At 71.2% G+C, this 40,768-nt stretch carries 34 protein-coding genes; 27 read left to right on the plus strand and 7 right to left on the minus strand.

Features of this window, described 5'->3' with window-relative positions; genetic code table 11:
• Positions 1 to 265 precede the first annotated feature (265 nt).
• Complete coding sequence (locus FLV34_RS34270; RefSeq protein ID WP_142616492.1) at positions 266 to 922, minus strand: FHA domain-containing protein; 657 nt, start codon at positions 920 to 922, stop codon at positions 266 to 268.
• A gap of 181 nt (positions 923 to 1,103) precedes the next feature.
• On the opposite strand from FLV34_RS34270, the gene FLV34_RS34275 reads away from it, so the two are divergent.
• The 4 genes from FLV34_RS34275 to FLV34_RS34290 all read left to right on the plus strand — a co-directional run bounded on the left by FLV34_RS34275 (position 1,104) and on the right by FLV34_RS34290 (position 6,715).
• Positions 1,104 to 2,225, plus strand: coding sequence for a citrate/2-methylcitrate synthase (locus tag FLV34_RS34275; protein ID WP_147945080.1), 1,122 nt, complete (start codon positions 1,104 to 1,106; stop codon positions 2,223 to 2,225).
• Between the two features lie 45 nt (positions 2,226 to 2,270).
• Positions 2,271 to 2,555, plus strand: coding sequence for a DUF3017 domain-containing protein (locus tag FLV34_RS34280; protein ID WP_142646599.1), 285 nt, complete (start codon positions 2,271 to 2,273; stop codon positions 2,553 to 2,555).
• A 107-nt stretch (positions 2,556 to 2,662) separates the two neighbouring features.
• On the plus strand, positions 2,663 to 3,880 hold the full coding sequence (locus FLV34_RS34285) for an NADP-dependent isocitrate dehydrogenase (protein WP_142646597.1): 1,218 nt from the start codon (positions 2,663 to 2,665) through the stop codon (positions 3,878 to 3,880).
• A 354-nt stretch (positions 3,881 to 4,234) separates the two neighbouring features.
• On the plus strand, positions 4,235 to 6,715 hold the full coding sequence (locus FLV34_RS34290) for a transporter substrate-binding domain-containing protein (RefSeq protein ID WP_147945081.1): 2,481 nt from the start codon (positions 4,235 to 4,237) through the stop codon (positions 6,713 to 6,715).
• A gap of 263 nt (positions 6,716 to 6,978) precedes the next feature.
• Here FLV34_RS34290 and FLV34_RS34295 read toward each other — a convergent pair whose 3' ends face one another.
• On the minus strand, positions 6,979 to 7,542 hold the full coding sequence (locus FLV34_RS34295) for a PadR family transcriptional regulator (RefSeq protein WP_147945082.1): 564 nt from the start codon (positions 7,540 to 7,542) through the stop codon (positions 6,979 to 6,981).
• Between the two features lie 55 nt (positions 7,543 to 7,597).
• Between FLV34_RS34295 and FLV34_RS34300 the strand changes: the two genes are divergently transcribed.
• Entirely contained in the window at positions 7,598 to 9,028 is a 1,431-nt protein-coding gene (locus tag FLV34_RS34300) for an MDR family MFS transporter (RefSeq protein ID WP_142646591.1), read from the plus strand.
• Positions 9,029 to 9,250: 222 nt separating this feature from the next.
• Positions 9,251 to 9,997: a CARDB domain-containing protein gene (locus FLV34_RS34305; RefSeq protein WP_142646589.1), complete on the plus strand. Its 747-nt coding sequence runs from the start codon at positions 9,251 to 9,253 to the stop codon at positions 9,995 to 9,997.
• Between the two features lie 28 nt (positions 9,998 to 10,025).
• Here FLV34_RS34305 and galE read toward each other — a convergent pair whose 3' ends face one another.
• The gene (gene galE / locus FLV34_RS34310) at positions 10,026 to 10,979 is read right to left on the minus strand and encodes a UDP-glucose 4-epimerase GalE (RefSeq protein ID WP_147945083.1); all 954 of its coding nucleotides are present in this window, start codon (positions 10,977 to 10,979) and stop codon (positions 10,026 to 10,028) included.
• A 157-nt stretch (positions 10,980 to 11,136) separates the two neighbouring features.
• On the opposite strand from galE, the gene FLV34_RS34315 reads away from it, so the two are divergent.
• The 3 genes from FLV34_RS34315 to FLV34_RS34325 all read left to right on the plus strand — a co-directional run bounded on the left by FLV34_RS34315 (position 11,137) and on the right by FLV34_RS34325 (position 14,846).
• Positions 11,137 to 12,456 (plus strand): hemolysin family protein, encoded by a 1,320-nt coding sequence (locus tag FLV34_RS34315; protein WP_205830012.1) that lies wholly within the window; start codon positions 11,137 to 11,139, stop codon positions 12,454 to 12,456.
• A 193-nt stretch (positions 12,457 to 12,649) separates the two neighbouring features.
• Positions 12,650 to 13,663 (plus strand): tryptophan--tRNA ligase, encoded by a 1,014-nt coding sequence (gene trpS / locus FLV34_RS34320; protein WP_147945084.1) that lies wholly within the window; start codon positions 12,650 to 12,652, stop codon positions 13,661 to 13,663.
• A 214-nt stretch (positions 13,664 to 13,877) separates the two neighbouring features.
• Positions 13,878 to 14,846, plus strand: a complete 969-nt coding sequence (locus tag FLV34_RS34325; protein ID WP_240971177.1) for a YihY/virulence factor BrkB family protein — start codon at positions 13,878 to 13,880, stop codon at positions 14,844 to 14,846.
• Positions 14,847 to 15,061: 215 nt separating this feature from the next.
• Here the strand turns inward: FLV34_RS34325 and FLV34_RS34335 are convergent, their stop codons facing one another.
• A complete protein-coding gene (locus FLV34_RS34335; RefSeq protein WP_147945085.1) occupies positions 15,062 to 16,423 on the minus strand; it encodes a D-alanyl-D-alanine carboxypeptidase in 1,362 nt (453 codons plus the stop codon).
• Between the two features lie 94 nt (positions 16,424 to 16,517).
• On the opposite strand from FLV34_RS34335, the gene FLV34_RS34340 reads away from it, so the two are divergent.
• The 11 genes from FLV34_RS34340 to FLV34_RS34390 all read left to right on the plus strand — a co-directional run bounded on the left by FLV34_RS34340 (position 16,518) and on the right by FLV34_RS34390 (position 29,703).
• Positions 16,518 to 16,718, plus strand: coding sequence for an SCO4848 family membrane protein (locus FLV34_RS34340; protein ID WP_261986005.1), 201 nt, complete (start codon positions 16,518 to 16,520; stop codon positions 16,716 to 16,718).
• 71 nt (positions 16,719 to 16,789) lie between these two features.
• Positions 16,790 to 17,962, plus strand: a complete 1,173-nt coding sequence (locus tag FLV34_RS34345) for a glutamate--cysteine ligase (RefSeq protein WP_142646579.1) — start codon at positions 16,790 to 16,792, stop codon at positions 17,960 to 17,962.
• 296 nt (positions 17,963 to 18,258) lie between these two features.
• Positions 18,259 to 19,443: an amidohydrolase gene (locus tag FLV34_RS34350; RefSeq protein WP_142646749.1), complete on the plus strand. Its 1,185-nt coding sequence runs from the start codon at positions 18,259 to 18,261 to the stop codon at positions 19,441 to 19,443.
• Between the two features lie 315 nt (positions 19,444 to 19,758).
• A complete protein-coding gene (locus tag FLV34_RS41930; protein ID WP_261986006.1) occupies positions 19,759 to 21,588 on the plus strand; it encodes a serine/threonine-protein kinase in 1,830 nt (609 codons plus the stop codon).
• Positions 21,589 to 21,675: 87 nt separating this feature from the next.
• Positions 21,676 to 22,716 (plus strand): BMP family protein, encoded by a 1,041-nt coding sequence (locus FLV34_RS34360; RefSeq protein WP_187280805.1) that lies wholly within the window; start codon positions 21,676 to 21,678, stop codon positions 22,714 to 22,716.
• 207 nt (positions 22,717 to 22,923) lie between these two features.
• The gene (locus FLV34_RS34365; RefSeq protein WP_261986007.1) at positions 22,924 to 23,952 is read left to right on the plus strand and encodes a BMP family protein; all 1,029 of its coding nucleotides are present in this window, start codon (positions 22,924 to 22,926) and stop codon (positions 23,950 to 23,952) included.
• A gap of 100 nt (positions 23,953 to 24,052) precedes the next feature.
• Positions 24,053 to 25,591 (plus strand): ABC transporter ATP-binding protein, encoded by a 1,539-nt coding sequence (locus FLV34_RS34370; protein WP_142646578.1) that lies wholly within the window; start codon positions 24,053 to 24,055, stop codon positions 25,589 to 25,591.
• Positions 25,588 to 26,718, plus strand: coding sequence for an ABC transporter permease (locus FLV34_RS34375; protein ID WP_142646576.1), 1,131 nt, complete (start codon positions 25,588 to 25,590; stop codon positions 26,716 to 26,718). Before FLV34_RS34370 ends, FLV34_RS34375 begins: the two co-directional genes overlap by 4 nt.
• Positions 26,719 to 26,749: 31 nt before the next feature.
• Complete coding sequence (locus FLV34_RS34380; RefSeq protein WP_147945087.1) at positions 26,750 to 28,021, plus strand: ABC transporter permease; 1,272 nt, start codon at positions 26,750 to 26,752, stop codon at positions 28,019 to 28,021.
• On the plus strand, positions 28,018 to 28,407 hold the full coding sequence (locus FLV34_RS34385) for a cytidine deaminase (RefSeq protein ID WP_142646572.1): 390 nt from the start codon (positions 28,018 to 28,020) through the stop codon (positions 28,405 to 28,407). Before FLV34_RS34380 ends, FLV34_RS34385 begins: the two co-directional genes overlap by 4 nt.
• A 9-nt stretch (positions 28,408 to 28,416) precedes the next feature.
• Complete coding sequence (locus tag FLV34_RS34390; protein ID WP_142646570.1) at positions 28,417 to 29,703, plus strand: thymidine phosphorylase; 1,287 nt, start codon at positions 28,417 to 28,419, stop codon at positions 29,701 to 29,703.
• A gap of 287 nt (positions 29,704 to 29,990) precedes the next feature.
• On the opposite strand, the gene FLV34_RS34395 is transcribed toward FLV34_RS34390, so the two are convergent.
• Positions 29,991 to 30,974, minus strand: a complete 984-nt coding sequence (locus FLV34_RS34395) for a helix-turn-helix transcriptional regulator (RefSeq protein WP_147945088.1) — start codon at positions 30,972 to 30,974, stop codon at positions 29,991 to 29,993.
• A gap of 58 nt (positions 30,975 to 31,032) precedes the next feature.
• Between FLV34_RS34395 and FLV34_RS34400 the strand changes: the two genes are divergently transcribed.
• Positions 31,033 to 32,277 (plus strand): MFS transporter, encoded by a 1,245-nt coding sequence (locus FLV34_RS34400; RefSeq protein ID WP_222709733.1) that lies wholly within the window; start codon positions 31,033 to 31,035, stop codon positions 32,275 to 32,277.
• A gap of 11 nt (positions 32,278 to 32,288) precedes the next feature.
• Positions 32,289 to 33,128 (plus strand): VOC family protein, encoded by an 840-nt coding sequence (locus tag FLV34_RS34405; protein WP_147945089.1) that lies wholly within the window; start codon positions 32,289 to 32,291, stop codon positions 33,126 to 33,128.
• Between the two features lie 62 nt (positions 33,129 to 33,190).
• On the opposite strand, the gene FLV34_RS34410 is transcribed toward FLV34_RS34405, so the two are convergent.
• Positions 33,191 to 33,655: a MarR family winged helix-turn-helix transcriptional regulator gene (locus FLV34_RS34410; protein WP_142646564.1), complete on the minus strand. Its 465-nt coding sequence runs from the start codon at positions 33,653 to 33,655 to the stop codon at positions 33,191 to 33,193.
• A 103-nt stretch (positions 33,656 to 33,758) separates the two neighbouring features.
• On the opposite strand from FLV34_RS34410, the gene FLV34_RS34415 reads away from it, so the two are divergent.
• Complete coding sequence (locus FLV34_RS34415; RefSeq protein ID WP_142646562.1) at positions 33,759 to 35,177, plus strand: MFS transporter; 1,419 nt, start codon at positions 33,759 to 33,761, stop codon at positions 35,175 to 35,177.
• A 299-nt stretch (positions 35,178 to 35,476) separates the two neighbouring features.
• On the opposite strand, the gene FLV34_RS34420 is transcribed toward FLV34_RS34415, so the two are convergent.
• Positions 35,477 to 37,861 (minus strand): hypothetical protein, encoded by a 2,385-nt coding sequence (locus FLV34_RS34420; RefSeq protein ID WP_147945090.1) that lies wholly within the window; start codon positions 37,859 to 37,861, stop codon positions 35,477 to 35,479.
• A gap of 133 nt (positions 37,862 to 37,994) precedes the next feature.
• Between FLV34_RS34420 and FLV34_RS34425 the strand changes: the two genes are divergently transcribed.
• The 4 genes from FLV34_RS34425 (at position 37,995) to FLV34_RS34440 (ending at position 40,566) form a co-directional block, all read left to right on the plus strand.
• On the plus strand, positions 37,995 to 38,348 hold the full coding sequence (locus tag FLV34_RS34425; RefSeq protein ID WP_147945091.1) for a cupin: 354 nt from the start codon (positions 37,995 to 37,997) through the stop codon (positions 38,346 to 38,348).
• A 49-nt stretch (positions 38,349 to 38,397) separates the two neighbouring features.
• Positions 38,398 to 39,486, plus strand: a complete 1,089-nt coding sequence (locus tag FLV34_RS34430) for an adenosine deaminase (RefSeq protein ID WP_142646556.1) — start codon at positions 38,398 to 38,400, stop codon at positions 39,484 to 39,486.
• Positions 39,483 to 40,064, plus strand: a complete 582-nt coding sequence (locus FLV34_RS34435) for a PH domain-containing protein (protein ID WP_142646554.1) — start codon at positions 39,483 to 39,485, stop codon at positions 40,062 to 40,064. The genes FLV34_RS34430 and FLV34_RS34435 overlap by 4 nt, the downstream gene beginning before the upstream one ends.
• A gap of 73 nt (positions 40,065 to 40,137) precedes the next feature.
• Positions 40,138 to 40,566, plus strand: coding sequence for a hypothetical protein (locus tag FLV34_RS34440; protein ID WP_147945092.1), 429 nt, complete (start codon positions 40,138 to 40,140; stop codon positions 40,564 to 40,566).
• Positions 40,567 to 40,768 lie beyond the last annotated feature (202 nt).

Raw genomic sequence — 40,768 nt, forward strand, 5'->3', positions numbered from 1 at the left:
CGCCGGCCTGTACAAGGAGCGGAACACCGTCGAGCGCCTGATCAACAAGCTGAAGGCCTGGCGAGGCATCGCCACCCGCTACGACAAAACCCCTGCGAGCTACCTCGCCGGCCTCCACCTCCGCGCCGCGATGATCTGGATTAAAGACCTCACCCAGGCCACCCCTTGATCACAACCAAATACACGCCCTAGTGGGCCGTGGGAACGCTCCATTGGCCGCCGGGGGTGGATGGCTTCCGCTCCCGGCGGCCGGTGTGCGGCTGGTTCAGGACGCCCGGCGGCCCGCGCTGGGGCGGGGCTGTGGCTCCGGCTCGGCCGGTCCGGTGGCCCGCTGCGGCGGCACGACCGGTGTGGGCCGCACCAGGCCGAGGGCGACGACCTCGTTGGCGAGCCGGGTGCGCCGGTTGGTGCCCTCCGGGATGCGGAACTTCTGGTAAAGCCGCAGCAGATGCTGCTTGACCGCCGCCTCGGTCACCACCAGGTCGTCGGCGATCTCCCGGGCCGTGGCGGGTGCCACGAACGCCTCGTCGGACAGCGCCGGACGGCACAGCGAGGTGAGGACGTCGACCTCCCGGCGGGTGAGCTCCGGCGCGGCGGCGCGGCGCAGCTCGACCTCGGGGGCGAGGTCCTCCCTCGGGATCCCGCCGACCCGGGCCCGGGCGGCTCCGAAGGAGACGACGTCGCCGTCGTCAAGCACCCTCCTGGCGATCGGCCTGCCGTTCACCCGGGTGCCGTTGCGGGACAGGCCCAGGTCCACGACGTACAGGTAGGGCCCGCGACGGACGAATTCGGCGTGCAGCCGTGACACGCTCGGATCCGTCAGCCGGATGTCCACGCCTCGGCCGCGGCCGATCGTGGTGACGTCGGGGCGCAGCGGCACCACCTCGCCGCTGTCCTCGATCCGTATGAACGGCCCCTCCACGGCAGTTCCTCCCCAGGTAGCCCGCCGTTACTTTCCCTATAGCTGCGGCTTACCCACCCGTGGCGAGGGGGAATCGCCTTTGCCAGGAGCAGAATCAATCCTGAAATTGGTCTGGACCTTTGAGGGGCGCTTTACCTGCTCACGGGTAGACTTCGGGCGGAGATAAGCGGAGGAAACACTTATGGCGGACAAGCCCACCAAAGGCCTCGCCGATGTCGTCGCCGCGTCCACAGCGCTCAGCGACATCGACGGCACGGCCGGCCGTCTCTTCTACCGTGGCTACGACATCCACGACCTGGCCGGCCACGCCACCTTCGAAGAGGTGGCCCACCTGCTCCAGCGCGGCACGCTGCCGACCCGCAAGCAGCTCGCGGACTACGGCGCGGAGCTGGCGGAGGGCCACACCCTGGGCTCGCTCGTCGAGAGCAACATCGCCGAAATCGCCGGGAAACAGGCGCCCATGGAGGCGCTGCGCACCCTCGTCTCGCTGGCCGGGGCCGACGACCCGGACAAGGACTCCAACGCCCCCGACGCCAACCTCCGCAAGGCCGCCAGGCTCACGGCGCAGCAGCCGATCCTCGTCGCCCGCTATCACGCGGCCAGGACGGGAGCCGACATCCCGGCGCCCGACCCCGAGCTGAGCACCGCCGCCAACTTCCTCCTGCAGATCACCGGCCGCCGTCCCTGGCAGCGCGAGGTCGAAATCTTCGACACCTGCCTGGTGCTGCACGCCGACCACACGATGAACGCCTCCACGTTCGCCGCCCGCGTGTGCGCCGCGACCCTGTCCGACATGCACTCGGCGATCGTCGCCGCCATCGGCACGCTCAAAGGCCCCCTCCACGGTGGGGCGAACGAGCAGGTCATGCGTACGCTGGAAGCGCTGGACCCGCGCGGCGTCGCGCAGGCCGTACGGGACAAGCTGGCGGCGGGCGAGAAGATCATGGGTTTCGGGCACCGCGTCTACAAGACCGAGGACCCCCGGGCGACGCACCTGCGGCGGATGTCGCAGGAGCTGGCCGAGGCCTCGGGCGACGACACCTACTATCGGATGTCGCGGGAGATGGAAGAGGTCGTCTTCGCGGAGAAGCATCTCTATCCGAACGTGGACTTCTACGCGGCGACCGTCTACCACTACCTCGGCATCCCCACGGACCTGTTCACGCCCGTGTTCTCGGTCAGCCGGATGTCCGGGTGGACCGCCCACGTGATCGAGCAGCACGCCGACAACCGGCTGATCCGGCCGGACAGCGAGTACATCGGAGAGCGCGACCAGAAGTGGGTGCCCATCGACGAGCGGTGACAGCGAGGAAGCGCCGAGGACCGCAGTTGCAGGCATGGGAGAGACGTGAGAACGAGCGAGCGTACGGCCTGGGGGCCGTACCTGCTGGTGGCGACGGGCGCGGCCGCCGGGCTGTGCGCGATCGGCGTGGGTGCGCCGGTGCCCACGGGTGGTGCGATCATGGGATGTGGCTTCCTCGCCGGATCCCTGGTCCGGGTGGCGGTCTCCGAACGGCGGGCGGGCGCGCTCGCGATCCGCGGCAAACGGGTGGACGCGCTCACGTTGGCGGCGTTCGGCGCGGCGCTCGTCATCGGCTCGCTGCTCATGCTGTTGCGGCTGCACGACTCGTAGGAACACGACCTCGTCGCGGGCTTACCACACCCGTCCGATAGCCTCAACGGCCAGTGAGCCTCAAAAAGGACGTGCTGGCCAGTTAATTCAGAAGGGGAACCCCACGCATGCCCAAGATCAAGGTAGCGGGTCCAGTCGTCGAGCTCGACGGCGACGAGATGACCCGGATCATCTGGAAGTTCATCAAGGACCAGCTGATCCTTCCCTACCTCGACGTCGACCTGAAGTACTACGACCTCGGCATTGAGAACCGCGACGCCACCGACGACCAGGTCACGATCGACGCCGCCAACGCCATCAAGCAGTACGGCGTGGGCGTGAAGTGCGCGACGATCACGCCGGACGAGGCCCGCGTCGAGGAGTTCGGCCTGAAGAAGATGTGGAAGTCCCCGAACGGGACGATCCGCAACATCCTCGGCGGTGTCATCTTCCGCGAGCCGATCATCATGTCGAACATCCCGCGGCTCGTCCCCGGCTGGACCAAGCCGATCGTCGTCGGCCGTCACGCCTTCGGTGACCAGTACCGCGCCACCGACCTGAAGATTCCCGGCGAGGGCACGCTGACGCTGACGTTCACGCCCAAGGACGGCAGCGAGCCGATCGAGCTCAACGTCTTCGACTTCCCCGGCGCCGGCGTCGCCCTGGCGATGTACAACCTGGACGAGTCGATCCGCGACTTCGCCCGCGCCTCCATGCGGTACGGCCTCGACCGCGGCTACCCGGTCTACCTGTCGACCAAGAACACCATCCTCAAGGCGTACGACGGCCGGTTCAAGGACATCTTCGCCGAGGTCTACGAGACCGAGTTCAAGGCCGACTTCGAGGCCGCCGGGATCACCTACGAGCACCGCCTGATCGACGACATGGTGGCCGCCTCCCTCAAGTGGGAGGGCGGGTACGTCTGGGCCTGCAAGAACTACGACGGCGACGTCCAGTCGGACACGGTGGCGCAGGGCTTCGGCTCGCTCGGCCTCATGACCAGCGTGCTCATGACCCCCGACGGCCGCACCGTCGAGGCCGAGGCGGCGCACGGCACGGTGACCCGTCACTACCGCCAGCACCAGCAGGGCAAGCCGACCTCCACCAACCCGATCGCCTCGATCTTCGCGTGGACCCGCGGCCTGCAGCACCGCGGCAAGCTCGACAACCAGCCCGAGGTCATCGACTTCGCCGAGAAGCTGGAGCAGGTCTGCATCGAGACCGTCGAGGGCGGCCAGATGACCAAGGACCTCGCGCTCCTGGTCGGCGGCGACGCCGAGTGGCTGACCACGCAGGACTTCCTCGCGGCTCTCGACGAGAACCTCAAGAAGAAGATGGCGCAGTAACGAGAGCGCGCTTGGCGGCGTGCCTCGGAACACGCCCTGAAACGTGCCCTGTAACGGGCCTGGAAACGGGCCTCTGCCTGCGGTTCTCCACCGCCGGGCAGAGGCCCGTTCGCTTTACGGACCGGCTGCCGGCCGAGCGGCCGCCTGGACGGCGCGGAAGGCGGCGCGGGCGCCGTACGGCCGGGCGGTCACACCCCGGGCCGTCCGAAACTTTCCGGGCGGCCTGTTTCCGTCACTCGGAGGTAGGGGCCGCTCGCCGCATTGTCACGGTTTCCTGACGTCACGGCGCGGTATCGAGCCGCGGAACCGTCGCACCGGGGCCGTAAAGTTCTGGTGCCGGTAGTTTGCCGAATCGTGGGGAACGGAATGCCGCAGATCGCGCCGTTGCAACCGGGGGATCCGACCAATCTCGGTCCCTTCGTGCTGTCCGGCCGTCTCGGCGAGGGCGGGCAGGGCGTGGTCTACTTCGGCCAGGACGAGGCCGGAGAGCGGGCCGCGGTCAAGCTGCTGCACGTCAAGTTCTCCGGTGACGCGACGGCCAGGTCCCGCTTCGCGCGGGAGCTGCGCGCCGCCCAGCGCGTGGCGAGCTTCTGCACCGCCCGGGTCCTGGCGGCCGACCTGGAGGGCGACACGCCCTACATCGCGAGCGAGTTCATCGACGGGCGTTCGCTGCGCGAGACCGTCGAGGAGGACGGGCCGCTGACCGGTTCGAGTCTGGAACGGCTGGCGGTCGGCACGGCCACCGCGCTCACCGCGATCCACCAGGCGGGCATCGTCCACCGCGACTTCAAGCCCGACAACGTGCTGCTGGCCGTGGACGGCCCGCGGGTGGTGGACTTCGGCATCGCCCGCATCCTCGACTCGACCGCCACGATCACCAGCCGGGCGATCGGCACGCCCGCCTACATGGCGCCCGAGCAGATCTCCGGCGGCACGGTCGGGCCCCCTGCCGACGTGTTCTCCTGGGCCTCCACGATCGCGTTCGCCGCGACCGGCGACGTCGTGTTCGGAGGCAACTCGATCGCGGTCGTGCTCAACCGCATTCTCAACCACGACATCGACACTGGGATGCTGCCCGAGCCGCTCGGCGGAGTGGTCCGCGCGTGCCTGCGCAAGTCGCCGGACGAGCGCCCGGCGGCCGACCAGATCCTGCTGCGCCTGCTGGGCCGCGCGGTGTCGGGCGACGCGTCGGCTGTCGTGCTGTCCGAGGGCGCCGCGCACGCCGCCGACCCCGACGCTCTCGCGCGTACGGGGCCGGTCCGCGCCCCGGCGACGGGCGGCGCCGGTCGGCTGCCCACGGGTGGCGCACGGACCGGAACCGGTGCGGGGGCCGGGAGCGGCCCGGCGGTCGGGAGCGGCCCAGGAGCCGGGAGCGGCGTATGGACCGGCACAGGCGACCACGCCGGTCATGCTGGGAACGCCGGTCAGGCCGGTCACGCCGGGAACGCCGGCCAGGGCGGTCACGCCGCGAACGCCGGTCGGGCTCGGAACGCGGGTCATGCTGGGAACGTCAGCCAGGGTGGTCACGGCGGAGACGCCGGTCAGGCCGGGAACGACGCGTCGACCGGGGCGTCTCAGTCCGCCTCGTTGTCCGGCCCCACCAACCCCAGGTTCGGCGCTGTCCCACGCGAGGGCACGGGGGGCCTCGGTGGTCACGCCACCGTATGGCCTGTTGTGGCGGCTTTCGACGCGGCGGGGCCCGTACCGGCCAGGCCCCTGCCAGGCGGAACGGGATCTGCTGGCACCGGGCCGGCTGAGACGGGGCCGGGCGATGCCGGGGCATACGGCGTGCCGGACGCGACCGGGACGTACGGGATGGAGCCGGGCGGGACCGGACCGGGTGGCACAGGGCCCGGCGACACAGGGCCCAGCGGCACAGGGCCCAGCGGCACAGGGCCCAGCGGCACAGGGCCGGGTGGTGGGGCACGACGTCGCCGGAGGGGCCTCTTCGGCGCGCTCGCGGCCGTGCTCGCCGTCGTGGCCGCCGGGACCGCGATCTTGGCCGCCAAGACCGGCTTCGCGTTCGGTGACGCGAGCGAGGACGGCGCCACCGGCGCCGTGGTCACGCCGCGGCCGAAGCCGGCGTACGGCTCGGTTTATGACAAGGCGCGGCAGACCAAGCGGCTGACGATCGGTGTGCGGTGGGACGTGCCCGGGGTCGGTCTGGAGCAGGCGAGCGGGTTCAGCGGGTTCGACGTGGACGTCGCGACGGCCATCGCCAGGCGCCTGAACGTCCCCGCGAACGGGATCACCTTCCGCAGGCTCGGCGTCGGCGACCGGGTGCGCGCGCTGACCGACGGCACGGTGGACATGGTCGTGGCGACCTACTCCTACGACGACAACCGCAACGACGCGGTCACGTTCGCCGGGCCGTACTACACGGCCCACACCGACCTGCTGGTGCTCTCCGGCTCGCGCATCAAGAAGCTGGCGGACCTGGCCGGGCGTCGGATGTGCGCGCCCGTCGGCAGCGTCAGCGCCCGGCTCGTCGCCGACAAGGTGGGCGTCGAGCAGGTCCCGGTGAACGACTACGCCGAGTGCATGAACCTGCTGACGCGAGGCGAGGTCGACGCCGTCCCGGGGGACGACCTCATCATCGCCGGTTTCGCCAACCGCGTGGCGAGCCTGAAGCTGTCGGTGCTCGGCGTGCGGCTGACCGACCAGCGCTACGCCGTCGGCCTGCCGAAGAGGGACCTGCGCACCTGCCGCGCCGTGGAGGACGCGATCAGCGGCATGTACGGCGACGGCACGATGCGTGACCTGCTGCGCAAGCACTTCGGCAACGTCGACTTCGCTCCTGAGCAGGACGCCCCGCCCAAGCTCGCCTGCCGCTGAGCCCGCACTCCGGTCGGCCGGGCGTGTGGTGCGTCATGAGCGCGCCGCTGCCGGCCGAGCGCTCACACTCCGGCTCGCCGAGCCGGCACTCTGATCGGCTGAGCCCCGCGCCACGGCTGCCCGAGCCCGCGCCCTGGCTCCGCTGAGCCCGCACTCCGGTCCGCCGGGTGTGCGGCGCCTCATGTCCGTACTCCGGCCGGCCGGGCGGGCGGGGTCCAGGCCCGAGGCCCGGTCGCCCGTCGGGGCTCAGGAGGCGTCCGGGCTCAGGAGGGGTCCGCGCCCTCCTCCGTGGAGGTCTGGCGGCCGATTTGGGCGATGGCGTCGTCGGCCCACTGCAGGGAGGTGCGGACCTGCCGGAGGCCGAGGTCCAGGGCGAGGTCGCCGAACCTGACCCCGGATGTCCTCTCCGGGGTGGAGGCGGCCTGCTTGGACGCCCGCAGGGCCTCCAGCTCGGCCAGCTTGTGCTCCATGTGGCTCTTCAGCCGTTCCAGCACGTCGAGCGCCTCGCGTGGTTCGAGTAGCGGGAGCAGGAACGCCTGCAGCGCGACCTCGCTGCGCGTCGGACCGGTGGGGTCGTGCCCGATCAGCCAGGCGCGCAGCTCCGCGCGGCCTTCCGGCGTGATCGAGTAGATCTTCCGCCCCCGTGCGCCCTCCGCCTCCACCGTGACCAGCCCGTCGGCGGTCATCTTCGCCAGCTCGGGATAGATCTGGCTGTGCCCCGCCTGCCAGACGTGGGCCACCGACCTCTCGAACCCCTTGGTCAGGTCGTAGCCGCTGGCCGAGCCGTACGCCGTCAGCAGACCGAGAAGGGCGATGCGCAGGGACATGCCCCCACTATACCTAAGGATTGACATGTAATCTTTTACATGTCACCTTCGACATATGCGATCCAGGAACGGACTCCTCCTTTTCGCCGTGCTCGGCGGCATGTTCCTGGCGATGCTCGACCAGACGATCGTCGGCACCGCGCTGCCGAGGATCACCACCGAGCTGGGCGGCACCGACCTCTACACCTGGGTGGTGACCGCCTATCTCCTCACCTCGACCGTCACGGTCCCGCTGTACGGCCGGCTCTCCGACGCGTACGGGCGAAAGCCGCTCCTGCTGATCGGGGTGGTGTTGTTCCTGCTCGGCTCGATCCTGTCCGGGGCGGCGCAGACCATGGGGCAGCTCATCGCCTTCCGGGGCGTGCAGGGGCTCGGCGCGGGCGCGCTCCTGCCGCTGTCGCTGGCGCTGGCGCTGGACTCGTTCCCGCCGGAGCGCAGCGGGCGGGTGCAGGGCGCCGTGGGCGCCGTCATGGCGCTGAGCTACATCGCCGGGCCGTTCCTCGGCGGCCTGTTCACCGACCACGCGAGCTGGCGCTGGGCCTTCTACGTCAACGTCCCGATCGGGGCCGTCCTCGTGGCCATCATCGTGTGGCGGCTGCCGCACCGTCCCGGGCACGGTGGGGCGCGGCCCGACTATCTCGGCATCGCCGTGTTCAGCGCCGCGATCAGCGCCCTGCTCGTCGGCCTTACCGAGAAGGGGATCGACGGCCACACCTGGACGAGCGGGCCGGTGGCCGGGCCGATCGGCGCGGCGCTCGCGCTGCTCGTGGTGTTCGTCCTCGTCGAACGGCGGGTCGCGGAGCCGATCGTGCCGCTCCACCTGTTCGCGAACGGCACATACTCACTGGTCAACGTGGCGTCTTTCTTCACGGCGTTCTGCCTGTACGCCGGGGTGGTCTTCCTGCCGCGCTACTTCCAGGAGGCGCACGGCCTGAGCGCGACCTCCTCGGGGCTGCACATCTATCCGCTGATGCTGGCGATGGTCGTGGGCAGCGCCGGCACCGGCGCCCTGATCGCGCGTACCCGCCGCTACAAGCCCTGGCTGGTGATCGCGCCGGTCTTCCTCGTCGCGGGCACGGCGCTGTGCGCGAACCTCGAAGTCGGCACCTCGACTCCGCTGCTCGTCGTGTGGATGGCGCTGATCGGGCTCGGCATGGGGCCCATGCTGTCGGGCCTCACCGTGGCGATCCAGACCTCCGTGCCGGCCCGCTACATCGGCACGGCCAGCGCGAACCTGACGTTCTTCCGGCAGATCGGCGGCTCGGTGGCGCTGGCCGTCGCGGGCACGGCGTACACGTCCGTGGTGACGCGGGAGGCGCCGATGCACGGCCTGCCCGCGGCCCACGCCGCCGCGACCGCGACCGTCATCCCCTGGCTGGGGGTCGTGGGCGCGGTCGTCGCCCTCCTCGCGCTCGCCCTGCTGCCTCGGGGCGGCGTGCCGCTCGACAGGCGCGCGCCGCGGCAGGAGGACCTCGTCGCGGCGTGAGAAGGCACGTCAGCGGCGCTTCGAGCGGCGTGTCGGACGGTGCGCGGGGCCCGTCCGACACGGTTGAATTGATCGCAAGCGTTCGGGGGAGCGGCAGTGGGTCGTAGGGTCGTCACGGGTTTCACGGGTTTGGTTTGTGTGTTCGCCGCCGGAGCGCCTCATCCGGCGCTCGCCGTCACCGGGGAGCCACCCCGGCCGGCACCGGTGAAGGATCAGTGGGGCATGGCAGACCTCACGGTCGGCATCACCGCCACGCCGAAGGTGGCGCAGCCGGGGCAGCCGTTGACCTATCACGTCACCGTGCACAACAAGGGCCCGGGTGACGCCGTGCTGCCGACGCTGCGGGTCGCCCTGCCGAAGGACTTCCAGATCGTCAACGTGGGCGTCGCCGAGTGCGAGCCCGGCAAGGCGCGCAACCGGGTCGTCTGCCATTCGTCCGACGACGTCCTGCCCGGCGGCTCGGGCGACATGACGATCACCGGAGTGATCGCGCCGGGCGCGCACGGACCGCTGCGGGCGCGGGCCGATCTGACCTCCGAGGTGCTCGACAAGGACGAGACCGACAACAGGGCCGAGGTGGTGACCCGGGTCGACGAGGGGGCCGACCTGTCGATGCGGTTCCGCTCCTCGGCCAGGTTCGTCCGCCCGGGTCACTGGTTCTCCGTACGGGCCGAGGTGCGCAACCGGGGGCCGCGCGTCGTGCGGGACGCCTACGTGTTCTTCCAGCCGCGCCGGGCCCGGCTGCTGTCCGCGCGCGGCGGGCGCTGCCGGGGGAACCGCCAGTTCGTGGGGTGCTCGCTGCCGCCGATAAGGTCGGGGTCGCGGGGGCTGATCGAACTCGTGTTCCGGGTGCCGTCCCGGGCCTCGCACGCCGTGGCGACGATGGCCACCGTCTATTCGCGCCGGTACGGCGACCGCCGCCCGGCCAACAACAAGGCGAGCGTACGGGTGGCCCTGCGCCGAGCGTGACCCGGCGGCGTCGATGCAGGCGCCGGGCTCAGGCGGTCTTGGTGGAGGCGGTCCAGGCGTCGGTGACCATGTCGCGAAGCGACGCGTGGGCCGGCTTCCAGCCCAGCTCGTGCTGGATCTTCTCCGACGACGCCACCAGCACGGCCGGATCGCCGGGACGGCGCGCCGCGACGGTGGTCGGGATGGGGTGCCCGGTCACCTCGCGGCAGACGTCCACGACCTCCTTGACCGAGAAGCCCGTGCCGCTGCCGAGGTTGTAGATCCGGTGCTCGCCGGGCGTGCAGGCGTCCAGGGCGAGCAGGTGAGCGCGGGCGAGGTCGGCGACGTGGACGTAGTCGCGGATGCAGGTGCCGTCCGGAGTGGGGTAGTCGGTGCCGAAGACGCTGACCGACTCGCGCTCGCCGAGGGCGACCTTGAGGATGTTGGGGATCAGGTGGGTCTCGACCGTGTGCCGCTCGCGGAACTCGCCGTACGCACCGGCCACGTTGAAGTAGCGCAGGCTGACCGCGCCCAGGCCGTACATCCCGGCGAAGGCGGTCAGCGTGGTGTCAACGGCGAGCTTCGACGCACCGTAGGGGTTGCCAGGGCGGGTCGGGTCGGTCTCCAGGATGGGCGTGCGCTCGGGCTCGCCGTACGTGGCGGCGGTGGAGGAGAACACGATCCGGTTCACCCCGGCCTGCCGCATGGCGTCGAGCAGCGCGAGCGTGCCGCCGAGATTGTTCGACCAGTACAGCCCCGGCTTCTCCACCGACTCGCCCACCAGGGACTTGGCCGCGAAGTGGAGCACGGCGTCGAACCCTTCGGACAGCACGCCGCCCGCCTCGGTGATCGACGCCTGCACGAACGCGGCTCCCGCCGGAACGGCGTCGGCGTGCCCCGTCGACAGGTCGTCGAGCACCGTGACCTCGTGCCCCTCCTCCAGGAGTTGCGCCGCCACGACGCTGCCGATGTACCCGGCTCCACCAGTAACCAGCAGCTTCACTGTTCGCTCCTGTTCAGAAGTGTTGGATTATGTACGTCCGGGGCCTAGCTTACGCGGTTCCCATGAGGAGCGGGTTAAATGCCTCCAGTACCGCAATCCCAGCAAGTCGCAGGGGATCGCGAGACCGGCCCGGCCTGCCTGACACCCGAACGGACTGATGACGTTGAGCAACGTCGCGGTGACCATCACCCTGGTCCTGATATTCATCCTGATCGGCGGGTTCTTCGCCGCGGCCGAGATGGCGATGGTCTCGCTGCGGGAGAGCCAGATCCGCCGCCTGAGCCGCGAGGAGGGACGCCGCGGCGCGCGGGTGCAGAAGCTCGCCCGCGACCCCAACCGCTTCCTGTCCGCCATCCAGGTCGGGGTGACCGTGGCGACCGTGCTGTCGGCCGCGCTCGGCGCCGACGCGCTCGGCCCGCGCTTCGCCCCGGTCCTGGAGCAGTGGGGCCTGCGGCCGAGCGTGGCCGCGCCCGTCGCGTTCGTGGCCGTCACGCTGGCCATCTCGTACGTCACCCTGGTGCTCGGCGAACTGGCGCCCAAGCGGCTCGGCCGGCAGCGGGCGGAGAGCCTGTCGCTCGTCACCGCCCCGCTGCTCGACCGGATCGCCATGCTGTCGAGGCCGGTGATCTGGCTGCTGTCCAAGTCGACCAACGGCGTCGTACGGCTGCTCGGGGGCAACCCGTCCGCCGACAGGGCGGCCATGACCACCGAGGAACTGCGCGACATGGTCGTGGGCCACACGGAGCTCACCCAGGACGAGCGCGACGTGATCGCCGAGGTGTTCGCGGCGGGCAAACGGCAGCTCAGGGAGGTCATGCTGCCCCGCACGGAGGTCGAGTTCATGGCGGCCGACACCCCGCTCGCCGAGGCGGCCGTGCTCGCCGCGGCCATGCCGCACTCGCGGTTTCCCGTCTATCGCGACTCCTACGACGACGTGATCGGGTTCGTGCACGTGCGCGACCTGCTCGACCCGGTGCGCACCGGGCGGCTGGAGCCGATCAGCGAGCTGGTGCCGATCCGCCCGGTCAAGTTCGTGCCCGCGAGCAAGCGGGTCCTCGTCACGCTCGCGGAGATGCGCGACGAGGGCCACCACCTCGCCATCGTGGTGGACGAGTACGGCGGCACCGACGGCATCGTGACGCTGGAGGACCTGGTCGAGGAGCTCGTGGGCGACATCCGCGACGAGTACGACGAGAGCGGCGACGCCGTACGCGTGATCGCCGGGGATGTCGAGGTCGAGGGGCTCGTCAACCTGGATGAGTTCCACACGCAGACGGGCGTGCGGTTGCCCCACGGGCCGTACGAGACCCTGGGCGGCTACGTCATGGCCTTCCTCGGCCACCTGCCCCAGCGCGGCGAGGTCGCCGAGGCGCCGGGCGTGAAGCTGACCGTGACGGAGATGGACGGCCGCCGCGTCTCCCGCGTCCGCGTCACCCGTACGCCCCCGGAAGACCCGGCGCCGGCGGCGACCGGCTGAGCGGCGGGCGGGGCATCGGCGCGGGGCCGGGGAAGTGTTCCACGCTCGGCGCCCGAGGGAGGCGTCCTCCCCACAGGCGCGGCCCCACCGCGAGCTGTGGCGATCCTGTCGGCTCAGGGACCTCGGCGGCGGGAGCGTCCGCCACGGGCCGCGTCTGTCGCGGGCAGCCCGCGACTGCTGACAGAATTGCCGTATGGCTCTTGCTCGCGTCCTGTCCGGTATCCAGCCGACCGCCGACTCGTTCCACCTGGGCAACTATCTCGGCGCCATCCGTCAGTACGTCGCGCTGCAGGACACTCATGAGGCCTTCTTCTTCATCGCCGACCTGCACGCGCTGACCGTCGCGCCCAAGCCCGAGGAGCTGCGCCGGCGCACCAGGATCGCCGCCGCCCAGCTGTTCGGCGCGGGGCTCGACCCGGAGCGCGCCGCGGTCTTCGCACAGAGCCACGTGCGTGAGCACAGCGAGCTCGCCTGGTATCTGATCTGCCAGACCGGCATGGGCGAGGCCGGCCGGATGACGCAGTTCAAGGACAAGTCCGCGCGCTATGGCGAGAGCTCGGCCAGCGTGGGCCTGTTCACCTATCCGATCCTCCAGGCGGCCGACATCCTGATCTACCAGGCCGACCAGGTGCCGGTCGGGGTGGACCAGAAGCAGCACCTGGAGCTCAGCCGCGACCTCGCGCAGCGCTTCAACAGCCGCTACGGCCAGACGTTCAAGGTGCCGAGCCCCTACATCCTCAAGGAGGTCGAGAAGATCACCGACCTCCAGGACCCGACCGCCAAGATGTCCAAGTCGTCGTCGAGCCCGCAGGGCATCCTCGACGTGCTGGAGGAGCCGAACGTCCTGCGCAAGAAGGTCATGCGCGCGGTGACCGACACCGGCAGCGAGGTCGTCGCCGACGAGGAGAACAAGCCGGGCGTCACCAACCTGCTGCGCATCCTGTCCGCGCTGACCGGCACGCCGATCCCCGACCTGGAGACGCGGTTCGCCGGGCAGGGATACGGCGCGTTCAAGAAGGAGGTCGCCGAGGCCGTCGTCGAGACGTTCTCGCCGATCCGGGAGCGTACGGAGAAGCTGCTGGCCGACGAGGCCGAGCTCGACCGGCTGCTGATCGCGGGCGCCGCCCGGGCCCGCAAGGTGGCCCGCGAGACGATGGAGCAGGTCCGCGAGCGCCTCGGCCTGCTTCCCACGCCGCCCTTCGAGTGATCCGCGCCGGCTCCGCCCTTCTCGTGGGCGCGCCCACGCCGCGCTTCGAGTGAGCCCGTGCCCACGCCGCACTTCGTGTGAGCGCGCCCAGGCCGCTCTTCGAGTGAGCCGCGTTCGCTTCGTCCTTCGAGCGACCCGCGTCTGAGACCGCGGCCCCGCCCCGGGCCGCGGTCGCCGTACGCATCGAGACGCCTTCTCCGGGTACACAAGGGCGATGGGAATGGCGTTGGTCGACCGGGTCACGCGGCGGATCGATGAGGTCAGGGCATGGGGCCGCATGCGGATCGAGCGTGACCGGATCCGCTTCCCCTGGTTCGATCACCTCATCCGGACCGTGCAGCGCTACCAGGTGCAGTCGGGAGACCGGCTTGCGGGCGCCATCACCTACTTCGCGTTCCTGTCGTTCTTCCCGCTGATCGCGTTGGCGTTCGCCCTGTTCGGCTACATCGTGACGATCCGCCCGGACGCGCTCGCCACGCTCACCGAGGCGATCAACAAGCAGCTTCCCGGGCTCGCGGACCAGCTCCACATCGACCAGCTGGCCGGGGCCCGCGCCCGGGCCGGGGTCATCGGTCTGCTCGGTCTGCTGTACGCCGGGCTGGGCGCCATGGACGCCCTGCGCGGGGCCCTGCGCACCATCTGGATGACCTGCGAGCCGCCGCTCAACTACTTCGTCGGCAAGCTCCGCGACCTCGTCGCGCTCGTGCTGATGGGCCTGGCCATGCTGGTCTCGGTGATCGCGAGTGGGTTCGCCACCGGGGCCACGAGCACGGTCGCGGGATGGCTCGGCCTGGGCTCCTCGCCACTGGCCGGCTTCGGGATCTGGCTCGCCGGGATCGGCGCGAGCCTCGTCGCCGACCTGCTGCTCTTCCTGGTCATCCTCGGCTGGCTGGCCAAGCCGCCGCAGCCGTTCCTCGTCGTGCTCAAGGGCGCGCTGCTGGGGGCGGTCGGCTTCGGCGTGCTGAAGCAGCTCGCGGCGCTGATCCTGGCCGGCACCCTGCGCAACCCGGTGTACGGCACGTTCGCCGTGGTCGTGGGGCTGCTGCTGTGGATCAACCTGTCGGCCCGGGTGATCCTCTACGCCGCCGCGTGGACGGCGACGGCCACTCTTGGCCCGCCGCCCCAGCCCACCCCGCTGCCGTCGCCCGCGACCACGCCCACGACCGGCCGTGGCCCGACCTGACGGGGGCGCAGCCCGAGGGGTCGGTGGGCACCGACCCCCGGCCGGCCGCCGAGGCCGTGCTGAAGCTCGTCGGCAGCGACGAGCCGCCGCTACGGCTGCTGCTGGGCGGCATGGCCTACGACCTGGCCTTCGACGTCTCCCGTCAGCGCATGAAGACGCGGGCCCGATGGGAGGAGGTCAGCCGCGCCGCCGAGCACGCCGTCCCCGCCCGCGAGTTAGCCGGTGGCATCGCCGGGCGTCCTGCGGCGCCGGCGCAGGGCGTACGCGCCGAGGGCGAGGACCACGACGGCGCCGCCGCCGATCACCAGGGGAGTGGTCGAGCCCGCGCCGTTGGAGGCGGGGTCCTCTCCACGTGCCCTGGCCGCGCCCACGTCGGCCCCGCCCGGCGTCGGAGAGGCCCGTACGGCCAGGGGGGAGGAGGCGGGCTTGGGGTCGGGCGCGGGGGCGACCAACTGGCCCACGGGGGCCGCCTTGCCCCTCGCGGCGAAGCCCCAGTCGAGCAGCTTGGCGACCTCGTCCCAGAAAGAACCGGGGTGATGCATGATCACGACGAGGATCGTGTGGCCGTCACGCTTGGCCGCGCCCACGAAGCTGCCCAGGGCCTTGGACGTCCAGCCGTTCTTGACGCCGAGCATGCCCTTGTAACGGCCCAGCAGCCGGTTGTGGTTGGCCATCTCGTAGTAAGCGGGCGCGGGAGACTCGCTGGCCTCGGCGTCGTCGCGGCGCTTCTTCTTCTTTTTCTTCTTGGGGTCTTCCTTGGGCGCGGGGAACTTGGCGACCTTCGTGCTGATGTATTCGCGGAAGTCCGGGAGCGCCAGCCCGGCCCGCGCGATCAGGGCGAGGTCGTACGCCGAGCTGCGCTGGCCCGGGGCGTCGAGGCCGTTCGGCGTCTTGGCCACCGTGTCGTACGCCTGGAGCTTGCGTGCCTCCTTGTTCATGTCGGCGAGCGTCTTCTTCACGCCGCCGTTGGCCTCGGCCAGCGCGACGGCCGCGTCGTTGCCGGAGACCATGAGCAGCGCCCGGAAGAGGTCGTCGACCTTGTAGATCGGCTCGGGGACGATGCCGACGGCGCTGCCCTCCACATTGCAGGCTTCCTCGCTCGGCTTGATCTTGCGGTTCTTGTCGAGCCGGGGGATCAGCGTCACGGCCGTCAGCGTCTTGAGCGTGCTCGCGGGCAGGTAGTGCCCGTGCGGGTCCTTGGCCGCGAGCACCGCGCCGGTGTCGGCGTCGGCGATGACGTACGCGCTGGCCTCGGTCTTGGGCGGGGGCTTGATCCCGGCGGGCCGGATGATCCCGCGGCCGGCGAGCCGGTCTCCGCCGATGGCGCCGTTAGCCTTGCCTGTTCCAGAGACGGCCGTTCCAGAGACGGTCGCTCCGGTGACAGCGGTTCCCGTCACTGTGGTTCCGGCCACTGTGGTTTCGGTGACTGCGGTGCCGAGCGTGGCCGTGCCGGTCTGCCGCGGCGCCAGGTCTGGCACGGCCCGTGCGTTCGCGGTGGGAGGGGCGCAGAGCAGCGCCGTCGTCAGCACCCCCGTCGTCGTCACGGTCGCGGCGAGGGCCCGCAGGTTCGTCCCCATAGGTCGCTCAGCCTAGCCTTGACTGCCTTCGCATGACGCGACATATGCCCCAAATGCCACAGGGCCACGCTGGTGGCAGCCCGATACTGTGGACATGACGAGACGTGTATCGATCTTCCTTGTGGCACTCGGCGTTTTCACGATCTTCGAGTGGATCAACCTCGGCTTCAACCTCGCCGACGGGCACGAGACGTCCTTCTACGTCGTCCACGGCGTGCTCATCGCGGTGAACATCATCCTGGGGCTGGCGCTCGGGGCGGTCGGCGTGCGGGGATGGATGAAGGGTAGGGCCTGAGCCTGGAACGACCTCGTCCGCTGTGACCTGACCTGAGGGTCGGCAGGGACCGAACGTGATGGAGGCAAGCTTTGGCGATCGACTTCAACCCCTCACGTGGCGCGACGCTCGGCGTGGAATGGGAGCTTCAGCTCGTCGACCGGCTGACGCGTCATCTCCGCCAGGACGCCAAGGAGGTGCTCGCCGCGGTTCCCGACCTCAGTGAGGGGCAACGGCCCAAGGCCATGCACGAGCTCATGCAGTCGCAGGTCGAGATCGTCACCGACGTCTGTCACACCGTCGCCGAGGCGGTGCAGGATCTGAAGAAGAGCATCGGCCGGCTGGCCGAGACCGTCGAGCCGCGCGGCATCGGGCTCGCCTGCACCGGGACCCACGCGATCAGCGACTGGCGCGACGCGGTCTACGCGCCGAGCCAGCGCTACGTGGAGCTGATCGAGGACCTGCAATGGCTCGCCTGGCGGATCCAGACGTTCGGCGTGCACGTCCACGTGGGCGTCAAGGAGCGGGACAAGGTCATCCCGATCGTCAACGCCCTCGCGGCGTACCTGCCGCACTTCCTCGCGCTCACCTCCTCCAGCCCCTTCTGGGGCGGGCAGGACACCGGGCTGGCGTCCAGCAGGGCCATCGTCTTCGGCTCGCTGCCCACGGCCGGGCCGCCGCACCTGCTGGCCGACTGGGCCGAGTTCGAGGAGTACATGGACACGCTGCTGCGGGCGGGCACGATCCGCAGCATCAAGGAGGTGTGGTGGGACATCCGGCCGCACCCCGACTTCGGCACGATCGAGATCCGGATGTTCGACGGCATCCCGACGCCGCGCGAGGTCGGCATGGTGGCCGCGCTGTCCCAGTGCCTCGTGCAGCAGTTCGATCAGCAGCTCGACCGGGGATACACGCTGCCGCATCCCGCGGCGTGGGTGGTGCGCGACAACAAGTGGCGCGCCACGCGCTACGGCCTCGACATGGACGTCATCACCGACGACCATGGCGCCACGGCGCCGATGCGCGACGTATTGTATGAACTTCAGCGTGAACTCGAACCCGTCGCCGAGCGGCTCGGCTGTGCCGACGAGCTGGCGGTCGTGACCGAGGTGCTGGAGCAGGGGAGCTCATCCGAGCGCCAGCGAGCGATCCTCGCCGACGGCGGAACCCTCCAGGACGTGGTCGACGCCACGGTAATCGAGCTCGCCGAGGACAGGTTCGTCACCGCGAACCCCAACCGCGAGATCGGACAATCAGCCACCTGACGGGGTAGGCCTGATATGTCCGTCAACAGTGCCTAGTTCTGACAACGTGCGGCGCCCGGTGTAAATACTGGGCAATCCGCCGTATCGGAGGGTCGCGGCATGGAAGGATTGTGAATGAAGGGTCGGTGGAGGCGAGACACGCCCGCTCGACCCTTTTGGGCTTTTTCGTGACTTTTCATGATCATATTGGACGATCCGGCGATCCGTGGCGGGACGGCTCGCCGGAGAAGGGAAGACCCGTGGCCACCTCATCGAAGCTCGCAACGCCGGACGCGGCCGTGCCGGGAAGTAACGACCTGGCCGGGCAGCTGGCGGAATTCCTTCGCGAGCACAACGATGAGCTGATCGAGTTCCGGCGAGACGTACACGCGCACCCGGAGATCGCCTTCAGCGAGCATCGCACGACAGAGAAGATCGCTGAGCGGCTGACGGACGCCGGGCTCACCCCGCACCCGCTGTCGCGCGGCACCGGCCTGTGGGTGGACCTCGGACGCGGCGAGGGCCCCACGGTCGCACTGCGCGCCGACATCGACGCGCTGCCGATGGAGGACGAGAAGGACGTCCCCTATCGCTCCACGAACCCCAACGCGTGTCACGCCTGCGGCCACGACGTGCACACCTCGATCGTCCTCGGCGCGGGGTTGTTCCTGGCGTCGCAGGCCGACGCGGGAGCGCTCCCCGGCCGGGTGCGGCTGATCTTCCAGCCGGCCGAGGAGGTCGCGGGCGGCGCGCTCGAGGTCATGCGCGACGGCGGCCTCAACGAGGTCGACCGCATCTTCGCGCTGCACTGCGACCCGCGCCTCGACGTCGGTCACATCGGCCTGCGGACCGGCCCGATCACCGGGTCCTGCGACAGTTTGCGGATCCGTGTCGCGGGCCCGGGCGGGCACACCGCCCGCCCGCACCTGACCGTCGACCTCGTCTACGCGCTCAGCAAGATCGTCACCGAGCTGCCGGCCGCGCTGTCGCGCCGCGTCGACCCGCGCTCCAGCCTCAGCCTCGTGTGGGGCCAGATCTCCGCGGGTTCCGTGGCCAACGCGATCCCGGACTTCGGGGTGGCCCAGGGCACGGTCAGGTCGCTCGACGAGGACGCCTGGCATCAGGCTCCCGACATGGTCAAGGCCCTGCTCGACTCGGTCGCGGGCGCGTACGGCGTGGACGCCGAGATCGACTACCGGCGCGGCACGCCGCCCACGGTGAACGAGGCCACCAGCATCCAGATGCTGAACGACGCGGTCACCCAGGTCATCGGCGAGGGCGCGGCCGTGCCCACGCCGCAGAGCCTCGGCGGCGAGGACTTCTCCTGGTATCTCGAGTCGGTGCCCGGCGCGCTCGCCCGGCTGGGCACCCGGGCGCCGGGGACCGTCGACGAGGTCGACATCCACCGGCCGCTGTTCGATGTGGACGAGCGCGCGATCGGGATCGGGGTCAAGGTTCTGGCCGCCACCGCGCTGACCGCGCTGTGGGGCGGTGCCCGCTGAACCGAGCCCAGGTGAATTCGCGCCCGTCGGATCCGCGCCCGTTGAATCCGCAGCCGTCGGATCCGCGCCTGTTGAGCCGGCGCCCGTGGGACGCGCGTTTCTCGGACCCGCGTCTGTCGGACCCGCGCCTGTCGGACCCGCGCCTGTCGGACCCGCGCCTGTCGAACCCGCGCCTGTCGAACCCGCGTCTGTTAAGTGCGCGCCCGTTGAATCCGCAGCCGTCGGATCCGCGTCTGTCGAGCCGGCGCCCGTGGGACGCGCGCTTCCCGGACCGCGCTCACCCGACCGGCCGAGCCCGCTGAGCCGTACGCCGCCGTGCCCGACGTCTCCCTCCTGCGTCCCGAGGACCCCCGGCATCTCGGGAACTACCGTCTCGACGGCCGCCTCGGCGCGGGCGGCCAGGGCGTCGTCTTCCGAGGCACCGCCCCGTCGGGCGTGCCGGTGGCCGTGAAGCTCCTGCACGCCCGGCTCGACGGCACCGCCGCCCGGCGCGCCTTCGCCCGTGAGATCGAGGCGGTGCGCCGGGTCGCGCCGTTCTGCACCGCCCAGGTCCTCGACGCCGACCTCGACGGCGACCGGCCGTACGTCGTGAGCGAGTACGTCGACGGGCCGTCGCTGCGCGAGCACGTGACGGCGGCGGGCCCGCGGACGGGCGGCGATCTCGACCGGGTCGCCGTGGGGACGGCGACCGCGCTGGCCGCGATCCACCGGGCGGGAATCGTCCACCGCGACTTCAAGCCGGGCAACGTGCTCCTCGGCTCGGACGGGCTGCGGGTCGTCGACTTCGGCATCTCGCGGCTCGCCGACGCCACCGCGACGACCGGGAATCTCGTCGGCACCCCGGCCTACATGGCGCCGGAGCAGCTCCAGGGCCGGTCTGCCGGTCCGGCGGCGGACGTGTTCTGCTGGGCGCTCACGCTCGTCTACGCGGCGAGCGGGCGGCACGCCTACACCGGTGACACGCACGCGGCCGTCATGGCCCGCATCCTGTACGGCACGCCGGACCTCGGGCCGCTCGCCGGCCTGCTGAAAGACCTCGTCGTGGCGTGCCTGGCCGCGGACCCGGCCGACCGGCCGGACGCCGGACAGGTGCTCAGCGCCCTGCTCGACCGGCCCTCCCCAGGCCGGCCCGGACCCCCGAAGCGGGCGGGGCAGGGCATGACCGCACCGGGGCCCGGCGGCTCCGCAGCGTCCTTCTTTGCGGCGTCCGGCTCTGCGGCGTCCGGCTCTGCGGTGTCCGGGTCTACGGCACCGCCACGACAGGAGCCGGGGGCTACGTCGCCCGGGGCGCGGGCCGACACCGGCCAGATCGACACAAGCCAGACCGACACAGGCCAGGCCGACACAGGCCAGGCCGACACAGGCCAGGCCGACACAGGCCAGGCCGACACAGGCCGGACCGATGTTGACGAGTCCGACACCGAGCCGACCGGCCGAGAACCCGCAGACACCGAGCCGGCCAGCCTGGATCCGACCGGCTCGTATCCGACCGGCCTGGGCCCGACCAGCCCGACGCCGACCGGCCCGACGCCGACCGGCTCGGCTCCGATCAGCCGGACGCCGACCAGCCCGGAGCGGACCAGTACGGAGCGGACCAGTACGGAGCGGACCAGTACGGAGCGGACCGGCACGGAGCCCGGGGGAGCCGAGGGCGTCCTGGTGGACCGGCCTACGGAGCTCGCCAGACCCGGCGGGCGTGGTCGCGGGCGGGCGCGTGCGGTGATCGCCTCGCTCGTCCTCCTCGTCGCGGTCGTCGTCGCAGCGGGTGTCGCGTGGGTCCTGACGAACGGCGAACCCGGCCGCGAATCCGCCCACCAGCCAGCCCGCCTGGCCGGGCGCCTCGACGGGACGTGGACGGGCGTCGCCCGCTATCCCTCGGCCGGCCGGATCTTCCCGGTCGAGATCCGCCTGACCACCCCGGCACGGATGAGGTGGGGTGCCGACCTCCACTGCTCCGGCCGTCTCACCCCCGCGCGCGAATCGGGCGAGACGCTCGTGCTGACCCTCGACCAGGTGAAGGGCGACGCGTGTTATCCCGGAAGCGTTTCGATCACCTGGCGGGGCGACACCGCGGCCGACTTCGCGGTGACACGCGAAGGAGAACGGGACGCCCGATACTCGGGGTCTCTTTCGCATACGAATTGACTCAAATGGGATAAATCTGTCAGGGACTTTGTGTCCCACGTTCTCCTGGACGCCCAGCGGGTATCGCGAGGTTGGGACAATTCCGGGATGGGGGTCCGATTGCGGGCGTTCCGGGCGGTGATGGCGGGCGCCGTCGCCGCCGCCGTGACCGCCGTCGCGGGATGTGGCGGCGAGGTGAGCACGGCGACCCCGCGTACACGTCCGCTGCAGGTCGGGCTCGTGTACGACATCGGCGGACGGGGCGACCAGTCGTACAACGACGCCGCGGCCGCCGGAGTCGACGAGGCCAAGCGCAACCTGAAGGGCATGCGGGTGCGTGAGGTCGAGGCCGCGCCGGGCGAGCCCGCCACCCGCAAGGTGGAGCGGGTGCGGGCACTCGCCGCGGCGGGATACGACCCGATCATCGCGGTCGGATACTCGTACGCACCGGCGCTGGCGCGGATCGCCCCGAGGTTTCCCAGGACGCGGTTCGCGATCGTCGACGAGCCCACGGTGAAGGGCCCCAACATCACGAACCTGCTGTTCGCCTCGGAGCAGGGGTCGTTCCTGATGGGCGCGGCGGCGGCGATGAAGTCGCGCACCGGCGACGTCGGCTTCGTCGGGGGCAACCCGTCGCCGCTGGTCAGGAAGTTCGAGGTCGGCTACGTCCAGGGCGTGAAGCACGTGAACCCGCGGGTGCGGATCAGGATCGCCTACCTCACGGGCCCGCACGACCTGAACGGCTTCTACCGGCCCGACAAGGCGGAGAAGGTCGCACGGCGCATGTACCGGGCCGGCGCCGACGTGGTCTACCAGGTCGCCGGGGCCTCGGGGGCCGGGGTGTTCCGCGCGGCGAACGACGCCGGGGCGTGGGCCATCGGCGTCGACTACGACCAGGCCAAGAGCGCCGACCCGGCCGTGCGCCACGTGATCATGACCTCGATGATCAAAAGGATCGACGTCGCGGTCTACGACTACCTCGCCGGCGTCGCCGACCACACCGTGACCAGCGGCCCGGTCGTGTACGACCTGAGGCGCGGCGGCGTCGACTACAGCCTCACCGGCGGCCACATCGACGACATCCAGCCGCGTCTGGAGCTGCTCAAGCAGGAGATCATCCACGGCCGGGTCAAGGTTTCCCCAGGCTGACGCCCTGGTCACGGTGTGGACTGCGCTGCATAACGGACATGTTGCGGACTGCGGTGCGGGTTTGGTCGATGCAGGTCAAACAACTATCTTCCGTGCAGGGTTGCCGTGCGTTCCTGCGTGCGTGCGACGAGAGTCAGACGGGCGGGGAACGGAAGGGGAGTCACGACCTTGCTCCGCAATCGAGTTAGCAGACTGACCGCCGCCACGGTGAGCGGCGCCTTGCTCATGGCCGCCGCCGCCTGTGGGGGTAGCGACGACACCACCACGACCGGAGCTTCGGCCGACGCGTCCAGCGCGCCTGCCGCCTCCCAGGTCAAGGTGGGCCTGGCATACGACATCGGTGGCCGTGGCGACGGCTCCTTCAACGACGCGGCCGCGGCCGGCCTGGACAAGGCCGAGGCGGAGCTTCACGTCGAGAAGAAGGAGCTGGAGGCCACCCAGGGCGAGACCGACGCCCAGAAGGAGGAGCGGCTGCGCCTGCTCGCGTCCGGGGGTTACAACCCGGTCATCGCGGTGGGCTTCGCCTACTCCGGCTCCGTGGCGAAGGTCGCCAAGGAGTTCCCCGACGTCAAGTTCGCCATCGTGGACGACGACGCGGCCAAGGGCGACAACATCACGAACCTGATGTTCGCCGAGGAGCAGGGGTCGTTCCTCGTGGGCGTCGCGGCGGCGCTGAAGTCCGAGAAGGGCAACATCGGCTTCGTGGGTGGCGTCGACGTGCCGCTGATCCACAAGTTCGAGGCGGGCTACGAGGCCGGCGCGAAGGCCGTCAAGCCGGACATCAAGATCCAGACCAAGTACCTCACCCAGCCCCCGGACTTCGGCGGCTTCGGTGACCCGGCCAAGGGCAAGACGGCCGCCGAGGGCATGTACGACGCCGGTGCGGACGTGGTCTACCAGGCGGCCGGCGGTTCGGGCGCGGGCGTCTTCGAGGCGGCCAAGGCCGCGAACGCGATGGCGATCGGCGTCGACTCCGACCAGGCGGCGCTCCCGGCGTACGCCGACTTCAAGGATGTGATCATCACCTCGATGATCAAGAAGGTCGACGTGGCCGTCTTCGACTTCCTCAAGAAGTACATCGACGGCACGGTCACGTCCGGCCCCTCGGTCTACGACCTCAAGGCGGGCGGCGTGGACTACTCCACGACCGGCGGCAAGATCGACGACATCAAGTCGAAGATCGACGAGTACAAGCAGAAGATCGTCGGCGGCGAGATCACGGTCCCGACGTCCTGACCTGCGCATTCGAGGGGCCCGGAGGCACCCGCCCCGGGCCCTTTGCTCTACTCTCACTATCACTTGACCGCACCGGGCACTCCGCGAAGAGGAGGCCGACATTACCGCCGCGACCGCCACGGAACCCGCAGTAGAACTCACCGGGATCACCAAGAGGTTCCCGGGAGTCGTCGCCAACAGCGACATCCACCTCCGCGTCGCCAAGGGGCACATCCACGCCCTCGTAGGCGAGAACGGCGCGGGGAAGTCCACGCTGATGAAGATCCTGTACGGGATGCAGCGCCCAGACGAGGGCGAGATCCGCGTCAACGGGGCGCCCGTGGGCTTCCACACCCCCGCCGACGCCATCGCCGTGGGCATCGGCATGGTCCACCAGCACTTCATGCTGGCCGACAACCTGACCGTCCTGGAGAACGTGGTCCTGGGCAGCGAGCCGCGCCGCGGCGGCCTCGCCCTGGACTTCGCCGCCGCACGCAAGAAGATCAAGGAGATCTCCGACGCGTACGGCCTGGGCGTGCAGCCGGACGTGCCGGTCGAGGACCTGGGTGTCGGCGACCGCCAGCGGGTGGAGATCCTCAAGGTGCTCTATCGGGGCGCCCGCATCCTGATCCTGGACGAGCCGACCGCCGTGCTCGTGCCCCACGAGGTGGACGAGCTGTTCGACAACCTGCGCGGCCTGGTCCGCGAGGGGCTGACGATCCTGTTCATCTCCCACAAGCTGGACGAGGTCCTTCGGGTGGCCGACGAGATCACCGTCATCCGGCGCGGCACCACCGTGGCGACCGTGAACCCCAAGGACGTGACCTCCCGCAAGCTCGCCGAGCTCATGGTCGGCAGCGAGCTGCCCAGCCCCGAGACCCGCGAGTCGACCGTCACCGACGTCGTCGCCCTGTCCGTACGCGACCTGACCGTGCGCACCGGCGACGGGCGGCCGGTGGTCGACAACGTGAGCTTCGACATCCACAAGGGCGAGGTGCTCGGCATCGCGGGCGTCGAGGGCAACGGCCAGGCGGAACTCGTCGAGGCGATCATGGGTATGCGCCCCTGCGAGGCGGGCGCGCTCACGCTCGCCGGCGCCGACATCTCCCAGTGGTCCACGCTGAAGCGGCGCGCGGGCGGCATCGGCTACATCCCCGAGGACCGCCACCGCCACGGCCTGCTGCTCGAATCGCCGCTCTGGGAGAACCGCATCCTCGGCCACCAGACCCGCCGGCCCAACGTCAAGGGCCCGTGGATCGACCGCGCCGGCGCCCGGGCCGACACGCGGCGCATCGTCGAGGAGTACGACGTGCGCACCCCCGGCATCGACGTGGACGCGGCCACGCTGTCCGGCGGCAACCAGCAGAAACTGATCGTCGGGCGGGAGATGAGCGGCGATCCCGTGCTGCTCATCGCCAGCCACCCCACCCGGGGTGTGGACATCGGCGCGCAGGCCGCCATCTGGGACCACCTGCGCACCGCGCGCGCCGCCGGGCTGGCCGTGCTGCTGATCTCCGCGGACCTCGACGAGCTGATCGGGTTGTCCGACACGCTCAAGGTGATCCTGCGCGGCAGGATCGTCGCCGACGTCGATCCCGCGAACGTGACCCCCGAGCAACTGGGCTCGGCGATGACCGGCGCCGGGGAGGAGACGGTATGAACGGGTTCCTCGACCGGGTGCTCGGCCGGGTGAAGCTGAGCGGCTGGCTCGCCGTCGTCGCACCCCTCATCGCGGTCGTCGTCGCCGTGCTGATCACGTCGGTGGTCCTGGTCGCCGCGGGCAAGGACCCGGTGCTGGCGTTCACCACCCTCGCGGAGTACGGCACCCAGCCGCGGTCGATGGCCATGATCCTCAACACCGGGGTCATGTACTACATCTCCGCGCTCGCGGTGGCCGTCGGCTTCCGGATGAACCTCTTCAACATCGGCGTGGACGGCCAGTATCGGCTCGCGGCCGTGATCGCCGCCGGGCTCGGCGGCGCCGCCGTGGTGCCGGGCGTGCTCAACATCGTCCTCGTGATCGTCGTGGCGGTGGTCGTCGGCGCGCTGTGGGCCGCGATCGCCGGTCTGCTCCGGGTCTACCGGGGCGTGAGCGAGGTCATCTCGACCATCATGCTGAACGCGATCGCCACCGGCCTCGGCTCGTGGCTGGTCAGCGAGCACTTCGGCGTGCTGACCGGCAACGACCTCGGCACCAGGCCCATCCCCGACGACGCGCACATGCCCGGCATCCCGCTCATCGCGGGCACGCCGGTGCTCGTCAACGGGTTCATCGTGGTCGCGGTCCTGCTCGGCATCGCCTACTGGGTGGTGCTCAACCGCACCCGGTTCGGCTTCGAGCTGCGGGCGACCGGCAAGTCCGAGTCCGCGGCGGTGGCCAGCGGTGTCAGCGTGAAGAAGATGATCGTCGTCACGATGGTCATGTCGGGGGCGGTCGCCGGCCTGATCGGCATGCCGGAGCTGCTCGGCGCCTCCTACAAGTACAGCAACAACTTCCCGGCCGGTCTCGGCTTCACGGGCATCGCGATCGCCCTGCTCGGCCGCAACAACCCGGTCGGCATGGCGGTCGGCGCGCTGCTGTGGAGCTTCCTGGACAACTCGTCCAACCAGCTCCAGCTGCTCGACATCTCCAAGGAGATCGTCCAGATCATGCAGGGCGTCGTCGTGCTCTCCGTGATCATCGCGTACGAGCTGGTCCACCGCTACCGCATCGTCGCGGAGCAGCGCAGGGTCAGCCGCGAGCTCGCCGCGCCGCAGGAGGCGCCGAAGGCGGAGGCGACGGCATGACAACCAGGCCGGACGGAATCGAGGAGACGGCATGACGGCGACGGACCTCCCGGTCGAACGCCCGGTCGAGGCGGCCCCGGTGCGGCGCTTCCGGCTGTCGGGCCCGGTGCTCCTGCTCGGCCTGGCCGGGCTCGTGGTGCTGCTGTCGATCGCGCGGCTGGTGACCGGGGCGAACGACATCACCTCGGCGGGCACGGTCAGCGCCGCGCTCGGCCTCGCCGTGCCGATCGGGCTCGCCGGTCTCGGCGGCCTGTGGTCGGAACGGGCCGGCGTGGTCAACATCGGCCTCGAAGGCATGATGGTGCTCGGCACCTGGTTCGGCGCCTGGGGTGCCATCCAGTTCCACAGCCCCTGGGCGGGTGTGGTCGCCGGCGCCGTCGGCGGGGCGCTGGGCGCGGCCATCCACGCCGTCGCGACCGTGACCTTCGGCGTCGACCACATCATCTCCGGCGTGGCGATCAACATCGTCGGCGTCGGCTTCACCCAGTATCTGTCCCAGCTCGTCTTCGACGGCATGCCTGGTGGCGGCACGAAGAACTCGCCGCCGCTGCCCAAGATGGGCACGGTGAGCCTGGGCTTCCTCAACGACCCGCTGCGGACCGTCGAGGCCAAGCACTGGTTCGTCCTGTCGGACTTCGCGGGCGTGCTGCGGGGCATCACCCAGGACGTGTCGTGGTTCACGATCCTGGCGATCCTGCTGGTGCCGCTGTCGTTCTACATCCTGTGGCGCACGCCGTTCGGCCTGCGCCTGCGGGCGTGCGGCGAGCGTCCGGTCGCGGCGGAGTCGCTGGGCGTCAACGTCTACCTGTACAAGTGGGCCGCCGTGCTGGTCTCCGGTGTGCTGGCCGGGCTCGGCGGCGCGTTCCTGTCGCTGGTGGCGGCGGGGATCTACCGCGACGGGCAGACGGGCGGACGCGGCTACATCGGCCTCGCCGCCATGATCTTCGGCAACTGGCGTCCCGGCGGGCTCGCCGGCGGCGCGGCGCTGTTCGGCTACACCGACGCGCTCCAGCTCCGGCAGGGCGGCATCTCGGTGCACGCGCTGCTGCTCGTCGTCGCGCTGCTGCTCGTCGCCGTGGCGGTCTACCAGCTCGTACGGCAGCGGCGCGGGCGCGCGGCCCTGATCACCGGGGTCGTGGCGATCGCGGTGTTCGTGGTGTTCGCCGTGACCGACACCGTGCCGGAGCAGTTCACCTCGTTCACCCCCCACCTGACCACGCTGCTGGTCCTGTCGCTGGCCTCGCAACGGCTGCGCATGCCGGCGGCCGACGGTGTCCCGTATCGAAGGGGGCAGGCGAAATGAGCATCGACTGGGAGGCGCTGCGGGTCGCGGCCCGCGAGGCCATGACCCACGCGTACGCGCCGTATTCGAAGTTTCCCGTGGGGGCGGCGGCGCTCGTCGACGACGGCCGGATCGTGACCGGCTGCAACGTCGAGAACGCGTCGTACGGCCTGGGGCTGTGCGCCGAGTGCGGGCTCGTCTCCGCGCTGCACGCGAGCGGCGGCGGCAGGCTGGTGGCCTTCACCTGCGTGGACGGCCACGGCGAGCTGCTGATGCCGTGCGGCCGCTGCCGCCAGCTGCTGTTCGAGCACGGCGGGCGCGACCTGCTGGTGGAGACGCCCGACGGGCCGATGCGGATGGACGGCTTCCTGCCGTTCGCCTTCGGCCCGGATGATTTGTCGCGATAAGGGGGAAACGTGGGGTTCGACGCGATCGAGGTCATCACCGTCAAGCGCGACCGGGGCGAGCTGTCGACCGCCCAGATCGACTGGGTGATCGACGCGTACACGCGGGGCGAGGTGGCCGACGAGCAGATGTCGGCGCTGCTGATGGCGATCCTGCTCAACGGCATGAACCGCAGGGAGATCGCGGACTGGACCCAGGCCATGATCAGGTCGGGGGAGCGGATGGACTGGTCCTCCCTCGACCGGCCCACGGCCGACAAGCACTCCACCGGCGGGGTCGGCGACAAGATCACCCTGCCGCTGGCCCCGCTGGTCGCCGCCTGCGGCGCGTACGTGCCGCAGCTGTCCGGGCGGGGCCTCGGCCACACCGGCGGCACGCTGGACAAGCTGGAGTCGATCCGCGGCTGGCGGGCGTCGCTGTCGAACGACGAGATGCTCGGCGTGATCCGCTCGGCCGGTGCGGTCGTCTGCGCGGCGGGCGCGGGCCTCGCGCCGGCCGACAAGAAGCTCTACGCGCTGCGCGACGTCACCGGCACGGTCGAGTCGATCCCGCTGATCGCGTCCTCGATCATGTCCAAGAAGATCGCCGAGGGCACGGGATCGCTCGTGCTCGACGTGAAGGCCGGCTCGGGCGCGTTCATGAAGAACGTGGACGACGCCCGCGAGCTGGCCCGGACGATGGTCGAGCTGGGCACCGACGCCGGGGTGCGCACGGTCGCCCTGCTCACCGCGATGGACCGCCCGCTGGGCCTGAAGGTGGGCAACGCGCTGGAGGTCGAGGAGTCCGTCGAGGTGCTCGCCGGAGGCGGCCCCGCCGACGTGGTCGAGCTCACCGTACGGCTGGCCAGGGAGATGCTGGAGGCCGCCGCCGTCCCGGGCGCCAAGGACCCGGAGGAGGCGCTCAAGGACGGCTCGGCGATGGACGCCTGGCGGCGCATGATCATCGCCCAGGGCGGCGACCCGGACGCGCCGCTGCCGAAGGCCGCCGAGTCGGCCGTTGTCACCGCCCCCGCCTCGGGCACGCTGCGCACGCTCGACGCGCTCAAGGTCGGCGTGGCGGCCTGGCGGCTCGGGGCCGGACGGGCTCGCAAGGAGGACCCGGTCTCCGCCGGCGCGGGCATCGTGCTGCACGCCAAGCCCGGCGAGACGGTCCGCGCCGGGGCTCCGCTGATGACCCTGTACGCCGACGAGGCCGCCAGGTTCGACCGGGCGCTCCAGGCGCTCGAGGGCGCGTACGAGATCGGCCAGGACGGCGGCGCGGACCTGCTGCCGCTGGTGATCGACCGCATCACCGCCTGAGCGTCGCAGTCTTCGCGTCAGCGTGGGATCAGCAGCGCGCCCATGCACGCCCATGCCGACGAACAGGCCGCCGGTGAGCATGTCGAGCCGCTTCTTCAGCCGCCGGTAGCCCCTGGTGATCCACGGGCTGCCGGCCAGGAAGGCGACGGCGGAGAACCAGGCGAACGCCACGGTCGGCATCGCGCCGAGGGTGGCCGCCCGCATGACGAGGTCCGTACGGTGCGGGAGCAGGCTGGCGAACAGGACGCCGAAGAAGACCACAGGGCCTTGGGGCTGGCGAGGTTGGTTCACTCCATCGAACGATCATCCGTGTCACCCGCCACGAGGGCGTCGCCGAGGGGCGTGCGGTAGTAGAGCACCGACCGCCCGGCCCGGCGCCGCCGTACGAGACCGGAGTCGAGGAGCACCTTGAGGTGGCGGCCCACCGAGCCCAGGCCCTGGCCGCTCAGCGCCACGAGGTGCGTCGTGCTCTTCGGCGCGGCGAGCAGCACGAGCACCCGCGCCCGTGCCGGGCCGAGGAGCCTGCCGAGCGCCTCGGGCACCGGCGCCCGGCCGGGCTCGGCCAGCGTCCCCGAGCAGGGGTAGACCAGGGCGTAGTGGCGGCCCACGGTCCAGGCGGCCCATGCCTGGCGGGGAGTGACCGGGACGAACATCAGCCGCGCCCCGCCGATCCGCCTCGGCGGATAGTCGTAGGTGTTGATCTGCAGCCGGTCGCCGCCGAGCCAGCGCATCCCCTTGCGCATGTCGTTCAGCGCGGCGGCCCAGCCGCCCTGGCTGATGAGGCCCACGCGGGCGACGACGTCGGCCTCCATGATCCGCCGGCGGCGCGGCCAGTCGGGCAGCACGGTGTGCGTCCACACCCACTCCAGCAGATCCGCCGCGCGGTCGGCCAGGTCGGTGCGGCGCAGCGGCCCCGGCAACGGACCGCGCAGCGCCACCTCGATGTCGGCGTACGCGGTCTCGGGCGGGGTCGCGCGGACCCGGGCCAGTTCCTCCTCGAAGGCGGGCTCGCCCTCGCCGGTCGGAGCGGGAGTGAGGAAGTCGGCGGTCCAGTTGCGGCCCCGCGCGGCCCTCAGCAGCAGCGCCGTGATCGGGTCGCCGGCCAGGCGGGAGCGGAAGGCGGGCAGATGGGTGTCGAGCCACTCCCGCTCGCCGGGATGCGCCGCCGACGCCCTCTCCAGGGTGAACAGGCAGGCGGTGGCCTCGGCCAGGGGAGAGATCACGAACCGGCTCTCCGCGAGGGTGTCGGAGTCGACCAGCCACCAGCCCATGTTTCGCCTCCCCGCGAAACAATAACGGCGGTGCGCGGCGGTGATCGAGGCTCCCGTCATGCGTACCTATCGGGAACTGTTCCGCACGCCTGAATACACACCCCTGTTCACCGCCGCGTCCGCGCAGGTGGCGGCCTCGACCGTGAGCGGCCTGGCCCTCGGCACGCTCGTCTACGGGGCGACGGGGTCGCCGCTGCTGTCGGCCCTGAGCATGTTCGGCTCGTCCTTCGCACAGGTGCTCGGGGCGACGGTGCTGCTGTCGGCCGCCGACCGGCTGCCCCCGCGTGCCGCGATGACGGCGCTGGCGCTCGTCCACTGCGCCGGCACGGCCGCGCTCGCCGTTCCCGGTCTGCCGCTGTGGGCGGTGTTCGCCGTCGTCCTGGGCATGGGGCTCGCCGCCTCCCTCGGCGGCGGGGTCCGGTTCGGGCTGCTCAACGAGATCCTGCCCAGGGACGGCTACCTGCTCGGCCGTTCGGTGCTCAGCATGTCGGTCGGCGTGCAGCAGATCGTCGGCTTCGTCGCCGGAGGCGTGCTCGTGACCGCGCTGTCCCCGCGCGGCACGCTGCTCGCCGGGGCGGGGCTGTACCTCGTCGCGGCGGCCGTCGCCCGGTGGGGGCTCACCGGCCGCCCGCCCCGCGCGCAGGGACGGCCCTCTCCGGCGGAGACGTGGCGGGTCAACCGCGTGCTCTGGTCGTCGGGGCTGCGCCGCCGGCTCTATCTGGCCCTGTGGGTGCCGAACGGCCTGATCGTGGGCTGCGAGTCGCTGTACGTCGCCTACGATCCCCCGCACGCCGGGCTGCTGTTCGCCTGCGCCGCCGCCGGGATGCTCGCCGGTGACACGCTGCTGGGGCGGTTCGTCCCCTCGTGGTGGCGCGAGCGGCTGAGCGCTCCGCTGCGGCTGCTGCTCGCCGCGCCCTACCTGGTCTTCCTGCTCCGCCCGTCCCTGCCGGTCGCGCTGGCCGCCGTCATGCTCGCCTCGGCCGGATATTCGGCGAGCCTGCTGCTCCAGGAACGCCTCATGTCCGTCACCCCGGAGGAGATGAGCGGGCAGGCGCTCGGGCTGCAGTCGTCGGGCGTGCTCACCATGCAGGGGGTCGGCGCGGCGATCGCGGGGGCGGTGGCTCAGACCACCTCGGCCCCGGCCGCGATGGGCGCGATGGCGGCGGCCTCCGTCGTGGTCACCCTCGCACTGGCTCCCGGCCTGCGGCCCGGCTCGGCCGCCGAGGTCCGCTCCGCTGTGGTCACCGGCCCCGGCGGGCTTCGCCGTACGGGACCGCTCGGGACGCGGAGGGGCCGGGGGTAGGTTGGGGAGCCGTGTCAGATCACGAAGGCATCCGTCATGTCGAGATCGGCGTCGCCGATCTGGCCCGCTCGCTCGACTTCTACCGCGACCTGCTGGATCTCGCTCCGGCGGGGGGCCCGGCCGCGGGGCCCGGCGTCGCGTGGCTGTCGGCCGGGCCCGCACTGCTGAAACTGGTCGAGACGGCGGAAGGCGATCTCGGCGGCTGGGTGAACGACGACCTCCAGCGCGGCATCCGGCACATCGGCTTCAAGGTCGGCGACGTCGATCTGCGGGCCGAGCGCGTCCGCGACGCCGGGGTGCCCTTCACGCTGCCACCTCTCGACGCGGTCGGCGGCGTGCGGATCGCGTTCTTCCAGGACCCGGACGGCACCCATCTGGAGATCACGTCCGGCTACCTCCGGTATCACCGGGTCGCCTCGCCGGAACTGGCCGAGCGGGAACGGCTGGCCGCCCTGAGCAGGCCGCGTACGGCGCCGCCGGTCTTCGACCACGTGGCGGTCACGTCCGCCGACCTCGACGCCGCGCTCGCCGTCTATCGGGACAGGCTCGGTTATGAGGTCATCGGGCAGATATCGCAGGACCAGGACCCGCGCGGCTTCCTGATCACATATCTGCTGGCCGGGGAGGCGGTCCTGGAGGTCTTCACGTTCACCGCTCCCACGACCGCGAGCCCGTGGACTCCCGATCCGTGCCGGCGGGGTTTCCGGCACGTCGCCATCGCCGCCGACGACCCGGAGGAGGCGGCTTTCCGGCTCATCGAGGCGGGCGCGCAGGTGACAGGAGACGGCGCGCTGGTGGACGCGAACGGCGCGCTCGTCGACGTGGACGGCGTGCCGCTCCTGATCGCCTGAGCCCGCCGGTTCCGCGCCTGCCCGCGTGCTCAGCGGGCCGGCTCTCTTCGTCACATGAGGGCTCAGACGGGGCGGGGGGCCTCGTCCGGGACGGATGGCGCGTAGCCGGCGTTCACGAGGTGGGGGAACAGGTGCTCGGCCAGGACGGCCCGATGCGTGGGGGTCGCCTCCGCGTGCCGTCGCCGTCCCTCCTCGGTGAGCTGCACGAAGACCCCGCGCCGGTCCGCCTCGCACAGCGCGCGGCCGACCAGGCCCTCGCGTTCCAGCCGGGCGATGAGGCGTGACAGCGCGCTCTGGCTCAGGTGAACCTGGCCGGCGAGCTCCTGCACGCGGAACTTGGCCCCGTCCGGCCCGTCGCAGAGAGAGGACCGGTCTGCCTCCACGAGGCGCTCAAGCACCTCGAACTCGCTCACGCCGAGCCCGTGCTTGTCGCTCAGCTCACGCTCCAGCGCGCACGACACCTCCGCGTGCCGGGCGAGCAGCTCGCGCCAGGCCATCACCACAAAGCCGGTGTCGATGTCGTTCATGCGAGACCGCCTTTCTCGGCGCGACCATACCATGCACACACATTAGATGCAAACGCATTATTTGCTTGTGCATTGAATGCGTGTGCATGTAAGTTCCCCTGTCATGACTTCCTCCACTAGGGACGAGCGCTGGGGGGCCCGCCTGTGGGGTGCCCTCACCGTTCTCTGCGCCGTCGTGTTCCTCGATGCTCTTGACGTGTCGATGGTCGGGGTGGCGCTCCCGTCCATCCAGGCCGATCTCGGGATGTCCACCTCGTCACTGCAGTGGGTGGTGAGCGGTTACGTGCTGGGATACGGCGGTCTGCTGCTGCTCGGGGGCCGGACCGCCGACCTGCTCGGCCGCCGCAGGGTGTTCCTGACCGCCCTCGTCGTCTTCGCCGCCGCCTCGCTGCTCGGCGGGCTGATGACCGACGGAACCCTGCTGATCGCGGCCCGCTTCGTGAAGGGCGTCAGCGCCGCGTTCACCGCGCCCGCCGCGTTGTCCATCATCACCACGACCTTCGCCGAAGGGCCCGCACGCAACCGGGCCCTGAGCATCTTCACCGCCTGCGGCGCCAGCGGCTTCTCGCTCGGGCTGGTCCTGTCCGGCCTGCTCACCGAGATCGGATGGCGCTGGACGTTCTTCATGCCGGTGCCCGTCGCGATCATCGCCCTTATCGCCGGAACGCGGCTGCTCCAGCGGGGCGAGGAACGCGGTGAAGGCGGCCACGACCTCCTCGGGGCCGCGACCATCACGGCGGCCATGTTGCTCCTGGTCTTCGCCGTCGTGGAGGCGCCCAAGGTGAGCGCGGTGCGCACCGTGCTGTCGCTCGCCGGGGCCGCCGCCCTGATCGGGCTGTTCGTCTGGCTGGAGCGCCGGGTGCGGCACCCGCTGGTCCGGCTCGGCATCCTGCGCTCCGCGCCACTCGTCCGGGCCAACATCGGCCTGGTCATCCTGTTCGGGTCGTACGTCGGCTTCCAGTTCGTGGCGATGCAGTACTTCCAGAACCTGCTGGGCTGGAGCGCGTTGCAGACCGCCCTCGCGTTCCTGCCTGCGGGACTGCTGGTCGCGCTCACCTCCACCACGATGGGCGGGTTCGCCGACCGCTTCGGCACCGCGCGGCTGATCGTGGTGGGCTCGGTGGCGCTGCTCGCGGGGTACGCGGTGTTCCTGCGGGTGGATCTTCACCCCAGCCTGCTCGCGATGGTGCTGCCGGGCATGGTCCTGCTGGGCATCGCCTTCGCGCTGTCGTTCCCGTCGCTCAACATCCAGGCGACCGCCGGGGTCGACGACGAGGAGCAGGGACTCGCCTCGGGCCTGCTGAACACCTCAGGCCAGGTCGGCGGAGCCGTGGTGCTGGCGATCGTCACCGCCGTCCTGACCTCGGGGGCGGACGGCGGCGACCCGATCGGCCACTTCCGCGCCGCGATCCTGGTCTCGGCCGGGTTCGCCCTTGTCGGCCTGGCCATCGCCCTCACCGGGCTCCGGTCCCGGCGGCGGCCGGCCGAGGCGCGGGAGGAGGCGGTGCTGGAGACGGTCTGACCCGCCCTACGTTTCCCACCGCCGTCAGAGGAAGGGGCGTCCCGGTCGCGCCGGGGCGCCCCTTCCCGCACGCCCGGCCGCCACCTTCCTGGTCAGGGCGGCTGAGCCGGTGCGCATCCGGGGACACCATGTCCGGGCGCGCCGGGGCCACCGCGTGTCCGGGCCAGTGCGTGCCGAGGGGGGTGTATGTCGGGGCCAGTGCGTGTCGAGGGCGGTGCGCATCCGGGGACACCACGTCCGGGCGCGCCGGGTCAGCGCCCGTCTGGGCCAGCGCCCGTCCGGGTCAGTGCGTGATCGGGTCAGCGCATCGTGCCGGGGACCCAGAGGGCGGGCACACCGCCCGCCTCGTCCAGCTCTATCGGCCGCGCGGCTCCAGTGCGCACGTCGATGGCGTAGACCGAATATTCCGCGTCGTCCTCGTCGTCGTCGCTGATCCGCTCCGCCTCCACGATCACCTCGTGCTCGTCCGCCCAGCCGCGTACGGCGAAGATGTGCGTGTCCTCGGGGAGGGCCGCCTCGCGCCGGGTGAGCACCTTGCCGGTGACGGAGTCGATCGTGACCAACTGGCCGTGGTCGCCCTCGGCCGGGTGGGCGCGCTCGGCCGCCACGGCGACGGCGCGTCCGTCCGGGGAGACCGCGGTGCCTGCCTCGAACAGCGCGGAGTCGATCGGCGTACGGCTCAGCGTGCGCCCGTCGGGCCGCATCCGCAGCAGGACGGTTGTGGTGAGCCGCCCGGGAACCGTGTCGGTGTCCCATGCGGCCGTGCCCGTCACCGTGCCGTTGTCCGAGACGGCCAGGACCCGCATCCGGCGGGGCAACGTCCGGACGTGATAGTTCGTGAGGTTCTGCACCCGTGGATGGAGCGCCCCCGCGGCCGGGCCGAAGTCGGCGGCCATCCACCGCCCGCTGGGCGAGATGACGACGTGGGTCTCCTCCGGCGAGACCTCCTCGGCGAGCGGGACCAGGTCGGTCCTCCTCGTCGTGGTGTCGCGCCGGTCGATCATGACGAAGTCGGACGAGGCCGCGCTGAAGTAGACCAGGCGGTTGCCGTCCCCGCTGATCGCGAGGAGGGGCTGCCATCCGTCGCTGAGGGCGGGGGACACGTCCGCCACACGCCACTGACCGCCCGTGGTCGCCACGACTCGCCATTGGGCGCAGCCGTTTTCCGCGAACTCCTGGGTGAACGCGTCCCAGTCGTCCGCTGTGCAGAACCCCCGGTAGGCGAAGCGTACGGGGGCGGGCAGGGACGGCGGGAGCGTGGGAGCCGCGTCGCTCTCGTCCAGCACGCCGGGGGAGGCGCCGTCCGTGCTGTGCGCGGCGCGCCCGAGCAGGCCGGCCGCGCCGAAGGCGAGGGGGACGATGACCAGAGCGGAGAGCGTGACGCTCATGGTGGTGACCAGGGCGCGCCGTCGCGTGCCCTGCCGCCGCCCGGTCCGTGCGGCCTCGGCGGTGAGAGGGACGGGATCGAGCGCGGGCATCTGCGCGGACAGGACGGCCAGTTCCCTGCGCAGCGCCGCTTCCCACGGACCGTCGCCGCGGTCGCCGGGACCGCTGCTCCCCGGCGGTACGGCAGGGGTGGCGGGCGGGGCGAACGGCGTCGCGGAAGGCGTGTTCCCCCCGGACCAGGTCTCCGGGGGTGCGCCGTAGGACGCGGGCCCGGCGGGCGGCCCGGCGGCGTGGCCCGGCTGCCACGGCGAGCTCCAAGGTGTGGACGCGGAGCCGGACGCCTGAGAGGGCGACGCCCATGAGGTTGGAGTGGCGCTGGATGCCTGGGACGGTGACGTCCATGGGGTCGGTGTGGGGGTGGGTGCCTGGGACGGTGACGTCCATGGGGTCGGTGTGGGGGTGGGTGCCTGGGACGGCGACGCCCACGAGGTCGGCGACGGGCCGGGGGCCGTGCCACGCGCGCCGCCACCGGTCTCCGCATCGTCGTCCGGCGCGGTGTGGCACCGGTCCGCCTCCGGCGGCATCTGCTGGGAAGCGGCATTCTCTGAAACGGCCCTCTCCAGAGCGGAGCCCTCGCAAGCGGAGTCCGCGAAAGTGGAGTCCGCGAAAGCGGAGCCTTCTGAAGTGGGGCTCTCCGATGCGCGGGCCTCCGATGCGCGGGCCTCCGATGCGGGCGCTTCTGGGGGCGGGGCGCTTACGGCGGGTTTCGAGGGCGTCTCGTCGGGGGCCGTCTCCATCGCCCGCTCCGCCGCTGCGGGATCCGCCGGCTTCGGCGGGCTTACCTCCACGAAGGAGGCGGGAAGGCGACTGCGCAGCTCGGCGACGGCGAGCACGGTCTCGGTGTTGGCCGTCCGGGCGTCCACGCAGCACAGATTCGCCGCCTGCCAGGTGGTGTCCCCGTCGTGGAAGCACGCCACGACAAGGGCGCGGCGGCGCGGTGTCAGCGCGGTCAGCGCCTCCGCGAGGGCCGCCGCGTCCGAGCCGGGATCGAGGCGCCCGGTCCCGGGTGCGGCTTTCCGGGCACGCGGACGCTTCAGATAGGCCGCGTACAGCGCCTCACGGGCGGCGTGGGCGGGAAACGACCAGCGTACGGTGCGCCATCTGGCCGCCACGACCGAGAGCGCGGTCACCGCGAGGGCGCGGGCGGCCTCCGGGTCACCCGTCAGCGACAGGGCCGTACGGGCGAGCGGCTGGGCCTGGTCCGCCGCGAAGGCGTCGAATCCCGGCAGATCTCTCACCGCGGCTCCTCGTCCGTACGGCTTCACGTTCGCACTCCCGGCCCGGCGGTCTCGTCCGCCTCTGCAGCCGCTCAAGCGTAGTGCGGATGGGCCTATATGACGCTATTTCGGATCTACTGACACACTGGGCGGCATGGTCAGGAGGATCGACGGCCCCACCCGCATTCCGGTGCCGGGCGGCAAGGTCATTGACGAATACGTGGGCCGCGTCAACAGCGGCGACGAGCAGCTCTCCATCGCGCACATGGTCGCCCCGCCCGGCTGGGAGGAGCCCGCGCAGACCCCGGAGTTCGCCGAGTACACGCTCGTGCTCAAGGGGTCGGTCATCGTGGAGCACGCGGGCGGCACCACCGTGGTCGAGGCGGGCCAGGCGTTCGTCAGCGAGCCCGGCGAGAAGATCCGCTACAGCTCCGGGCCGTCCGGCGCGGAGTACGTCGCCGTCTGCCTGCCCGCGTTCTCCCCGGACACCGCCAACCGCGACGAGTAGGACGGCCAGCTTAGGATTGCCGGAAGAACGACGGCGGCGAGGAGGGGGCATGACCAGGCTGCCCACGCTGGAGGAGATTCGCAGGGCGCCCAAGGTGCTCCTGCACGACCATCTCGACGGCGGGCTGCGTCCGGGGACGATCATCGACCTCGCCCGTGACTGCGGCCACACCCTGCCGACGTACGACCCCGGCGAGCTGGCGGCCTGGTTCAGGGACGCCGCCGACTCCGGGTCGCTGGAGCGCTACCTGGAGACGTTCTCGCACACGGTCGGCGTGATGCAGACCCGCGAGGGGCTGGTCAGGGTGGCCGCGGAGTGCGCCGAGGACCTGGCGGACGACGGCGTGATGTACGCCGAGGTCCGGTATGCCCCGGAGCAGCACACCTCGCGGGGGCTGTCGCTCGACCAGGTCGTGGAGGCCGTGCTCGAAGGCTTCCGGCTCGGCTCGGCCGGGCCCGACGGCAAGCCGCGGATCCGGGTGGGCACCCTGCTGACGGCGATGCGCCACCAGGCCCGCTCGATGGAGATCGCCGAGCTCGCCGTACGTTACCGGGACCTCGGCGTGGTCGGGTTCGACATCGCCGGGGCCGAGGCCGGCTATCCGCCCACACGGCACCTGGACGCGTTCGAGTATCTCCAGCGGGAGAACGCCCACTTCACGATCCACGCGGGGGAGGGCTTCGGGCTCCCGTCGATCTGGCAGGCCATCCAGTGGTGCGGCGCCGACCGGCTCGGCCACGGGGTGCGGATCATCGACGACATCACGGTGCCGGAGGACGGCGAGGCCAAGCTCGGCAGGCTGGCGGCGTACGTCCGCGACAAGCGGATCCCGCTGGAGATGTGCCCGACGTCGAACCTGCAGACCGGGGCCGCCCCGTCGATCGCCGAGCATCCGATCGGCCTGCTGCGCCGCCTGTACTTCCGGGTGACGGTCAACACCGACAACCGGCTGATGAGCGATACGAGCCTGTCGCAGGAGTTCGCGAAGCTCGTGGACGCCTTCGGCTACGACTGGGACGACCTGCAGTGGTTCACGGTCAACGCGATGAAGTCGGCCTTCATCCCGTTCGACGAACGGCTCGCGCTGATCAACGGCGTGATCAAGCCCGGCTACGCGCAGATGAAGTGGCACGCGTGAAGCCGCAGGTCTACCGATCGAAAGCGGCCTGGCTCCTCGGCTGGCTCTGGATGCTGTTCGCCGCGTGGAACGTGTGGGACCTGACGGCCCACGGCCACCTGCCGAGCGCGCTGATCGCGGGCGCGGTGCTCGGCGTCATCACGGCGCTGGTCTTCGTGATGGCGCTGCGGCCCGCCGTCATCGTGGAGGAGGGCGGTGTCCGCGTGCGCAACGTGCTGCGGAACGCCTACGTCCCCTGGAGCGGCGTGGACGACGTGTCCGTGACCAACGCCATCGTGATCGAGTCGGGCGACACCACCGTGCGCTGCTGGACGCCCCAGGCGACGGCCCGTGAGCGGGTCAGGGCCGCCGGGCGGGCCGCCAAGGCGGCCAAGTCGGCGAACAAGGCCGAGCGGGCGGCGGCCGAGGCCGTCGGCGCCCGCACCCACGCCGACTGGGTGGCCGACCAGCTCACCGAGATGAGCCGGTCCCGCCGCGAGAGCTCGTCCGGCGAGACCCGTGTCACCTGGTCGCCGTCCGCCGTGGCGGCCATCGCCGCCGCGATCGTCCTGGTCGTGGCCGCCTTCGTCGTCTCCTGATCACGTAGCCGGACCGGGAGCAAAGGCCGCCCGTGCGACGCCGGGGCGGCAATCGTCTGCCGGAGGGGTCTGAGTGCGTCTGGAACGAGTGATCGTCGTCGTTGTGCTCGCCGCGCTCGCGAGCGTCTACGTGATCGCCGGCGCTCCGATCGCGCTGGCGGTGCTCGGCGTGCAGGTCCTCTATCTGCTGAAGGTCAGGACGTGGTGGCTGCTCGCCGTGCAGGCCGTCCTCGTCTACACGGCGACCGTCGCGGGCGGGGTCTCGACCGGGATCCTCGGCTTCCTGGCCGGTGCGCTGCTGCTGACCCGTGCCCATCGCGATACCGCGCGCGTGCTCGCGTCGTTCGTGGTGGCGAGCGCGGCGCTGATCGACGCCGCCCGCGGCGGGGCGACGGCCGACGCGACGATCACCGTGGTGCTGATCTCGCTGGTCGTCTTCGGCCTCACCCGGCTCGTGCAGCGCGCGATGTTCGTCCTCGAACCCCTGTGGGTGGGACCCTGACGGTTGAGCAGGCCAAGAACGCGCCGGCCCCTACGCTGCTGGATACCGTACGGCTCCGCGACGAAGTGTTCGGCGGCCAGCCCTGAAAGCGAACAGCGCCTAGCCTCGGGCTTTCGCGACGAATTTGAGCGGGCTTGATCGTTTACATGAGAAAAGTGCCTTTGAGCTGGGAGGATTGGGCTTGTCGAGAGTCCTGTCCGCA

Source organism: Microbispora sp. CSR-4, from assembly GCF_008033685.1.
In the GTDB taxonomy this organism is placed as follows: domain Bacteria; phylum Actinomycetota; class Actinomycetes; order Streptosporangiales; family Streptosporangiaceae; genus Microbispora.

Bases quoted from the DNA above. Each gene is read 5' to 3' on its own strand.
- FLV34_RS34275 (WP_147945080.1), top strand. From the start codon at position 1,104: ATGGCGGACAAGCCCACCAAAGGCCTCGCCGATGTCGTCGCCGCGTCC.
- FLV34_RS34285 (WP_142646597.1), top strand. From the start codon at position 2,663: ATGCCCAAGATCAAGGTAGCGGGTCCAGTCGTCGAGCTCGACGGCGAC.
- FLV34_RS34295 (WP_147945082.1), bottom strand. From the start codon at position 7,542: ATGTCCCTGCGCATCGCCCTTCTCGGTCTGCTGACGGCGTACGGCTCG.
- FLV34_RS34300 (WP_142646591.1), top strand. From the start codon at position 7,598: ATGCGATCCAGGAACGGACTCCTCCTTTTCGCCGTGCTCGGCGGCATG.
- FLV34_RS34305 (WP_142646589.1), top strand. From the start codon at position 9,251: ATGGCAGACCTCACGGTCGGCATCACCGCCACGCCGAAGGTGGCGCAG.
- FLV34_RS34315 (WP_205830012.1), top strand. From the start codon at position 11,137: ATGACGTTGAGCAACGTCGCGGTGACCATCACCCTGGTCCTGATATTC.
- trpS (WP_147945084.1), top strand. From the start codon at position 12,650: ATGGCTCTTGCTCGCGTCCTGTCCGGTATCCAGCCGACCGCCGACTCG.
- FLV34_RS34325 (WP_240971177.1), top strand. From the start codon at position 13,878: ATGGGAATGGCGTTGGTCGACCGGGTCACGCGGCGGATCGATGAGGTC.
- FLV34_RS34335 (WP_147945085.1), bottom strand. From the start codon at position 16,423: ATGGGGACGAACCTGCGGGCCCTCGCCGCGACCGTGACGACGACGGGG.
- FLV34_RS34340 (WP_261986005.1), top strand. From the start codon at position 16,518: ATGACGAGACGTGTATCGATCTTCCTTGTGGCACTCGGCGTTTTCACG.
- FLV34_RS34360 (WP_187280805.1), top strand. From the start codon at position 21,676: ATGGGGGTCCGATTGCGGGCGTTCCGGGCGGTGATGGCGGGCGCCGTC.
- FLV34_RS34375 (WP_142646576.1), top strand. From the start codon at position 25,588: ATGAACGGGTTCCTCGACCGGGTGCTCGGCCGGGTGAAGCTGAGCGGC.
- FLV34_RS34380 (WP_147945087.1), top strand. From the start codon at position 26,750: ATGACGGCGACGGACCTCCCGGTCGAACGCCCGGTCGAGGCGGCCCCG.
- FLV34_RS34385 (WP_142646572.1), top strand. From the start codon at position 28,018: ATGAGCATCGACTGGGAGGCGCTGCGGGTCGCGGCCCGCGAGGCCATG.
- FLV34_RS34395 (WP_147945088.1), bottom strand. From the start codon at position 30,974: ATGGGCTGGTGGCTGGTCGACTCCGACACCCTCGCGGAGAGCCGGTTC.
- FLV34_RS34400 (WP_222709733.1), top strand. From the start codon at position 31,033: ATGCGTACCTATCGGGAACTGTTCCGCACGCCTGAATACACACCCCTG.
- FLV34_RS34410 (WP_142646564.1), bottom strand. From the start codon at position 33,655: ATGAACGACATCGACACCGGCTTTGTGGTGATGGCCTGGCGCGAGCTG.
- FLV34_RS34415 (WP_142646562.1), top strand. From the start codon at position 33,759: ATGACTTCCTCCACTAGGGACGAGCGCTGGGGGGCCCGCCTGTGGGGT.
- FLV34_RS34425 (WP_147945091.1), top strand. From the start codon at position 37,995: ATGGTCAGGAGGATCGACGGCCCCACCCGCATTCCGGTGCCGGGCGGC.
- FLV34_RS34430 (WP_142646556.1), top strand. From the start codon at position 38,398: ATGACCAGGCTGCCCACGCTGGAGGAGATTCGCAGGGCGCCCAAGGTG.